The sequence below is a fragment of the Paenibacillus sp. RU5M genome, assembly GCF_900221055.1.
In the GTDB taxonomy this organism is placed as follows: Bacteria; Bacillota; Bacilli; order Paenibacillales; family Paenibacillaceae; genus Paenibacillus; species Paenibacillus marchantiae.
Genome location: NZ_OBQM01000014.1, coordinates 1 through 57,671 on the forward strand (window position 1 = coordinate 1; position 57,671 = coordinate 57,671).

The following is a 57,671-nucleotide window of genomic DNA, read 5'->3' on the forward strand; positions in this document are numbered from 1 at the left end:
CAGCAATGCATGGAGCTGACCAGTACTAATCGGTCGAGGGCTTATCCAATATGCAAGTTATAAATCGCACATTTCGTTTCGGATCTAGTTTTCAGGGAGCAATCCTTGTAAGCATTGTTCATGATTGTCTATTTGGAGAGATACCCAAGTGGCTATAAGGGGACCCTCTGCTAAGGGGTTAGACTGCGTAAGCGGTGCGAGGGTTCGAATCCCTCTCTCTCCGCCATCTTTACCTTAAGATGGACAAGCAATCAAGATCAATATTATTAATATGGCGGTGTAGCTCAGCTGGCTAGAGCGTACGGTTCATACCCGTGAGGTCGGGGGTTCGATCCCCTCCGCCGCTACCATATTACCCAGGAGGCTTAGCTCAGCTGGGAGAGCATCTGCCTTACAAGCAGAGGGTCGGGGGTTCGATCCCCTCAGCCTCCACCATATACGCCGGTGTAGCTCAACTGGTAGAGCAACTGACTTGTAATCAGTAGGTTGGGGGTTCAAGTCCTCTCGCCGGCACCATTAATGCCTGGAACCGTGGTGTAGTTGGCCTAACATGCCTGCCTGTCACGCAGGAGATCGCGGGTTCGAATCCCGTCGGTTCCGCCATTAATCTAAAAATTAAATAAGGCTCGGTAGCTCAGTCGGTAGAGCAGAGGACTGAAAATCCTCGTGTCGGCGGTTCGATTCCGTCCCGAGCCACCATGTAATCCTGGAGGATTAGCGAAGCGGCCAAACGCATCAGACTGTAAATCTGCTCCCGTACGGGTTCGGTGGTTCGAATCCATCATCCTCCACCAGTTTTTCGAGTCATTAGCTCAGTTGGTAGAGCACCTGACTTTTAATCAGGGTGTCGAAGGTTCGAGCCCTTCATGACTCATCTTTTGAAAAAGAGTGATTGATCATTAATTTGATTAATCACTCTTTTTTGTTATAGATAAATAAATTAATAATATGGAAACTCTGATAAAGACTGAAAAAGGCGATGCTGCGCAAGATATGATAAAATAATAGAAAAAAGCAGAGTGGTGGCGTTCATTATATGAAGCTCATACCTGATCTAAAAAAACAAATCGAAGCAATTATAGGTACTATATTGGACGAATCCGTGATAACTATAGAAGAATGGAATCAATATGGATTGAGCTCAGCTCACCGTAGAACTGTTCCAGTGGCTCATAATACTCTTACAAAAGAGGCCGAAGGTTTCTTACGTGATGATGAGATGATGGATGGTTTAGCAAAGGATGTAAGCAGTTGGCGTACAGAAGACCAAATATATTTTAAAATCGGGATGAACGAGGAAGAAGGTACTGTTTTATATTGGGGATGCTCTGTTGACGCCGTTACGCTGGAAGTACAGCGTTTAATTGAACTTCTCATTACTAGTCATAGGGAATCGTTAGATGAAGAACAGCCTGTGATATATGAAAACGATAGAGAACAACAGCTTGCTGAATTGGGACAGTGGCTTCGGAAACAGGTTGAGCAAAGAGTTCAGCAGGAACCTATTCCGGATCATTTTTCATTGGATGGAGAATTGAACACAGAGAAAATCCCATTTTTGCTGCAATGTGAGACACCTGATGCTCATCGTATTCGTTCGAAGGAATTGAACAAGTTACTCGAAAGTTACTTCGGTGAAGAGATTATACTGATTCCTGTGGGAGCGCAGGAGTGGGTGTTTCTGGGTGATGAACAGATTGTCACAGGCGAAGCTGAAGAGGATACGACGGAAGCCAGAAAAGATTTATTGAATGCCTTCTGTCAGGGGCTCTATGAATTGGTAGCCAGTGAATGGGCGGGTGTATTTCATTTGTCCGCATCCTTACCGTGTATCCCTGCAAAACAGCTATCTTCTGTCACGGCACTTCTTCAAGAGAGTGTTCACTTGGGCAGAGCTTTCCATGTCGTGCAACACATTCATCTTCCTTGGGATCTGCACCTTGAGCGTTTGGTAGATAGTATTCCTGTGCAACAGCGACTTCGTTTTATACGGGAAACGGGGAAAGGCACTGTGTTGTTTAGTGATAGTGAAACACTGGCTACACTGGAGACCTTCTTCAATCTCGATTGTAATGTCAGCGAGACGGCAAAGCGACTCTTTATTCATCGAAATACCTTGGTATATCGTTTGGATAAGATCAAACAGGAGATTGGATATGATGTTAGAAACTTCGAAAGTGCTGTTCTGGTGCGACTTTTATTGCTTATGTACAAAGTGACGAAAAAGCTTTGATATTTTTGTGCAGTTTGCGAATAGTCAAACATCATGCAAATGGGTTAATATAAAACTACAAAATGTATTCGATTACAAAATGATCTCTGAGGAGGCAACAATCATGGCTGGTGTACGTTTAGAGCATATTTTCAAAAAATACCCGGGTTCTGATAAAGCAACAGTAGTTGATATTAACCTGGACATTAAAGATAAAGAGTTTCTGGTACTGGTAGGTCCGTCCGGTTGTGGTAAATCAACAACACTGCGTATGATCGCAGGCCTTGAGGAAATTTCTGAAGGTAAACTCTATATCGGTGACCGCGTCGTTAATGATGTTGCTCCTAAAGACCGCGATATCGCGATGGTATTCCAATCCTATGCCTTGTATCCGCATATGAGCGTATACCAAAACATGGCGTTTGGTCTGAAATTGCGTAAAGTGAAAAAAGATGAGATCGACAAACGTGTACGTGAAGCAGCTAGAATCCTGGATATTGAACATTTACTTGAGCGTAAACCTAAGGCATTGTCCGGTGGTCAACGTCAGCGTGTCGCTCTGGGACGTGCGATCGTCCGTGATCCACAAGTGTTCTTGATGGATGAGCCTCTCTCCAACTTGGATGCAAAATTGCGTGGTCAAATGCGTGCTGAGATCACTAAACTGGCGAAACGTTTGGAAACAACTGTTATCTACGTAACGCATGACCAGATCGAAGCAATGACAATGGGTGATCGAATCGTTGTTATGAAGGATGGTATCATCCAACAAGCTGCTTCTCCGGAAGAGCTTTACAACCTCCCTGCTAACCTGTTCGTAGCTGGTTTCATCGGTTCCCCGACAATGAACTTTATCTCGGGTAAATTGGCTGAGCAAGGTGCTAGCATGCATTTCGTAGCTCCTGGTGTGGACGTTGAAATCCCACAAGGTAAAGCACAAGTGCTGAAATCAAGAGGATACATTGGTAAAGAAGTCATTCTGGGTGTTCGTCCAGAAGACATTCACGAAGAGCCAGTATTCCTGGAAGCATCCCCGAACTCTGTATTCTCTACACACGTAGACGTAACAGAGAACCTGGGTCACGAAATGCTCCTCTACTTGAGCGGTGTAGGTAACGACACTACAATCGCACGTGTAGACGGACGTTCCAACACTCGTGATGGTTCCACAGTTAAAATGGCAATTGACATGAACAAAGTTCATATCTTTGACAAAGAGACTGAAGCAAACGTTCTTCTTCAAGACTAATAGTACTGAGATTCATCGGTAACGATAGAATCTATCAGTTAACGCAATCATACATGGTAATCTGAGCCCCTTCCGTTATTGCTGGAAGGGGCTTTTTTACTCATACACGGGTGGAAGCCAAGATTGCATTCATCCCGGAATTCATTTAAGATTATTTGAAGGTTAGATGCTGTAACAAACAACATGAATGCGCTATTAATGCAATGGAATGACGCTAATGCTGATGTACATAGAGGGCAGCGAATGCTGAAAGGAAGAGACAAATGGCGAAAAAAGTGAAAGTATCTGAATTGGTACAACAATTCCAGTTGGAGGTTGTTTCTGGATCTCACGGACTGAAGAGAGTCATTACTGTAGACGATTTAAACCGTCCTGGTCTGGAAATGGCCGGTTATTTTGAATATCATCCACAAGAACGGGTACAGCTGCTTGGTAGAACAGAGCTGGCCTTTTTTGCAATGTTGCCAGAAGATGAGCGCCGTGATCGGATGCAGCGCCTTTGTACGGAAGAAACGCCATGTATCGTAGTAACCCGGGGACTTGAAGTGCCACAGGAACTGATTGACATCAGTGAAGAACAGAACCTTGCTGTGCTTCGCAGCAACATGGCTACAACGATTCTGTCCAGCCGGATTACTGGATTTCTGGAGAAGAAACTGGCGCCTACAGCAACAATTCACGGTGTACTCTGTGATGTGTATGGAGTAGGCATGTTAATCACCGGAAGCAGTGGCATTGGTAAGAGTGAAACTGCACTGGAACTGGTGAAACGTGGTCACCGATTGATTGCCGATGATGCGGTAGAAATTCGTCAGACATCAGACTTCCAGCTGCACGGAACTGCGCCAGAATTGATCCGTCACCTACTTGAGATCCGTGGTGTCGGCATCATCAACGTAATGACATTGTTCGGTGCGGGTGCGGTTCGTAATAACAAACGAATTACACTGGTTGTTCGTCTGGAAGCTTGGCAGCAGGATAAACAATATGATCGTCTTGGCCTGGATGAAGAGACGACACGCATCATTGACACAGATGTACCGCTTGTAACGATTCCTGTTCGTCCGGGGCGGAACTTGGCTGTTATCATTGAAGTAGCGGGAATGAACTATCGCTTGAAACAGATGGGGCTGAATGCTGCGTTGCAATTTACGAACAAGCTGACAGCAACGATCTCTGAAGATATGGAAGACATGGACTAAGAAGAGAAGGATCTATTATATGATTAAAGGCCAATTGTTGATGTGTTTTACTCCTTTATAGAGCGTTGGAGACATACAGCAGTTGGTCATGCTTGTGAATGAGTCAATTTATAGGAGTGTGAATGAATGGATACATTATTACTGTTGAACCCGATAGCGTTCTCCATCGGAGCGTTAAAGGTTCACTGGTACGGGCTTATTCTCGGTACAGCGGCGCTTGTAGGTTTGCTGCTCGTCATCCGGGAAGGCAAACGGTATAACATTCCGCAGGAAGTGTTCATGGACATGGTTCTGCTTGGTGTGCCTTCTGCCATTATCGGTGCCCGCATATACTACGTGGCATTTCGATGGGACGATTATAAGGATAATTTCTGGGATGTCTTTAAAATATGGAATGGTGGTATCGCCATATATGGCGCACTGATTGGTGCGATCATATGTGCAGTCATTTTCTTCCGTCGTAAAGGGTATAATTTCTGGCGTATGGCCGACATCTGTGCACCTGGATTGATCGTTGGACAAATGATCGGACGCTGGGGTAATTTTGTAAATCAGGAGGCCTATGGCGGTCCCGTAGAAGAATCATTTTTGAGAGACAAGCTTCATTTGCCAGACTTTATCGTTAATCAGATGAACGTGGAAGGTGTATTCCATCATCCTGCATTTTTGTATGAATCGATGTGGAGTCTTGTTGGTCTGGTCATCTTACTGGTGCTTCGTCGTCAGAAGTTCCTGCGTGCTGGTGAGCTGTTTATGTCCTATTTTATCTGGTACTCAATCGGTCGATTCTTTATCGAAGCGCTGCGTACCGACAGCCTGGGATTCCAGGCTCCGCAATGGGTTGCCTCCATGGTTAATGGATTATGGTCACCGATGACAGCTATGGGCTTCGAGCAAGGATATCTTGATCCAGCCTACGGTAACGTAAGAATTTCGCAGCTGCTGGCTATTGGGATCATTATTGTTGCGGTAGTCTTCATCGTCGTGAGAAGAATGACAGGCAAGGCAGATGTACGGTATAGCGATCCAATTGTATCTTCCAAGGTTCCTTCAGAATCATCGGATGATATGGTGCAAACGGGCCCGGTTGCAGGCAAAGAGGACACGGTAACTCCAGTCTCGACCAAAGAGGATCTGAAGCAAGCTGAAGAGAAAAAGGAGTAATGCAACATGATTGACACGGTTTTGTTTGATCTGGATGGAACGATTATCGACACGAATGAACTAATTATTAACTCTTTCCTTCATGTAATGGAGGATTTGCAGTTATCTACCCCTTGGACACGCGAACAGATCATTCCTCATATGGGAGGAACACTGGAGAATCAGATGCGTACGTTCTCTGGGAAAGAGGATGTTGCGGAGTATGTCAAAGGATATCGGGCGTACAACGACGTTCATCATGAGGCGATGGTTCAGCCTTTTCCTCACGTGATTGAAGTCGTTGAAGCTCTTCATGAGGCAGGAATTGTGATGGGTGTTGTCACAACGAAGATTCGTCCATCTACTCTTAAGGTGCTGGAGCGTTTCGACCTGTTGAAGTATATGAAATCGATTGTAACAGTTACCGATGTAACCAATCCCAAACCGCATGCTGAACCGGTCCTAAAGGCGATCGAAGAGTTGGGTGCAGATCCTTCCAGAACATTGATGGTGGGTGACAGCCCAGTCGATATTCAATCGGCACAGAACGCGGGTGCGCTGGCGGCAGGCGTAGCCTGGTCGCTTAAGGGAGAGGTCGTATTGAGCGGCTATAACCCGGATTACATTTTGCACGACATGAAGGATTTGCTTAAGCTGATTGAAACGGAACGTTCATGAGAAAAGTAACCCGCTATCCCGTAGAAGGCCATAACGCACTTTGGCATATCTATAAGACAGTGAGTCCATGGAAAGGCGTGCGTAACTTTATCTGGATTCAGTTGTCACGGTACTGCCCGATTTTGTCGGTCAAAAACTGGATCTATCGTCGCATGCTTGGCATGAAGGTGGGTAAACATACGGCATTTGGTTTGATGGTGATGGTTGATGTGTTCTTTCCGGAGAAAATTACGGTGGGTGAAAATTCCGTGATTGGTTACAACACCACGATCCTGGCTCACGAGTATCTTATTAAAGAGTACAGACTGGGTGAGGTGATTATCGGAGAAAATGTACTGATCGGTGCTAATTCAACCATCCTGCCGGGTGTAACCATTGGAGACGGTGCGGTAGTAGCTGCAGGAGCAGTTGTTCATAAGGATGTAGCTCCGGGGGCTTTTGTTGGAGGAAATCCACTTCGTGATCTGTCTCGCTCGAATGCTTCAGCGGAGGAGATTGTCTTAAAGGCTGATGAAAACAAATGATTTTGGGAGACGGCCTACGGACATATCTGAAAAGATCACCAACAAAGGATACGAAAATTGACCTGAATTGATTCAGTCAGGGGAAGAGCAATAAGTCGAACGGACTGGAATAAGGAAGCTGCTGATGGCAGCTTTTTTCGTATACAAATAATTAGACTCATGTTCAGCAATGGGATCAAAATGGAGGATGTAGTACAAGCAACCCAAAGGGGCCGTATTGTTGACGATGGATAGTCATTCATGTTATCATATCCCATATCCTTTAGTTTGTTAGCACTTTACCATGTTAAAGAAACGCGATGGAATTTAAGTATAATTAAGCATAAATGAACACGTACTAAACATTTTCTAAAGGCTGCCTGGCAGCAACGATAAAAATTCAGGTTACAAGATAGAATGGGGATTTACACTACATAAATCCTGTTGAAATAGAACGTCTACCAATCTTAAATTACTGACTCGGGGTGAATAATACCAATGTCCAAACCAAAAGGCTTTGAAAAACCGACAGGTTTTCGTGACTATACACCACATGTGGTGACCAAGCTGCGAACCATTGAGCGGAATGTACTGGAATGCATGGAACGCTGGGGTTACCGTCAAATCATAACGCCAACGATTGAATACTACGATACTGTAGGTGTAGCGAGTTCCACATCGGATCGCAAGCTGTTTAAATTATTGAACAGTCGCGGGACTACGCTGGTGCTAAGATCAGATCTGACAGCTCCGATTGCACGTGTGGTCTCTTCTCTGTTGAAGGATGAGGAGCTTCCTCTGCGTTTGTCCTATCATGCGAATGTGTTTCGTTCCATTGAAGAGGAAGCAGGACGTGAGGCGGAATTTTTCCAGACAGGTGTAGAGCTTGTCGGTGATGATTCGCCAGAAGCAGATGCAGAAGTTGTAGCACTTGCGATTGCCTCTTTGCAGGCAGCGGGTGTGTCTTCCTTTAAAATTGCGATGGGTCATATGGGATTTCTGAACGGGTTACTGGGAGAAGTCATTCCGGGTCAAACGGTACAACAGGAACAGTTGAAAGAAGGATTGCTGGGACGTGATTATGTCGGCTATCGCCAATCCATTGAAGCATTGAATCTAGAACCGAAACTGAAAGAGCAGCTTGAAGCCATTTTGCGTCTGCGTGGCGGTAAAGAGGTATGTACACACGCAGCAGAGCTGAGTTCAAGTACTGAAGCAGCACAGTCCATTGCACATCTCTGTGCAGTATTCGAAGTGTTGGAAGCGTACGGTGTCTCTGAGCATGTATTGATTGATCTGACGATGATTGGTGATTTCTCCTATTATACAGGCATGACGTTTGAAGGGTATGCGGCAGAGCTCGGATCCCCGGTATGCAGTGGCGGACGATATGATAATCTGTTACAGCAGTTTGGCCGTTCATTACCGGCTACAGGGTTTGCACTCAAAACAAACCGGATTATCGATGGTGTTCATGGAATTACGATGGAAGAGAAGAAGCCTGTGCTTATTCAATATACTTCGGAATGCCGGGCTGAGGCTCTAACAGAGGCGGCGAGACTACGCAGCATCGGTCAAAATGTAGTAACATACCTCCTTCCTAAAGATGGAGCAGAGACTCTAACAGGCAACAAGTCAATCCAGGCTGAGAAGGTTATCATGTACGGACATGAAAATGGAGGGGGACGCTGAGATGTCGGATATTTTGAAGGTAGCTATGCCGAAGGGCCGAATCTATAAGAAAGCCTCCAAACTGTTCCGTGAAGCAGGGCTTGATATTCCGGAAGACGTGGACGATACGCGCAAGCTGGTCATCGAAGTGCCGGAAGCGGGGATGGAGTTCATCATGGCGAAGCCCGTAGACGTGCCAACGTATGTGGAGTATGGAGTAGCGGATATTGGCATAGTGGGTAAAGACGTTCTGCTTGAGGAAAATCGGGACGTATACGAATTGTTGAACTTGGGAATCGCCCAGTGCCGCATGTCTGTTATTGGACTACCGGACTGGACGCCTGGCATTCAGCAGCGAGTGGCAACAAAGTACCCGAGAATCGCTTCCCAATATTTCCGCGAGCAAGGACAGCAGGTGGAAGTGATCAAACTGAACGGGTCCATCGAACTGGCGCCGCTGATCGGTTTGGCAGATCGAATCGTCGATCTGGTGGAGACTGGCCAGACGTTGCGTGAGAATGGACTCGTGGAGATGACGGGTATTCTGGATATCACAAGCCGCCTTATTGCCAATCGGGTCAGCTATCGGATGAAGAATGCACGGATTCAAGCATTATGCGATGCTCTCCAACGGGTCATTCCAGCCTCGAATGAGGTGTCTTCGGGGATAAATCAAGCATGTAAGATGGAGCAGAAGTAACTAATCAATGATTGATCATATAGCATAAACGGATATTAGAGGTACCACAGGTAATACAGGGATAGGGAGGTTGTACTCATGAAAATTGTACCTGCACGGGAGTTTGATTTGAAGCGGGAAGTGGAATACGGTACACCTGAGCAAAATGAAGCGGTACGGCGCATTGTCAGCGACATTCGCCGGGAAGGAGATGCGGCACTGCTGCGTTACACAGAGCAGCTGGATCGCACGAAGCTGACGGCTGCGGAGCTTCGCGTGCCGCAGGAAGAGCTGCAAGCAGCCTATGCAGCTGTGGAGCCTTCCTTCGTGACGGCGATCCGTCAGGCCGCCGCTAACATTCGTGCGTTTCATGAGAAGCAGAAGCGCAACTCATGGATGGATTGGCAGCCGGACGGCAGTCTGCTGGGCCAGGTAATCCGACCGCTGAAGCGGGTCGGCGTTTATGTACCTGGCGGCAAAGCAGCGTATCCTTCGTCGGTGCTGATGAATGTGATTCCGGCACAGGTGGCTGGCGTGCCGGAGATTGTTTTGGTGACGCCGCCGTCAACAAATGGCGGCGAAGGCATTAACCCGTACATTCTCGTGGCTGCTGCGGAAGCAGGCGTGAGAGAGATGTATCGGGGTGGCGGCGCTCAGGCGATCGCCGCCCTCGCCTACGGCACGGAGAGTATTGCCCCGGTCGACAAGATCTGTGGACCGGGCAATATTTACGTGGCGCTCGCGAAGCGCGAGGTTTATGGCGCAGTCGATATCGATAGTATCGCCGGGCCGAGTGAGATTGTGGTGCTCGCCGATGATACGGCGAATCCGGTGTATGTCGCCGCCGACCTGTTGTCGCAGGCGGAGCATGACGAGATGGCATCGGCCATTCTCGTCACAACCTCGGCCGTGCTGGCGGAAGCCGTGCAGGCCGAAGTGCGGCAGCAGCTAGAAGTGCTGCCGCGGCGTGATATCGCTGCTGCTTCCGTGGAGCAGTATGGCGCAATTATTGTGGTCGATTCCATCGATGAGGGAATCGATGTGGTGAACCGGCTCGCACCGGAGCATCTGGAGATCATGGTGCAGGAGCCCATGGCTTACGCTGGCCGGATTGAGAATGCCGGAGCGATCTTCCTCGGCCCGTATAGCTCGGAGCCGGTAGGGGATTATTTTGCGGGACCGAATCATATTATTCCGACAAATGGAACGGCACGATTCAGCTCACCTGTGGATGTGGATGATTTTATCAAAAAATCAAGTTTGATCTATTACAGCAAGGAAGCGTTGCTCCAAAATGGAGCGGCTATTATAGAGCTGGCCCGGCATGAAGGGCTCGAAGGACACGCCCGTGCGATCGCTGTACGGTTAGAACAGGAAGGAAAGGCGGAATCGGATAATGGATAAGCAGAATAATGGTTTGGACCTTCAGAATAAGGGTGCTGTACGTCAGGCAGAGGTAGACCGCAAAACAAATGAAACGAACATTCAGCTTTCTTTTGCCGTAGATGGAACCGGGCAATCCGAGATTGAAACGGACGTACCTTTCCTGAATCATATGCTCGATCTGTTCACTAAGCATGGACAATTCAATCTGAACGTACAGGCGCGCGGCGATGTTGATATTGATGACCACCACACGGTGGAGGATATCGGGATCTGTCTGGGACAGACCCTTCGTGAAGCATTGGGTGACAAGCGGGGCATCAAACGTTATGCGAGTGTTTTTGTGCCTATGGATGAGGCTCTCGCTCAGGTAGTCATCGATGTCAGCAACCGCCCTCACTTTGAGTACCGCGCACAATACCCATCTCAGCAAGTGGGCAGCTTCTCAACCGAGCTGGTACATGAGTTCCTGTGGAAACTGGCGCTGGAAGCGCGCATTACATTGCACGTTATCGTGCACTACGGACAAAATACGCACCACATGATCGAGGCGATCTTCAAAGCACTGGGACGTGCACTGGATGAGGCAACAACGATTGATCCACGTGTAACGGGTGTGCCTTCCACGAAGGGAGTGCTGTAGACGATGGCGATTGCAATTGTCGATTATGGTATGGGGAACCTGCACAGCGTCGGCAAAGCGGTCGAACGTCTTGGCTACGAAGCGCTGGTCACAGGTGACCGGGATGCGATTCTTGGTGCAGATGGTGTGATATTGCCAGGTGTAGGTGCATTTGGCGATGCCATGGTGCACTTGAGAGAGAGTGGCTTGGACGCTGTGGTGAAGGAAGCGGCAGCTGGACCAACACCGCTGCTCGGGATCTGTCTGGGCATGCAGCTGTTGTTCAGCTCAAGTGAGGAGCATGGCGAGCATGAAGGATTGAATATTTTGCCGGGTAAAGTGGTGCGATTTGCACCGGGAGAACTAAAGGTTCCACATATGGGCTGGAATCGATTGCAGTTCCTGCACCCGGAAAATCCGCTATTCGCGGGGCTTGAGGCAAGTCATGTCTATTTTGTCCATTCATATCATGCACGTACGGACGTAGAGAGCGATCTATTGGCAGTAACGGATTACGGACATCCGGTTACGGCGATTGTTGGCAGAGGCTCCAATTTCGGTATGCAGTTCCACCCGGAGAAGAGCGGAGAGCTGGGTATGAAGCTGCTTGGAAACTTCCTGGCGTTGACTGGATCAAAGGCGTAATCATAATCAGCGATCATATGATTTTTTTAATTCATCCTTATAAAATAACGTAGCAAACTTATATAGAATGTAGCCTAGAGCACAAATATGAATATATTCAGGAGGCCTTGTATGTCATCTTTTATCATATATCCGGCAATTGATATCCGGGACGGCAAATGTGTAAGACTGGTGCAGGGAGATTACAATCAGGAGACGGTATATAACGATGACCCGGTTCAAGTTGCTCTTTCTTGGGAGAAGCAAGGTGGTACATACGTTCATCTGGTGGATCTGGACGGTGCAAAAGCAGGTCATCCCGTGAATGATGAGCTGATCGGGCGTATTGCTTCGGCCGTGAACGTGCCTGTTCAGGTAGGTGGAGGTCTTCGTACAGTGGCTGATGTAGAACGTTTGTTGGGCCTCGGCGTAAGTCGTCTTATTATCGGGACAGCTGCGATTGAAGATCGCGCTTTTACAGAAGAAGTACTGGGGCGTTACGGAGATAAAGTAGCTATTGGCATTGATGCACGCAATGGCTATGTGGCGACACGCGGATGGCTGGAGACATCGGAAGTTCAGGCCGAGGTACTTGCGAAGGAACTGGCGGCATTTGGTGCCGAAACCTTCATCTTCACAGACATCTCCCGTGATGGCATGATGCAGGGTCCTAACGTGGAAGCGATCGTGTCTCTTGCAAAGGCGAGTGGCCGTACGGTGATTGCTTCCGGTGGAGTTAGTGTCATGGATGATCTGCTTCGTTTAAGCAAGCATGCGGAAGATGGTGTCGGAGGAGCAATCGTAGGTAAAGCGCTGTATACTGGTAGTATTGATCTTTCCGAAGCGGTACGTGCGGTAAATAAATAATAGCGATACTATATAGGCTCAAATAAACATTTGCACGATAACGGAGAGGACAGAAAAAACCTGAAGAAGTGAAACGTTCGCCTTTATCCCCGGATTTTCCCTTTAAAAAGGATCAAAAAATCTGGGGATAACAGCGATCGTAAGGTTGTTCTGTCATCGGAGGGGCTAGTGTGAATATTCTAAGTTGAACTTATTCAGGAATGCGATCATCAGGAGAGAGGAAGAGGAGTATGCTGGCAAAAAGAATCATTCCTTGTCTGGACGTGAAGGACGGCCGGGTTGTCAAAGGCGTTAACTTCGTCAATCTCCGCGATGCGGGTGATCCGGTGGAGCTGGCGGCGCTGTATGACCGCGAGGGTGCGGACGAACTGGTGTTTCTCGATATCTCCGCTTCGGTGGAAGGCCGCGAAACGATGGAAGAAGTAGTGCGGCAAACCGCAGGCGAGATCGCCATTCCTTTTACCGTAGGTGGAGGGATCTCCAAGGTGGAAGACATGAAGCGCATTCTGCGTGCAGGAGCGGACAAGATTGCGGTAAATACGGCAGCTGTGCTTAATCCTCAGCTGATTGCAGACGGAGCACGTCGCTTTGGTTCCCAGTGTATCGTCGTTGCAATAGACGCCAAGTATAATGAGGCTTGGGGCGAATGGGAAGTGTACACGCATGGTGGACGTAAACCTTCAGGAATTAAGGCGCTTGATTGGGTTAAACAGGCGGAGACCTTAGGCGCTGGCGAAATTCTGCTGACAAGCATGGACGCGGACGGAACGAAGGACGGATTCGATCTGAAGCTGACTGCAGCGGTATCCGAATCGGTACGTATTCCGGTCATTGCTTCAGGCGGTGCAGGCAAGGAATCCCATTTCTATGATGTCTTCACTACAGGCAAAGCGGACGCAGGTCTAGCAGCAACGATATTCCATTACAAAGAAATCGCCGTTCCGGCGTTAAAACAACATTTGAGAGAGCAAGGGGTGGAGATCCGTGACTAATGTAAGCAATGAGATTAAGGAGCAGTTATCCTTGGAGCAGGTTGTGGAACACATTCGCTGGAGCGATGGTTTGGTACCTGCCATTGTGCAGGATGCAGAGACACGTCAAGTTCTGATGATGGCTTATATGAATCGGGAATCCCTAAAATTGTCGCTGGAATCCGGTGAAACGTGGTTCTGGTCACGCTCGCGTCAAGAGCTGTGGCACAAGGGCGCAACTTCAGGTAACGTACAGACGATTACTTCATTGAAATACGATTGTGATGGTGACACCTTGCTGGTTGAAGTGAAGCCGAACGGACCTGCTTGCCACACCGGAGCAGTGACGTGTTTCCATAATGAAATCGTGGGCTTGCCAGAGCAATCAGCAAATCAGACTTCAGGTGATTCTATTGCAACGACTGCAAGTGCCAGCTCCGAAAGCCGTTTTGAAGTACTGGCTGAACTGGAATCGGTCATTGCAGAGCGTGAACGTGAGCGTCCGGAAGGTGCATATACGACGTACCTGTTCGATAAAGGCGTTGATAAAATTCTGAAAAAAATCGGTGAAGAAGCGTCCGAGACGATCATTGCCGCCAAAAATAAAGACAATGACGAGCTTCGTCTTGAGGTCAGTGACCTGATGTACCACTTGCTCGTTCTGTTGCAAGAGCGCAAGCTGCCGCTGGATGACATCATGTCAGAGCTGAGCCGTCGCCACGAGCGGCCTCGCCGCGATTAGGAGGCGAGCCTGTGCTAATAGACTATCATACACACCATGAGCGGTGTGGTCATGCGGTTGGCAAGCTGGAGGCTTATGTGCAGCGTGGGGTGGAGATTGGCTTGTCGCAGATTGGGCTGTCGGATCACATGCCTTTGCTGCATGTAGACCCTGCTCACTATTATCCTGAGATGGCAATGCCTATGGACGAGCTGCCGCGTTACGTGGAAGAGTGTTTCTCTCTGAAAGAGCGCTACCGTGGTCAGATTGATGTGCGTGTCGGCCTCGAAGGCGACTATATCGAAGGCTGGGAGACAGAAATTCGGGCCATTATTGAGCGGTATCCATGGGACTATGTGATTGGATCGGTTCATTTTCTCGGGGAATGGGACATTACGGATTTTCGCCAGACCCATCATTGGGAAGGGAAAGACGTACTAGAAGTCTATCGTCAGTACTATGATGCTGTGAGCAAAGCGGCAGCGACGGGAATGTACGATATTATGGGTCATACAGATGTGATCAAACGCTTTGGCTTCACTCCGGCACCAGAGCAGACTGAAGAGCGTATAGATCTGGAGAATGCGGCGCTGCAAGCTATCGCGAAAAGTGGCTGTGCCATGGAGCTTAATGCATCAGGATTATCGAAGCCATGCGCAGAGATGTTTCCTGGTCGCCGGATGTTAACAGAGGCCATTCAATTGGGGATTCCGCTGACCCTTGGCTCCGATGCACATGATCCGCTGAAGCTAGGCGATTATCTGCCTGAGGCCGAGGCGCTCTTGCGTGAGCTGGGCTGTACGGAGGTAGCCGTTTTTGAAGGTCGACAGCGCTCGTTCCTTTCTTTAAATGTATAAGGTAGTGGAGTATAATGAGGGTAGGAAATAACCTTTTTAGAGGTAGTTCAAAAAAGTCCGCTTTTGATTACGAAGGATGCCTAATGGCATCATCAGCGTCGAAGCTGGAATTCAGCCGAAATGTTCGTTGCTCACGTAGTTTTGCCTACGCTCCGCTACTCCATTTCTAGCTTTATCCCATCTTCTCGGTACTGAAAACGGGTCTTTTTGAACATTCACTTTTAGACTGATAAAGGATTATATTGGGACTTCAACCCTCGGGAGGGCATTATGCAGCATTCGTTACGTATTTTTTCCGGTTCATCGAACCCTAAGCTGGCAGAACAGGTATGCGACAAGCTGGGTGTACAACTAGGCAAGATCAAACTGTCCCGGTTCAAGAGCGGAGAAATATACGTTCACTACGAAGAGACGATCCGCAACTGTGATGTATTTCTGATACAATCATTATCTCATCCGATCAATGAGTTGTTCGTAGAACTGCTCGTCATGATTGATGCAGCCAAAAGGGCTTCTGCGCGTACGGTAAATATTATTGTTCCTTATTACGGATATGCCCGTCAGGAACGCAAGTCTGCTCCGCGTGAGCCGATCTCGGCCAAGATGGTTGCGGATGTGTTAACTACTGCTGGGGCAAACCGGGTAGTTACCATTGATCTGCATGCAGCGGCAATTCAAGGGTTTTTCAATATTCCTGTGGATCACATGACATCATTGGATCTCATCAGTGATTATTTGCTGAGTAAAGGGATTGAAAATCCGGTAGTTGTCTCCCCTGATGCGGGACGAGCCTCGATGGCAGAGAAACTGGCGAATCGTCTGGATTCACCTTTTGCCATTATGATCAAAAAGCGGCCAAGCCACAATGAATCGATCATTACGCACGTTATTGGGGATGTTGAAGGTCGAACTCCAATTATTATTGAGGATCTGATCGATACCGGAACGACAATTCTCAATGTTGTTGAAGGCTTGAAGGAGCGAGGCTCCAAAAACGTATATGTATGCGCAACACATGGTCTGTTCTCGGACGGAGCACTAAGTAAGCTCAATCACCCGTCTATAGCCGAGGTGGTAGTCACAGACTCCATCGCACTGCCGGATGACCATCCAGAATGCTTCAAAGTGTTGCCCGTAGCTCCAATGCTTGCGCGTGCTGTTCGCATTATTGTGGATGGTGGCTCCATGGCGACGTTGTTTAAAGATTCAGGGATTTAATCATGCAGCACAGATCTGTGCGAATTCAGGTGTATTGTGCCGTGTTTGAGTGGTTTGCTGCTCAGCACGGTTTTTGTTTTTTTATGATGGATTAGGGTAAAGATGCGGATGAGTTAAGGAGAAGGAGGGAATCGATTACTGATTTGCTGCCTGGGGGCTTGTGCTATAATAACTTAAAATTGATTTTATGGCTGCGTATATAGGGAATTCAATCCCAGAGATGTAACTGATGTGATGAACAGTAGAACCACGGCTATTATACAACGGTGTCGTGGAGTGAGGAGTGGGGTCTATTGTCCCGGACTTGGTATTATCGTTTACTGTTTTCTTATTTTCCTATTTTCTTTCTTACCATGACCGTACTCATTTTTATCGCTTTTGTTTTCATTAATGACATCTCCAGGGAAGAAACAAGGAAAGCAGACCGTATCTCCTCCAGCTATTTGGTGGACAGTCTGGACCGGACGATCCGGGATATTGAGTTGTCGGTTATGGAAGCGGTGCAGAGTGAGCAGGCTTATAAGTACTATTTTAATAGCCAGAACCAAGTGGGCAAAGAGACCGTGTATAGCATTGCTCAAAGCTTGCGTGAGCTGACGAGTTCCAACCCTTGGATCCAATCCATTTATTTGTATGACAAGAAAAATGAAAGCGTTTTAACCTCAAGCGGCTCCAAGGATGTAGATAGCTTTTCAGACAAGGCGTGGATCGACCGGATCGACTCTGGTTCTCTTACTTCAGGCTGGCAGCCTGTCAGGGAATTCGATGCAGGAGTTAATCAGCGTACGCCTATTCGGGTGTTGACGGTGGATAAGGATATGCCTTTGCCATTTGGCTCTGATGGGGTGCTTGTCATTAATATCAAGATGAGCAGCATCGAGCAGAGCATTGATAGTATGGTTAATGGACAGCTTTCTTTCATGAGCATTCTTGACCATGACGGTCGAGTGGTTTACGATGCACATTCAGATCGTGAAGGTGCTGTAGAAGGCCAAGAGCTGAACACCCTTTCGCTGGAAAGATTGGGTTGGACGATCTCCAGTGGAATCAAGGAAGGGAACTTATATGGTTGGGTCTCGGTGGTTTCCTATGTATGGGTGATTATTGCGGTTGTTACTGTCATTTGTGCAATCGTCTATATTATCTATATCACTCGTCGCAACTATAAACCCATTCAGATTATTATGAATCGGATTGAGGCGCATCAGATTCGAGTGCTGGAGCAATCGGGTTCACGGACCGATGAGATGAAATTGATTGATGGCGTGTTGGAAAACCTAATAAACCATATGATGGATTCGGACAAAAAGAGCAGGGAAAACGTGCTGCTGCAGCGCAGCAAACTTTTTAACGATCTGCTGAATGGGGAGAATCTGGATCATGCGGTAGAGCGATTAAAGGATCTTTCCCCGTTAACTGGCGTGGATACTTCGTCATGCTTCGCTGTTGTGGTTGGCCAAATCAACCGATATGAGAAGGGATTCCAGGAACGGTTTACGAGAGGCGAGCAGAATACACTCAAATTTGCGTTAATGAATGTGCTGCAGGAGCTCTCACGCAATGCGGGTATGCAATGCTGGACCGAATGGGTCAGCTCAGATCAGATTGCGATCCTTTTCCTGTCCACAGATGGTAACCCGGATATGACGGAGCAAATTCGCTTAGTGGCGGAGGAATGCCGATCCTGGGTTGAGCAGAATCTGCGTATATCATTGAGTTTCGGTATCGGACCGATCGCAGAGGGAACCAAGGCCATTCGTGAATCATACGTAGCGGCTGAGACTGTGATGCACCGCAGATTGCTGAGAGATGGTGATGTCGCTCTGGCTGGGTATGGAGAAACCCAGCAGCAGCTGCTTGATACCTATACTTATTTGCAGATGATTGCTGATTTTGTTAAACGCTTTAGGATGTCGAGCAGTCAGTGGCGTGATCAACTGGAGGAGATCTTCGCGGCTTTTGAACGTGATAAGCTGCCAGATGATGAGATTCACTCCTTGATTCAGGCGATGCTACAGATGCTCAGCCGGGAAGTAGCGGTCATGTCCGAACAGCTGCAGGAGAAATTATCGGAGGAAAACATAAACAAGTGGTTGATGCTGATGCATGAAGCGGAGACACTTGAAGGTGTCAAAGACATTCTGTTTGATGACCTGACGGACTTGTTCAGAACTTATGTGTCGGTAACTGAAACCAAGAGCTACAAAGCGATGGTCAATGAAATGAAAAACTATATTGAAGAACAGTTTGCGAATCCTGATCTTTCGCTGAAACATCTGAGCGATCGATTCCAGATTACCGGCAAACATGCGAGTTATTTGTTTAAGACAGAGTTCAATATGAAGTTTGTAGACTTCCTTACAGAATTGCGGATGAAGGAAACGGAGCGTCTTCTGCGGAGTACGGATCTTTCCCTACAGGACATTGCCTTGAAGGTGGGGTATGCCAATGGAATTACCTTGGGACGTGTATTCAAACGGGTTGAGGGTATTACACCGGGAGACTATCGCCGTATGAAACGTGAACATCACGATTCCGAGTCGTAATTCAAAGGCTCATGCTACGCATTATATCGTGCTAAGCACAGGGTGGAATTCATGCAGGTTTTTCTCAGGAGAAGCCATGTAGGAGTCCGCCTTTTTTTGCTGCTAGTGTAAACCTGTATCCCACCTTGGAAGCTTGCGCTTATGCAAGAAACCCTTGATTTACGCCTGTTTTCGGGTCCTTTACGAATATAGTCAGTCTGCGAAAATCGTCGCTCGGGATAAACCATTATCCTTATGTAAGCGTTTCCGAAACGAGTTTATTGCCAGAGCGCGGAAAGATGTGGAATACTCTGGGCAAGCTTTAAACATTCACGCAATGCTAAGGAGATGACAAAATGACAGGAAAAGCAACCAAAGGGAGTCTAAAGAAATGGATGGGATTGGCGCTTACTATGGTAATGGGAGTTTCCTTGCTAGCCGGCTGTTCATCTGCATCGAATCAGGAATCAGAAGGCAGTGCATCAGGCAATGGCGAGCGTGTCACTTTAAAAGTGGAGGTGTTTGACCGCGGGAATAGTCCTTCACCTTATACCATTACGAATAACTATTTGTCCAAACTGATCCAGGAACGGTTCGGCGATCCGAATAACATTGATATACAATTCGTACCGATTCAGCGCTCGGAGGAAGTAACCAAGCTGAATGTCCTAATGGCGAGTAATACGGATGTTCCGGATATTGTATTTGTTTATGACTCAAGTGTATTTTATCGTTACGCCGAACAAGGCGGTCTGACTGATGTGGGAGAGTTGATTGATCAATACGGACCTAACCTGAAAAAATTCCTTGGCGAGGACACCCTTAAGTTTGGTCAATTAGAGGGCCAGCAGTTCGCAGTTCCTGGCAAACGTGCCATCACAGGCAGATATAGCTCTTATATTCGTCAGGATTGGCTGGATAAACTGGGATTGCCAGTACCGAAGACGACGGATGAATTGTATACCACTTTGAAAGCATTTAAAGAGAAGGACCCTGGTGGACTTGGCAGCAAAAACATTCCAATGGGAATGGCACTGGCGCCAGCTCAGTTCGAAACGCTGATCTACTCATTCATCAAGCCGATCAGCGGAGATCTGACTTATGCCCAACGTTATGAATTGCCTCTCCATGAGGGCTTCAAGGATGCCATGAAGTTCATGAACAAGCTGTACAATGAAGGCTTGATCAGCAAGGACTTCAGTTTGGATGAAGATAAGGCCCAACTGGTGAAGGATGTACAGAACGGAAACATTGGCTACTGGTCTGAGGATGTCGACGCTATTTTCTATGCAGATGGCACTCTGGATAACTTGCTTAAAAATACGCAGGGCAGTAAAGTGCTTCCGGTTGATGCGTACACCAACGCAAACGTAGACAACAAACATATCAAATCCCGTTACGGTTCAAACGGCATGTACATCATGATTCCGAAGAGCAGCAAACGTTCGGTGGAAGCAATCAAATATTTGGATTGGATGGCATCAGACAATAACCTGATTGATATTTACAGCGGCGTGGAAGGAGAGAACTACGATCTGGTAGACGGAATTCCTGTTGTCAAAGAGGATGCTTCACAGGAAGCGAAGGATCGTCTGTTCAACGCAGGGGATACAGCTATTATCTCAAATGGTAAAAATATCGGTGATCAGGCTACCAACGAAAAAGCATGGATCATGGGCTTCCCGCAAAATAATCAGGAAATGCTTAAACAGTCGATTGATATTGCTAACACCGATACGGTAGGACCCATCATTTTTGACAAACCGATTCAGGCAGAGATGAAGTACAGCACGGCGCTCAAAGATAAGCTTAATGTCATTATCGTAAAAACAGCAATGGCTAAACCGGAAGAATTCGACGCAGTGTATGAACGGGAAATGAATGATTTCATGTCCCTGGGCGGCACAGAATTGAAGAAGGAACTGGATCAAGCGGTTCAGGAGCTTGCTGCGAAATAATAGTCGGAGATATGAATGTATGAACGTACGAATCCAAAGAGCACAAGCTTGATATCGCATCACTCATGAAGGGACTTGTGCCGTCGGCTGAGGTTAAGGCGGCACAGTGTTTCTTCGTTGTTAGGAGGAGACCGACTTGACCGCATACTTGAAGAGGTATTGGCAATTATACGCGTTGATTTCACTGCCCCTCATCTATTTCGTGGTGTTTCGCTACGGACCGATGTATGGCGTTCAGATCGCATTTAAGGATTTTAATCTGTTTCAAGGTATTAACGGCAGTGAGTGGATCGGTTTTGATGCCTTTCGCGAGGTATTCGGGATGCGAGATTTCTACACCACGTTGCGCAACACCTTTATGCTGAATTTTCTTGATCTGATCGTTTCGTTTCCTGCTCCCATTATATTAGCCATCATGCTCTATGAAATCCGGTTTAAATGGTTTCAAAAAATATCGCAGACGATTCTGTATATCCCTCATTTTATTTCGTGGGTCATTATTGGGGGAATTGTGTACCAGTTATTCGGCAACCAATCCGGTATGGTAAACGGTGTACTTGAAAGTATGGGCTTAAATCCGATTCCATTTTTGACGGAGAAAAACCCGTGGCTCGTGACGTACTTGTTCACAGGTGTCTGGCAAAGTGCAGGCTGGGGAACGATTCTATATCTGGCTGCGCTGACGGGTGTTAATAAGGAACTGTTCGAAGCAGCAGAGATTGATGGAGCGACGCGGCTGAAGAAAATCTGGCATATAACTCTGCCAAGCATCAAGCCTACTATTGTTACTCTGCTCATTCTTAATTTGGGACACATGGTCAGCATCGGATTTGATCGTCCTTATATTATCGGGAACACGGCAGTACGTGAATATTCTGATGTGCTCAGTACCTTTGTATACCGGGTCGGGCTGGAATCGGGACAATATACGCTGGCAACCGTCGTTGGACTGTTCCAGGCAGTCGTGGGACTTATATTTGTACTCGGTTCGAACTATATATCGAAAAAGACAACAGGTGAAGGAATTCTTTAAAAGAACAGAAGGTACGCTTAGCTGCTTTATATGTATACCATCAGTAAAGGAGTTGTGCGCATATGAGTGAACGCACCTCAAACCGGATTTTTGATACCGTTATCATCCTGTTTATTAGCTTGTTCGTCGTGTTCTGTCTCGCTCCGTTTCTGCACACGATTGCCATATCATTAAGCTCCAATCGTGCCATTACATCGGGTGAAGTCACCATTTTTCCTAAGGAGTTCAATTGGGATGCGTATGTTAAGGTGTTCTCCGATCATTCGATGCTGTATTCCTTGGGATATACGACCCTGTTAACGATTGTGACAACGGTGCTATGCATGGTGTTCACAATCGCAGCTGCATACCCATTGACCAAGAAAAAAATGAAGGGCCGCAAGCTTTTCATGTACGTGATCATCATTACGATGTTCTTTAGCGGGGGGATCATTCCTGAGTACTTGCTCATTCGTGACCTGCACTTGCTTAATTCGCCGTGGGCGTTAATTCTGCCAGGTCTGGTCAGTCCGTTTAACCTGATTATCCTGATCTCATTTTTCAATGGTATACCAGAAAGTCTGGAGGAGTCCGCTGAAATTGACGGCAGTTCACATCTGCATACACTGTTGAAAATCATATTACCGCTTTCAATGCCGGTCATGGCAACTTTGGCGTTGTTCTATGCTGTTGGCCGCTGGAATGGCTTTCAGGATTCCCTGATGTACATTAATGATCCTAAGCTGTATCCACTTCAGCTCAAACTGTTCCAAATGGTGCAAAACAACATGGTGAGTGAGCTCACACAGATGGAAGGTGCCAACCGCGCTCCATTAACCCCGGAAAGTCTCAAGGCGGCCACCGTTATTTTTGCAACCGTACCGATTCTGCTCGTCTATCCATGGCTGCAAAAATATTTTGTTAGCGGTGCCATGCTTGGAGCTGTTAAGGGCTGATCATAGGTTTTCTTAAGCCAATCGTGATTAACCAGATGACAAGAATTATTGCGCCGAATATTCCGTTCATCGGCATTTGTTTGGAGGGACTGGACATGTACAGACAACTGGTGGAAAGCAATGACAGAGCAGTGCAAAAAGGGATATCGCGGCAAGTGCTTGATCCGGACAGCCGCTATTATGGAGGAACGATTGACCCCTCTACAGGTATCGCCTGGGTCAACCATACGACCGGAACACCTACGGACATGTGTTACTGGGGAGCTGCACTCGCCAATCCGGATTCGATCTATTATCGGGATGAAGATCTGTTAAATCGTCTGCAGCTTGCATCGGAGTACGTACTCCGTAATCAGCATGCAGACGGCTCCATCTCCCCCGGTTGGACCAATTCCCATTCTCCGCCGGATACCGCATTTCTTGTCGTGGGATATGCCCAGTTATATCAACTTCTTCAGCAGCAAGACTGGGAGCCATTGCAACCTGTGCTGGACAATATGCGCCTGTTTCTGGAACGAACTGCTCCAGTCTTGCTGACTGGAGGCTGTCATACGCCGAATCATCGCTGGGTGCTATGCGCGGCGCTCGGTTTCCTGCATCAATTGTTTGACCTGGAGGAAGCTGTGCAGCGTGCAGAGCAGTGGCTGGCTGAAGGTATGGATATTACGCCTGATGGGGAGTGGACTGAACGAAGCAACGGAATCTACAGCGCGGTTAGCGACATCATGCTGATTCATGCGGCACGCCTGTTGAACCGTCCCGAATTGCTGGACCCGGTGAGACTCAATCTTCGTATGATGGTGTATCTTGTACATCCAACAGGTGAGGTTGTTACAGAATACTCAGGTCGCCAGGATCTGGGGAGCGTGCATGATTTATCACCGTATTACTTGCCGTATGCCATTATGGCTCGGTTGGACGGTGATCCGATCTTTGCCGGCATGGCCGATTGGGCTGGAGAAATGTTAACAGATCCCGGCGTCTGCTCGGTCAATGCGCTCGTTCGGCTGCTGCTGGAGCCTGAGCTTCAGCAGCAGGCTGGTAAGGCACGGGAACAGCTGCCTGAGCGGTACGAGATCATACTGAATGAACGATTTGTGCGGGAGGGCTATTTACAGCGAATGGATTCGGCAGGTCATCATGGACACATCTCGCACAGCCGGTTGCATACGGACTTCGGCGCACCTGTAGCACGTATTCGTTCCGGTAATACAAGTGCGACTGTAATGACGGAGGTGCCTTCATTCTTTGCCCTTCGTCATGGTGCCGTACGTCTGCTGGCCGTTCAGTTGGCCTCCTATTTTAATCCAGGGTATGTGCCGATGCAGCATATGTCTCGATTGCCAGCAGGTTACCGTCTGACGGGCGAACAGAGGAAAGGCTATTACGGCCCGATCCCGGATAGCCAACTGCCTGAGACGGCGGGAACAGCTATCAGTCCGTGGTATTTGTTGCCCCATCAGAGTCGAGATCTCACCCATGAACAGACGTTCCTTGTACAGACGGAAGTATTAAGAACGGAAAATGGCTGGACCCTGAAGCTGGCGGGAGAGCAGCCGGAGCAGCTTATGGTGCAGCTGTCTTTCGTGTTCGGCAGCGAGGGCGAGCTTTCCCAGGGGGAATTGCTTGAGACAGATGAAGGCCATTATCTGTGGAAGAGCGGCACATTGCGTTATTCCTGTGGAGATGACTGGATTGAGCTGACCGGAGGCGAGGTAGGGCATTTGGCAGCAACCGTACGTGAGGCAAAGCTGCCAAATAAGTGTAAGGTTGTACTGGTTAACTTTATGACCCCTTTCCACAAGACAGTTCATATCTCTCTTTCGCCATCCATGGCGTTGAAGCTGTAATTCTGATGAATCTCTCTATAAGGAAGAGTACATGAAGCAAAAAGATGACATTTCATTCGAAAGGGATGAGGGGGTGTCATCTTTTTTTGCGCATTTTTGGCATAAACGACATGAAACTACATATTGAGAAGTGGGCCTTAAGATGTGGTATACTGGAGAGTATGAATGAAAGCAAAGAGGAGGTGCCTTGGAAGATGAAGGGCAAGCTACTGCGGGCTGAGGGACACCTTGCCAATGTAATACCGATTCACTTGGATGCTTCTTTCTTTTTTGAGAGAGCTGTCCGCTCGCTGGACCGTAATCACGTCGACAAGGCATTAAAATATTTTCGTAAAGCTGTTGAATATGAACCGGAAAATCCGGTGAATCATTGTAATATGGCGGGTATATTATCAGAGAAGGGGGATTACGAGGCTTCCAATGCCGTTCTTGCGCATGTGCTCGACGTGGTAGATCCGTCCATGACGGAATGTTACTTCTACATGGCGAACAATTATGCGAATATGGATCGGTTTGAAGAAGCTGAGCAAGCGCTTGTTACGTATTTGGAGGAGGATACCCAAGGTCAGTTTATGACGGAAGCGGAAGAGATGATGGAGCTTCTGTACTACGAGCTGGATCGACCAGCCAAACTGAACCGGATCAAATCACGTAAAGGTGTCGTTGAGCACGATCAGGCGCGGGAATTGTTGGAACAAGGGAAGTTTGCACAGGCGGCTGAGCTGCTGGAAGGCATGTCACCCGATTATCCTGATTATTTGGCTGCTCGCAACAACTTGGCGCTTGCCTATTATTATATGGGGCTGTTTCCCAAAGCGAAAGAGACGATTGCCGAGGTACTGGAGCAGGAGCCTGGTAATTTGCACGCACTGTGTAATCTGGCGATCTTTCACCAGAACGAGAATCGAGCCGACCAAGTGCTGCTTCTGATCAAAAAATTGCGTGTCATCGTGCCTTTCCAGCACGAACAGGTCTACAAACTGGCTACCACGATGGGTATCCTGGGTCAACATGATACGGCTTATGTACATTTCCGTCGCCTGTTGAAGGATGAAGAAACCGCTGCGGACCCAGCTCTCGCACATTATGCGGCAGTCGCAGCTTATAATACCGAACGTTACGATTCCGCTGAACGTCTGTGGCGTCATGTAGGCAAGCTGGATCCAGGTTCGGAAGTATCCCGGTACTATCTGTCGGGTCTTGAGGCTGTGAGACAGGGAGAGAAAGATCCGGAGAAACTCAGTTATCACTATCATCTGCCATTTGACGAGCAATTCAGACAATGGGAGAACTATGGCAACGGCATACCTGAAGAGATGAAAAATGATCCCTTGATCCGTTCCTCTTTCTTCTGGGCGTTGCGACATGGGGATCGGGCAACTAAGCTCCAGGTCATTCATGCTCTTGGCATGATTGGTGATTACGAGGTGCAGCAGGCGCTGCAATCCTTTATCGAGGAACCTGGTGAAGATCAGGATCTGGTGGAAGCCGCTCGTTCCGTATTAAACGGTCTTGGTTCAGAAGGAACTAAGCAGGATAATTCTCCTGTTTTACGACCGCTAACTGCGTTGAGCAAACGCACTATTCCGAAGATCGAGTCGATGACGGAACAAACGGAGACGAAAGCTTCTTCGCATTGGCAGGCGGTCGTGGACCGTGCGTTACAGATGTCTGAAGCCAAAGCCGAATTGCAGCAAGAAATGGAGCGGTTGTGGACCGACTATGTATCTCGCGTACACCTGGAGGTGCCTGGCACGAAGCAAATTGAAGGCTTGGCTGCAGGATTGGAATATCTGGCTGCTAAAATTCATAGTCGTCCAGTGACCTACCAAAGCATAGCCGACCGGTATGGCATATCAGCTGCCACAGTCAGCAAATATGCACGGCAAATCAATAAAGTGTGCAATTCCAACCCACCGGTCCAGTAAATGTTCCTTGAAATTCTCGCTTTGGGATAGACTTCATTGCGTGAAGGATACATAAGCCTGGAAAACGGGTAAACTTAACGAATAGGTCTCGACATGCCTGTAGGATATCATCATAGCAAGTTAATCGCCACTCAACACACTCTCAACCTTATTAAGGAGGCTGTATCTATATGTCTAAATACAGAACGATTGTGATCGGAACCGGACCTGCGGGTCTGACAGCAGCGATATATCTGGCTCGTGCTAATCTTAACCCACTGGTTATCGAAGGTCTTCAGCCGGGTGGTCAATTGACGACGACAACGGAAGTTGAGAATTTCCCTGGTTTTCCGCAAGGCATTATGGGTCCGGAACTGATGGACAATATGCGCAAGCAAGCGGAGCGTTTTGGAGCTGAGTTCAAAAATGGTTGGGTGGAAGAAGTAGATTTCAGTAAACCGCCCTTCAAGGTTAAAGTTGGAGGCATCGGTGAACTGGAAGCCGAATCAATCATTATCTCTACCGGTGCATCGGCCCGTTATCTCGGTATTCCCGGAGAGCAGGAGAATGTGGGACGTGGGGTAAGTACATGTGCCACCTGTGACGGATTCTTTTTCCGTGGTAAAAAGATCGTCGTTGTTGGCGGTGGAGACTCCGCTATGGAGGAAGCCAGCTTCCTGACCCGTTTTGCAACAGACGTTACCTTGGTTCACCGCCGGGACGAATTACGTGCATCGAAAATTATGCAGGATCGGGCTCGCAGCAACGAGAAGGTGAAATGGGCTTTGAACCGTACACCGCTCGAAGTTGTGCCTGAGGCTCTTGGTGTTAAAGGGCTTAAGGTACGTAATAACGAGACTGGACAGGAAGAATTGCTTGAAGCCGATGGCGTATTCATTGCCATTGGACATACACCGAATACGGGTTTCCTGAGCAACCAGATTACTTTGGATGAACACGGCTATGTTGTCGTTAAACCGGGTACAACCGAGACCAACATTCCGGGTGTGTTCGCCTGTGGTGATGTTCAGGATACGAAGTATCGTCAGGCCATTACAGCAGCAGGTTCAGGGTGTATGGCCGCAATGGACTGCGAGAAATTCCTTGAAGGCAGTATTGTGCATGACTGGAGCGAAACACTGGATAAGTAAGCATGAAAAGGGTATGGTTTGGCATAAATTAAGTAGAAGAGACAACGGGAAGTCTCATAATGTGAGAAGCCGGAAGGCTTCTCTTTTTTTGAAACCAAAGTGGGCATGAGATCGTATACATAATGGGCATATTAGCTGTGAGGTGAAGACTTTGGGGGAAATGATAAAAGATTGGTTACAGAATGCAACAGTGCGGCGATTTTTGATCCTGCTGTTGTTTTGTTTGGTTCTATTCAGCATGGGGAGTATGCTGCACATGATTTTGCTGTTATTCCTGGTGACGTATGTCATGAACAGGTTGCAGCATTTTATCACAGAGAAGTTAAATCGTTTATTTCCGGTTAACTATAAAGTTGTAGTCATCCTGCTCTATCTTATCGTTATTGCAGCCATTGTACTGGGCATCTCCAAGTATTCACCACGAATTGTGGATCAGGTCGTTCAGTTAACGAATGAGATCATGAAATTTCTTGATACCGCTGACGGAGATAATTTTGCTTCCAAAATTGCCGGTTATCTTCAATCGTTCGATATCAAAAACTATACCAACGATGCATTGAAGTATATTTTTGCGTTAAGCAAATGGTTGGAGTTCATTCTGTTGGTTATCATCCTGAGTCTGTTCTTCTTGTTGCAGAAGCGGGAGATTTCCAAGTTTACCTCCAAGTTCAAAACAAGCAAAATCGGCTGGTTCTATAATGAAGTGGCCTATCTCGGAGATAAGTTTGTATCTTCTTTTGGTAAAGTAATCGAGGCACAATTGATGATTGCTGTGTTTAATACGGCTTTGACGATCCTAGGATTATGGATACTTGGTTTCCCGTACTTGTTCGCCTTGACCATTCTGGTGTTTATGCTGAGTCTGGTACCCGTTGCGGGGGTTATCATCTCACTAGTTCCGCTGTGTCTGATCGGTTATCAACTGGGAGGATTACAGCTCAGCGTGATCGTGATTATTATGATCATCATTATTCATGCTTTGGAGACGTACTTCCTGAATCCGAAGCTGATGGCGCACAAAACCAAATTGCCGATGTTCTACACGTTTATCGTACTGATTCTGTCTCAACATTTCCTGGGGATCTGGGGGCTTATCATCGGTATACCGATCTTTGTCTTCCTGCTCGATATTCTGGACGTCAACAAGATGGAAAAAACGGAAGAGCCCGTACGTGTGGAAACGAAGCTGTGACCAGTAGCTGAATAGCTGCTGAAGGTATAGGTTGAGGTAATGTTCATAAAAGTAGAGAAACGCCTCCTGTTATGGGAAGGCGTTTTTTGCGCCGTTAGGCTAAGGGTTGCAACAACTGAACCACGAGTGAACTTATCTTGAATCACGTCTGGTCTATAAGATATTTCCATCTTACCGAACTGTCTGAGACGTGATTAGTAAGGATTGTCATGAAATTCAGATGACAATTGTCATCTTTTACGCATGGAACGAGTGGATATGCAATATCATGAGTTGAGGCTTCCTCCTCTATGGAGGAAGGAATGAAGCCTGCGTTTTTAATAGAGACAAATGAGGTTGTATACGTATTCAAAAATAGCCTGTGATGTTGTTCACAATAGCGAGGAAGCTAATCACAGCAAAGGTCTTATCGTCTTGACCCAGGCGTATCCTTCAATTATAGTTGGTACGTAGGATTAAACTATTATAGATAGATAAAGGTGGCTTGTAGCATGTCTGAGAAAATCTACGTTGGGGTCGATCTCGGCGGAACAGCAATCAAGGTCGGTATATGTGATGAACACGGTCAGCTTATGCATACGTATGAAGGACCGACTGAAGTGGATAAGGGCGTTGACACGGTCATTGCCAACATCGAGAAGTATGTCCGTCATATCGTTGCCGAATCGCCTTACAGCTGGGAACAGCTTGAAGGTGTGGGAGCAGGAGTGGCTGGGTTCACCAATGTACGCGAGGGAATTATCGTTCTTGCCCCTAACATTGGATTTCGGAATGTAGCCATTCGTTCGATTTTGGAAGAACGTTTGGGCAAGCCAGTCAAAATAGATAACGATGCAAACGTGGCTGCACTGGGTGAAGCTTGGGCAGGTGCTGGCAAGGGCGTGGACAACTGTGTATGTTATACGCTTGGTACAGGCGTTGGTGGCGGACTGATCTTGAACGGCAAGATCTATCAAGGTTTCTCTGGTATGGCTGGTGAGCTTGGTCATGTCAGTGTTGTTCCTGATCTGGAAGCCATTCAGTGCGGATGCGGCAAAATGGGATGCGTGGAAACTGTATCTTCAGCAACCGGAATTATTCGTATGGCCAAAGACGCTGTAGAGCGTGGAGATCATACATCACTGGCACTCGTGGACAAGATTGCAGCTAAAGAAGTATTTGATGCAGCTAAGGAGGGCGATGAAGTTGCTCTTCGTATCGTCAATCGTGCAGCGTTCTATCTGGGTAAATCAATGGCGGCTGTAGCGGCTGTGATTAACCCTGAGATGTTCATTATCGGTGGCGGTGTATCCAAAGCGGGTAATATTTTGTTTGATGAAGTACGGACTGTATTTGCGAAACTGACACCTGAACCGCTGCAAGAAGGGGTTAAGATTCTTGAAGCAACGCTTGGCAATAATGCAGGTATTGTTGGCGCGGCAGGTCTTCTCTTGCGTTCCTAGTAACCTCGTAACAGTATAATCCGACAGCAATATGATAAGGAGGGGACATTTATGCTTGAAGGTGAAGTTTCACCGGGCACAGGCGCCACGCTCATTATCATTACGGGCATGTCCGGAGCAGGCAAGACGATTGCAGTACAAAGCCTGGAGGATCTTGGTTTCTTCTGTGTGGATAATCTTCCACCGGTATTGATTCCAAAATTTGCGGAGTTGATTGAGCAATCGAACGGCAAAATTGGCAAGGTCGCACTGGTTATCGACCTTCGCGGTCGTGAATTCTTTACGGCTTTGTCCGAGTCACTGAACTATATTAAAGATCATTTTACCATTCATTGTGAAATATTATTCCTGGACGCGACAGACTCTGTATTAGTCCAGCGCTATAAGGAGAGCAGGCGCAGACATCCACTGGCTCCTGAGGGCATGCCGCTGGACGGCATCCGGCTGGAACGTAAGATGCTGGAGGAACTCAAAAATTCCGCTACTCAGGTATTGAATACCAGTACGATGAAGCCTGCTCAACTAAAAGAGCGCATCATATCCCGCTTTTCTCATCTGGAAAGCCATATGCTGTCGGTAAATATTACGTCGTTTGGGTTCAAATACGGTATTCCTATCGATGCGGATCTGGTGTTTGATGTTCGTTTCTTGCCAAATCCGCATTATATTGAACATTTACGTCCGAATACCGGACAGAATAGTGATGTATATGAATATGTTATGAAATGGCCGGAGACGCAGGCGTTTCTGACCAAGCTGCTGGATATGCTGCATTTTCTGATTCCGCAATACCGGAAGGAAGGCAAAAGCCAGGTTATTATTGGAATCGGCTGTACCGGAGGCAAGCATCGTTCGGTAGCAATATCGGAATATTTGGGCAAAATGTTGGGAAGCAGCGAAACTGAGGCTGTTACCGTGAGCCATCGCGACGCCGACCGGGACCGTCATTGAAGAGGGTGAAGGGATGAAAGAAGCCGGACCACGAAGAGAACGTCCGAGAATTGTAGTCATGGGCGGCGGAACCGGATTATCCGTGATGCTGCGCGGTTTGAAGGAAAAGCCGCTAGACATCACGGCCATCGTGACGGTGGCGGATGACGGAGGAAGTTCGGGCATCCTGCGTAATGAGTTGCAAATGCCGCCTCCGGGCGACATTCGTAACGTACTCACGGCGCTAGCAGATGTAGAACCGTTGTTGTCGGATATGCTGAACTATCGCTTCAATACAGGCGCGGGGCTTGCAGGCCACAGCCTGGGTAACTTGATTTTGGCTGCAATGACGGATATATCGGGCGACTTTGTGACCGCTGTGCGGGAACTTAGCCGCGTGTTTGCCGTTCGGGGTGAGGTATTACCCGCAGCCGGGCAGGCCGTTATACTGCATGCAGAGATGGAGGACGGATCGATTGTTACGGGCGAGTCCAAGATCCCTGAAGCTGGATTACGGATCAAACGCGTTTTCCTTGAACCGGATCACGTGGAGCCGTTGCCAGAGGCTGTTGAGGCTATTCGTCAGGCAGACGCCATCCTGATTGGACCAGGTAGTCTCTACACGAGCATTCTGCCCAATCTGCTTGTACCTAAGCTGGCTGAAGCTGTCGTTGAAGCTGACGCAGTAAAAATGTTTATTTGTAATGTGATGACACAGCCAGGAGAGACGGATAATTACACGGTGAGTGACCACCTCAAGGCGGTACATGAACATGTAGGACAACAAATTTTCGACTATGTCATTGTAAATAATGGTGATATTCCGCTGCAAGTGCAGAATAAGTATGCGGAAAAAGGAGCTAAACCAGTTGTGCTGGATATGAATGTGCTGAAGAGTGCCGGCTATCAAGTGGTTGCGGATACGTTGGTCCTATTCCGGACTTATCTGCGTCATGATGCCGACAAGCTGAGCCATCACATCTATCAACTTGTACAAAATTGGATGTTACGGAAGAGGTGAAGTCCCATGTCGTTTGCAGCACAGACCAAAAAAGAACTAACGATGATCGAAAGCGAACCGTGCTGCGAAAAGGCGGAACTTTCAGCCCTCATCCGTATGCTTGGTGCGGTGCAGTTATCGAATAAAAAAGTCATCTTGGATATTTCGACGGAGAATGCCGCCATTGCAAGACGGGCATACTCTCTGCTTAAAAAGCATTTTCAAGTGCATACGGAATTGCTTGTCCGCAAAAAAATGCGGCTGAAAAAGAACAATGTATATATTGTTCGGATTCCAACCATGGTACAGGTGATTTTAAAAGATCTGTACATTGTTTCCGAAGGATTTCTGTTTACTCCAGGGATCAGTGGAGAGCTGTTCAAAAATAACTGCTGTAAACGTGCTTATCTTCGAGGAGCATTTATGGCAGGAGGCTCGGTCAACAATCCCGAAGGTTCGTCCTACCACCTGGAGATTGCGTCCATGTATGAGGAACACTGTCAGGCCCTGGTGGACCTGGCGAATGAATTTCATCTCAATGCCCGGTGTATAGAACGCAAAAAAGGATTCATCCTATACATTAAGGAAGGCGAGAAAATCATTGAACTGCTCAGTATCATTGGTGCACATCAGGCCCTTTTCAAGTTCGAGGATGTGCGTATCATGCGAGATATGCGTAATTCCGTCAACCGAATCGTCAATTGTGAGACGGCGAACCTGAACAAAACGATTGGAGCAGCCGTCAGACAGATCGATAACATCAGATTGTTGCAAAAGGAAGTTGGTCTGGAGTCGTTGCCCGAAAAGCTTCGTGAAGTGGCTGAAGTCAGACTTGCCCATCCGGATATCAACTTGAAGGAAGTAGGCGAACTGCTTAAGGGTACAGTAAGTAAGTCCGGGGTGAATCACCGGCTTCGCAAGATTGATGAGTTGGCAGAGAAGGTTCGTACCGAGCGTTATGGTTAAATGAAGGGTAGGGCTGCTAGCAAAACTGATTGCTTTGGTTTTCGCCTAAAGGTCAACTTAAAGTCAGCCTGTAAAGATCTTGGAGAGCTGCTCAGGTGTAATGAGGTGATGTAAAAAGGCTAAAATGGGTCATAATAATGACATCCAATCACCCTGAGTTTTTTCTTCTAGTGTCCTGCTCTGGTTATATGGTATAATGTTATAAATATAATTGTGTATTTAATGTCCAGATTTCATAATAGGGGGTAAGTTTCCATGACAAAGCACCCGGTAGTTGTCCGTTTGAAAACGGGTCTCCATGCCAGACCTGCGGCACTGTTCGTTCAAGAAGCGAATAAGTACTCATCTGAAGTGTTCGTCGAGAAGGACGACAAAAAAGTAAATGCAAAAAGTATCATGGGGATCATGAGCCTTGCAATCAGTACTGGTACGGAAATCCAGATTAGTGCAGAAGGCGCGGACGCCGAACAGGCTGTAAACGCTTTAGTTAGTCTGGTAAGCAAGGAAGAGCTTGAGAACCAATAAGATATGATTTGAACTCAATGAAGAAGTCCCGAAAGGGGCTTTTTTGCGTTTTATGACTGTCAAGTGCAACATTATGGAATTAAGCCCGTCTGTTAGGTATCAAATCGATTTGAGTTTGTGATGTTAAAACTTAAGGAGGCTAACGTAATGGGTAAATTATGGATGAAACCGCTGGGCGCGGTGATGGTCGCAGGTACATTGCTAGTAGGAGGTACTGCTTGGGTGGCACCTAGTAACTATGCATATGCTGCTGAGGTACAGGGGGTACAGCAAAACGTGATTAACGTTGTGGGTACAGGTGAGATTCAGGTGAAGCCTGACATCGCTTATCTTTCCATTGGAGTGAACAGTACGGCAGATACCGCAGCCTCTGCGCAAAAAGCGAATGCAGCGAAAATTCAAAAGGTTAGCAATCTGCTGAAAAGTACGTGGAAAATCAGTGCGGATGATATTCAAACCAGCCAGTTCTACGTACAGCCTGACTACACGTATAGTGAAAAAGACGGACAGAAGATCAAAGGGTACACAGCTCATCACACATTGACTGTAACTTACCGAGAGATGGACAAGATTGGTGAACTCCTGGATGCTGCTTCCCAAGCTGGTGCCAACAATATTGAAAATGTACGTTTTACGGTAGAAAAACCGGAGAGCTTTGAAGCTCAAGTGATTGAAAAAGCTGTTGCCAATGCTGATGTAAAAGCTGGAGCTATTGCAAAAGCGGTTAAACGTCAACTGGGTGCTGTTCTCTCCGTGAGCCAAGGTGACGCCAATGTACCTGTGTTCTATGCAAGTGAGGCTCTGATGTCTAAAGCGACAGCTGATTCTGCTGGTAGCACAGAAATTGAAACAGGACAGGTTAAAGTAAGCACAACGCTGAATATTACTTATGAAATGAAATAAGTGAAGTAAAGTAAATAAAGGCTGGATGTCCGTTAAAAAATATGCTTGAGCGGGCGAAAGGCAATAATGACAAAGACGTTGTCCATCGGACAGCGTCTTTTTTGTTATAAAGGCGCACTTTGATGAAGTTTGGAAAGAAGAAGTGAAATATGACGAAATGAATTGCTGGTTTTTGGTATCTTTTTTGTCCATTTGTTCGTAACAAAACCTTCATTATAGGCATCTGGATCGAACAACATTGTAACTGGAGCTGTAAACCTTTCCGCAATTGGGTTAATTATAATAAAGAGGTGAGCGTATGAGGCATACGATCAAATCAGGATACATACGCAATGACACTCAAATTTGAATTCGAGAGAGGAGTTTTATATATGACATCATGGAAAAAATGGACTAGTGCACTACTGGCGGCAGGAATTATTGTGGGGAGCGGGGCTGTATGGCAGGATAGTTCTGTACAGGCAGCTTCAGTATCCACTAAAGTGACAACACCTACTGAGGTAACTCTGAAGTCGGGAGGCAAAACTCTTACTCAAAAAGGCCTCCTTCAAGGTGGCTCCACTTGGGTATCGCTTACCGCAGTGAAAGATGTTGCAGGTGGAAGCTTGAAATATGATGCAAAGGCTAAGGAGTACTCCTTAACGGCAGCTAATAATACGATGACCATCAGCCTGATTGATGGGGCACCGAGTGTTAGAATTAATAACTACTATCCACAAGTGGAAGCGAAGCTGATCAATGGCCGATTGTATATTCCGTTTTCTGCAATGAGAGATTATTTGGGTGTTCAGGGCAACTGGGATGGCAAAGCCAAGACACTGACGCTGAGCAAAGTGAAGCAAAATAGCGTGACAGTCAAAGCGGCAACAGTGAAAGTCAGCATCAAGAACGCTGAAGTCGATATTCAATATCCTCAGGTTAGCGGACTGGCTAACGATAAAGCAGAAGCAGCTATCAACAAGGTGCTGAAAGATGAAGTCGATGCTTTTGTAGCAGATTTCAAAAAACAAACTAAGGAATTTGGTGACGCAGCAGCGAACCGTCCATATGCATTTGAGAGTTCTTATGTCGTGACATACAACGAAAATGGTGTGCTTGGACTCATTACGCAAAGTTATCAGGACTATGCAGGCGCACATGGCATGACGTTCCGTTCAGGTCATACCTTTGCTCTGGATTCCGGCAAGGAATTGAGTCTGGATGATGTAATTCAAAATAACAAAACCGTGCGTCAGACAGTAAGCAAAAAAGTTGGAGATCAGCTTAAAGCTAGCGGTGGTTACCTTGAAGGCTATAAAGGTCTGAATAAAGATCAGGATTTCTATGTAACACCAACAGGTGTAGTTGTATTCTTCCAGTTGTATGAGTATACAGCTTATGCGGAGGGTTTCCCGGAATTCCCGTTCACATACAAAGAGTTGCTTCCTAAAGGCACAGAGCCGTTCAGTGGCTTAACAGCAGACAAGTAAAGTATTAGATTTTCTATGAAAGTTAAGTGAATCGATTGAATTTGTATCATGCACTTTTAAATTATCTTCAAAAAAAGGACGCCCTCGTCATATTGACGAGAGCGTCCTTTTTTCATATAGCCAACTCAACTGGGCGTTGCCGTTTGAGTTGGCTATATGGTATATCCGTTTAATTCGCGATTCGCCTCGGCTTTAGATGCCTTGGGAACCTACGTTTTCAATAACTTTATCAATGATACCGTAATCGGCAGCTTCAGCAGCACTCATAAAGTAGTCACGATCTGTATCTTTCTCGATACGCTCCAGCGGTTGGCCTGAGCGCTCAGCGATGATGCGGTTCAAAGTATCACGCATTTTCAGGATGCGGCGGGCACGAATTTCGATGTCCGAAGCTTGACCTTGCGCACCACCAAGTGGTTGGTGAATCATGATTTCGCTGTTAGGCAATGCAAAACGTTTACCTTTGGCACCTGCGTTCAACAGGAATGCACCCATCGAAGCCGCCATACCTACACAGATGGTAGATACATCCGGTTTGATGAATTGCATAGTATCGTAAATCGCCATACCGGCTGTAATGGATCCGCCTGGGCTATTGATGTATAAGTGAATGTCTTTCTCCGGATCTTCCGCAGTAAGGAACAACATCTGTGCCATGATGGAATTCGCCACAACGTCATTTACATCACTGCCAAGGAAGATGATACGATCCTTCAGCAATCTGGAATAGATGTCATAGGCGCGCTCACCGCGGTTGCTCTGTTCAACGACCATTGGAATATAACTCACGTGAAAAACCTCCTCAGAAATGTAAATGTTAATTGGTGTTATATATAAACTGTTACCGTATTACCCACATCATAAACAATTCCAAACAAAAAGTCAAAGAAAGTCAAACTAAGTTTGAAAAAAAAGAAACCTATTCGGTTTCATTGGTTAAGAGTGTTATGAGCTACTAATTAAGAATGGCGCGCCCGCCAAGAATCGAACTTGGATCTCAGGCTTCGGAGGCCTACGTCATATCCATTGGACCACGGGCGCACATTGATTATTGCTGCAAACATAGTTGCATAAAAGCAGTTTTGAAATAGAAGCTTCAAATATGTGACAGCAATAATGATTATAGCTCATGAGTAATTTAATTGCAAGCTGATGTTCGCTGTTTTGGTTTGGATTACCCTGAAATTGATCATGATGAAAATAAGTGGATAAAGAGCGCAAATAGGTAAATGCTAAAAGAGGTTTTGGACATGCCATATGAAAAACCATAGCAAGCAATATGTAGATGAGAATTTTACTTTGCTTCTATATATGGTGTCGAACAGGTTGTTCTCGATCATAGTAGATTGACATTGTGAAAATAGGCGCGTACAAACGCCTGAAACGTGTCGAATTAACGCTTCGAAACACTTGCATGTCACGTCAGTTTTAGGTAGAATAGACGTGGGACTTAAAAAGTTAACCCGGGACGTTTTGGGGCCATGAAAGAAAGCTTGGAACGAGAAGCTTGCGGGAGTGGAAAGCATGCGAACGATTTTAGAAGTGCAAAAGCAGCTTCTGCCTGATCTCATGGATGTCTTGAAGAAGAGGTATACGATTCTGCACCAGATCATGTTATCGGATGTGATCGGACGAAGAACGTTAGCTAATTCCATGCAGATGACCGAGCGGGTTCTGAGGGCTGAGACCGATTTGTTAAAGGCTCAGGGACTTATTGAAATTGACAGTGCAGGCATGAAGATCAGTGAGGCAGGGCATGAATTGCTGCAGCAGTTGGAACCCGTCGCCAAAGAGCTGTTCGGATTATCCGAACTGGAAGAGCGCATCAAGCAAGCCTACGGTCTGCAAAAGGTAGTTGTGGTTCCTGGTGATTCGGACATTTCTCCATTTGCCAAACGGGAACTGGGTAGAGCCGGAGCGAAGGCTCTGGGTAATATTATGACTGATAACGATGTTGTCGCCGTAACTGGCGGTTCAACAACGGCTGGAGTCGCAGAGCAACTGACTCCGCCAACATCGCTGAAAGGTGTCTGGTTTGTACCGGCACGCGGTGGGCTGGGAGAAAGCCTCGAAATTCAGGCCAATACAATTGCATCCACGATGGCAAAACGGGTAGGGGCCCAATACAAACTCCTGCATGTACCGGATTTGCTTAGTGATCATGCCTACGAATCACTAATCCAGGACCCAAGTGTTCAGGAGATTCTGCAGCTGATTCGAAAATCGCGGATCGTCATTCATGGAATCGGTGATGCCGTAGAGATGGCACGGCGCCGTAAACTTGCGACAGAGATCATAGATGAACTTCAGGCGCAAGGGGCCGTATCTGAATCCTTCGGTTATTACTTTAATGATCAGGGTGAGGTGGTACACACCATGCTTACGCTGGGCATGCGACTCCAGGATATTGAACGAACCGATGTCGTGATCGGAATTGCAGGTGGCAAAAGCAAAGCTGCTGCTATTCACTCCGTGCTGCGATTTGGCCAGGAAGATATTCTGATTATTGACGAGGCTGCTGCCGAAGTCATCGTTGCCGAAATGGAATAAGAGTTTACTTTTCACCACAACCATTGTTGTCTTGACGGACTTCACGGTCTGTCTTGAATATATAAGTTTCATAAAAAAAATTAATCAAAACTTGGGAGGAACTTACTCATGATTAAAGTAGGTATTAACGGTTTTGGACGTATTGGACGCTTGGCATTCCGCCGTATTCAAAATGTAGAGGGCATTGAAGTAGTAGCAATCAACGACTTGACTGATGCTAAAATGCTGGCTCATTTGCTCAAATATGATACAACTCAAGGTCGCTTCGATGGCGATGTTGAAGTACACGATGGCTTCTTCAAAGTGAACGGTAAAGAAGTTAAAGTATTGGCTAACCGTAACCCAGAAGAACTTCCTTGGGGCGACCTGGGCGTAGATATCGTTCTGGAATGTACTGGTTTCTTCACAACTAAAGAAGCAGCTGAGAAACACCTGAAAGGTGGAGCTAAGAAAGTTGTTATCTCCGCACCAGCTACTGGCGACATGAAAACCATCGTTTACAACGTAAACCATGAAATCCTCGACGGTACTGAAACTGTAATCTCCGGCGCATCTTGCACAACAAACTGCCTGGCACCTATGGCAAAAACACTGCAAGACAAATTCGGAATCGTTCAAGGTTTGATGACTACAATTCACGCTTACACTGGCGACCAAAACACTTTGGATGCTCCACACCCTAAAGGTGACTTCCGTCGTGCTCGCGCAGCAGCTGAAAACATCATCCCTAACACAACTGGTGCTGCTAAAGCAATCGGTCTGGTTATTCCAGAACTGCAAGGTATCCTCGACGGTGCAGCTCAACGTGTGCCAGTAGCTACTGGTTCCCTGACTGAGCTCGTAACTGTTTTGAACAAAAAAGTAACTGCTGAAGAAGTTAACGCAGCTATGAAAGAAGCTTCCGATCCACAAACTTTCGGATACACTGAAGACGAAATCGTATCTTCCGATATCCAAGGTATCACTTTCGGTTCCCTGTTTGATGCAACTCAAACTAAAGTTCTGACTGTTGGCGACCAACAATTGGTTAAAACTGTAGCTTGGTATGACAATGAAATGTCCTACACTGCTCAACTGGTTCGCACTTTGGAGCACTTTGCAAAAATGATTAAGTAATATCTGCAATAACATAGAGCGGAAACAGATGCTATTGTTTCCGCTCTTTATATATCAACATTTTGCAAATTTCTCAAAAACACCAGGATTGACAAGGGATTTCAGCTCTTGATTGGTCCACCAAATACATGGGTGCGGAGGAAATACAGATGAACAAAAAAAGTGTACGCGATATCGAATTGACAGGAAAACGGGCTTTTGTCCGTGTAGATTTTAATGTGCCGCTCGAAGATGGTAAAATTACAGATGACAAACGTATTCGTGCCACGCTTCCTACGATCAACTACTTGATCGAAAAAGGCGCTAAAGTTATTTTGGCAAGCCACATGGGCCGTCCAAAAGGCGAAGTGGTTGAATCCATGCGTTTGACTCCAGCTGCTGAGCGTTTGTCCGAATTGCTCGGTAAAAAAGTCGTTAAAGCGGATGATTCCGTTGGCGAAACAGTAAAAGCTCAAATCGCTGAACTGAACAATGGCGACGTATTGTTGCTTGAGAACGTTCGTTTCCACGCAGGCGAAGAGAAAAACGATCCTGAATTGGCAAAACAATTTGCTGAACTGGCTGACGTATTCGTTAACGATGCATTCGGCGCAGCTCACAGAGCACACGCTTCGACAGAAGGTATCGCTCATTTGTTGCCAGCAGTATCCGGTCTATTGATGGAGAAAGAACTTGAAGTGTTGGGCAAAGCAATCTCCAACCCTGAGCGTCCTTTCACAGCAATCATCGGTGGTTCCAAAGTTAAAGACAAAATCGATGTGATCGACAACCTGTTGAACATTGCAGACAACGTAATCATCGGTGGCGGCCTGACTTACACGTTCTTCAAAGCACAAGGACATGAAATCGGACAATCTCTGTTGGATGATTCCAAACTGGACGTTGCTCTTGGTTTCATTGAAAAAGCGAAAAAATTGGGCAAAAACTTCTACCTGCCGGTAGATATCGTTGTATCTGACGACTTCAGTGCAAGTGCAAACACACAAATCGTTGGTATCGACGGCATCCCTGCAGACTGGGAAGGCGTGGACATCGGACCGAAAACTCGTGCAATCTATGCTGAAGTGATCAAAAACTCCAAGCTGGTTGTATGGAACGGACCAATGGGCGTATTCGAAATTGAGCCTTTCTCTAACGGTACACGTGAGGTTGCTGAAGCTTGTGCAGAGACAGAAGCATACACCATCATTGGTGGTGGTGACTCCGCAGCAGCAGCTGAGAAGTTCAAATTGGCTGACAAAATGGACCACATCTCTACAGGTGGCGGTGCATCGCTCGAGTTCATGGAAGGCAAAGTGCTTCCTGGCGTAGTTGCATTGAACGACAAGTAAGCTTTAAGCTATAGCATGAAGGAGTTGAAAACCATGAGAACACCGATTATCGCAGGTAACTGGAAAATGTTCAAAACGGTTTCCGAATCCAATGACTTCATTCAGGAAGTTAAAGGAAAAGCGGAAGTTGAAGGCGTAGAGACTGTTATTTGCGCACCGTTTACGAATCTGCCATCCCTGGTAGAAGCCGTTAAAGGCACAAACATCAAAATTGGTGCACAAAATCTTCATTTTGAAGACAACGGTGCATTCACAGGTGAAATCAGCGGCGTGATGCTGAAAGACCTGGGTGTGGATTACGTCATTATTGGTCACTCGGAGCGCCGTCAATATTTTGCGGAAACCGATGAGACTGTCAATAAAAAGTTGCATGCAGCATTCCGTCACGGATTGACTCCAATCTTTTGTCTTGGTGAGACGCTTGAAGAGCGCGAAGCTGATCAAACGAAAGACGTGTGCAAAGTGCAAACGGAAGCTGCTTTTGCAGGTCTGTCCGCAGATCAGGCAGCACAAGTGGTTATCGCTTATGAGCCAATCTGGGCGATTGGTACAGGCAAATCCTCCACTTCCCAAGATGCGAATGAAGTTATTGCTTACATTCGTACGCTGGTGAAGGATCTGTACGACCAAAAGGTAGCAGATGCAGTTCGTATTCAATACGGCGGCAGTGTTAAACCTGAGAACGTAACAGAATACCTCGGACAAAGCGACATCGACGGCGCGCTTGTTGGCGGTGCCAGCTTGCAGCCGGCTTCGTTCATCGCGCTTGTTGAGGGGGCGAAGTAATGACAGCTCCAAAACCTGTAGCACTGATCATTATGGACGGCTTTGGTCTTCGTAACACGGTGGAAGGCAACGCGGTAGCGCAAGCCAAGAAACCGAACTATGACCGTTTTATGAGCCAATTCCCACACACAACTCTCACTGCTTGCGGTGAAGCGGTAGGTTTGCCTGAAGGGCAAATGGGGAACTCCGAGGTAGGTCACCTGAATATTGGTGCCGGCCGGATCGTATACCAGGATTTGACTCGTATCTCCAAATCGATTCGTGACGGTGAATTTTACGACAATGAGACACTCGTTAAAGCTGTTCGCGAAGCGAAACAAAGCGGTAAAAAGCTTCACTTGTATGGTTTGTTGTCCGATGGCGGCGTACATAGTCACATCGACCACTTGTTCGCTATGCTGGATCTCGCCAAAAAAGAAGGAATGAATGACGTATACATTCATGCTTTCATGGATGGCCGTGATGTTATGCCAGATAGCGGTAAAGAGTTCATGCAGAAGCTGATTGCCAAAATCGAGGAAGTCGGTGTAGGACAAATCGCAACGGTTCAAGGTCGCTACTATGCGATGGACCGTGACAAACGTTGGGAACGTGTTGAGAAATCATATCGTGCCATCGTTTATGGTGATGGACCAAAATACACTGATCCACTCAAAGCAGTTGAAGAATCGTATGAAAAATCCGTATTTGACGAATTCGTTGAACCAACGGTTATCGTTAAAGCGGATGGCCAGCCGGTAGGTTTGGTGGAAAGCGGCGATTCCGTCATTTTCCTCAACTTCCGTCCTGACCGTGCGATCCAACTGTCGCAAGTATTCACGAACCAGGATTTCCGTGGTTTCGACCGCGGTCCGAAGTTCCCTGTGGGCTTGCACTTCGTGTGCCTGACCTTGTTCAGCGAGACCGTTGAAGGTTACGTGGCTTACTCGCCTAAAAACCTCGACAACACGCTGGGTGAAGTTCTGGTACAGAACAACAAGAAACAATTGCGTATTGCAGAAACCGAGAAATACCCGCACGTAACCTTCTTCTTCAGCGGCGGCCGTGATGTTGAGCTTCCGGGCGAAACACGCGTGCTGATCAACTCACCAAAAGTTGCAACGTACGACTTGCAGCCGGAGATGAGCGCGTATGAAGTAGCTGACGCATGTGTTCGTGAGATTGAAGCAGACAAACATGACGCCATTATTCTGAACTTCGCTAACCCTGATATGGTTGGACACTCCGGCATGCTGGAGCCTACCATTAAGGCAGTAGAAGTAACAGACGAATGCATGGGCCGTGTTGTGGATGCAGTTCTCGCTAAAGGCGGCGTTGTGCTGATTACTGCGGATCATGGTAACGCGGATATGGTGTTCGATGAGCAAGGACGTCCGTTCACTGCTCACACAACGAACCCGGTTCCACTCATCGTTACAGATGCTAACGTTACCCTGCGTGAAGGCGGAATCCTCGCGGATATCGCTCCAACGATTCTTGACCTGATGCAATTGCCTAAACCGGCTGAAATGACAGGTACATCTGTCATCGCTACCCGTAAATAATATAATTTTAATAGGTTATTGAATAAGGCCTAAGTTGAACCTTAACGAAGCGGGCAGAACCGATCTGTAGAAGCGAAGCGTTCGCCTTTATCACATGATTTCAACTTATAAAAACAAGTTCAAAGAAATCAGGGGATAACAGCGATCGGAAGACGGTACTGCATGCGGAGTGGCCTGGTGAAACTCAACTATTCTGAACGTATTAAAATAAAATTCCAAATTAAAAGGAGATTATCACTCATGACTATTATTTCTGACGTGTACGCTCGCGAAGTCCTCGACTCCCGCGGTAACCCTACAGTTGAAGTTGAAGTATACCTGGAGTCCGGCGCAATCGGACGCGCAATCGTTCCATCTGGTGCATCTACTGGTGCCCACGAAGCTGTTGAGCTTCGCGATGGCGACAAATCCCGTTACCTGGGTAAAGGCGTTCTGCAAGCTGTTAAAAACGTAAACGAAACAATCGCTCCAGAAGTAATCGGTATGGATGCATTGGATCAACTGGGTATCGACAAATTGATGATTACTTTGGATGGTACGCCAAACAAAGGTAAACTGGGTGCTAACGCAATCCTGGCTGTATCCATGGCTGTAGCTCGCGCAGCTGCTGACGCTTTGGATCTGCCATTGTACGTTTACCTGGGCGGATTCAACGCTAAAGTACTGCCAGTACCAATGATGAACATCATCAACGGTGGTGAGCATGCTGACAACAACATCGATGTTCAAGAGTTCATGGTTCTTCCAGTTGGAGCACCAAGCTTCAAAGAAGCTCTTCGCGTAGGTGCGGAAATCTTCCACAACCTGAAATCCGTACTAAGCTCCAAAGGCCTGAACACAGCTGTTGGTGACGAAGGCGGCTTCGCACCGAACCTTGGTTCTAACGAAGAAGCAATCACTACAATCATCGAAGCGATTGAAAAAGCAGGTTACAAACCAGGCGTTGACGTATTCCTGGGTATGGACGTAGCTTCCACTGAGTTCTACAAAGATGGTAAGTACACACTTGCTGGCGAAGGTAAATCTTACACTTCCGCTGAGTATGTTGACCTTCTGGCTTCATGGGTTGAGAAATACCCAATCATCACAATCGAAGACGGTATGTCCGAAGATGACTGGGATGGTTGGAAATTGCTCACTGAGAAATTGGGAGACAAAGTACAACTCGTTGGTGATGACCTGTTCGTAACGAACACAGAGCGTCTGGGTAGAGGTATCGAACAAGGTATCGGTAACTCCATCCTGATCAAAGTTAACCAAATCGGTACATTGACTGAAACATTCGATGCAATCGAAATGGCTAAACGTGCAGGATACACTGCTGTAATCTCCCACCGTTCCGGTGAGTCCGAAGACAGCACAATCGCTGACATCGCTGTTGCAACAAACGCGGGTCAAATTAAAACGGGTGCTCCTTCCCGTACAGACCGTATCGCGAAGTACAACCAATTGCTCCGCATCGAGGATCAACTGGGCGAACTGGCTCAATACAATGGTCTCAAAGGTTTCTACAACCTCAAAAAATAAGTTGTCTTACGACAACTCATGGGCAAGCCGGGTAACCGGCTTGTCTTTTTTATTAAGTTGATTTTAATTACTTAAGAAGATTAAAAGGGTTGAAAATGTTGGCTATATCTCAGTAATTGAGGAAATGCCACTACTTGTATCACGTTAATAGCTGTGTTACAATTAAAATAACTGTTTTTATGGTGAGATGTTATGCCCACATGGGTAGGAGGTGGAAAGAATGGATATTGCTTTGAAATTGCTGCTCGTGGTGTTTTCGATCGGTCTAATCACTGTAGTATTGCTGCAGCACGGGAAAAGCGCTGGTTTGGCGGGTGCCATCTCCGGTGGTGCGGAACATCTTTTCGGTAAAACGAAAGCGCGCGGACTGGATCTTTTCCTGCAACGTGCAACAGTTGTACTGGGTGCAGGATTCTTCATTTTGTCTATCATCGTTACGGTTGTCTCCAAGTAAGAGTTGGAGTGCCTTATGTAACGCGATAGTTTCGAGCAGGAACGCTTGAATGATTAACCTTCGTTTCGAGAAGAAACGGAGGTTTTTTAATAAATTCATTCATGACCAGTCTTTTCCAATGAACTACATGATTCTGATCTTCGATTTCTTCTCACTTCCGTTCGGTTACCTTCCTACATATTCGCCCTGTTCTGGGCCGATTCTTTTCTGTCTTTTCGAGAGCAAAACACATGTAGCATAAATGCTGTTATGATGCATGAAAGCGCGGTTATGCAAGGGGCCATGCATGCTTGGTTTATTTTGCAGGGTACGGATGCGCCGGATTGAATTCGTGTATACTAGGGTATGAGATAGTGAGGCCTGAGTTAAATGGCTTTTCTATTTGTAAGGTTTCTGATACATAGAGAGATGAAACAAGATTACACTTTTATGTTTCCCGAGGTGAATATTAATGATAACAGAACAACAATTGCTCGACTTCATGCGGGAAACCGCTTATAAACCGATGACTTATCAGGAACTGGAACAGCACTTCGAGATTGAAGATGCGGCTGATTTCAAAGCCTTTTTAATTATGCTTAATACGCTGGAGGAATCCGGCAAAGTCTTGCTGACCCGCAATAACCGCTACGGTATGCCAGAACGTATGGATTTGGTGCGCGGACGTTTGCAGGCTCATGCAAAGGGGTTTGCTTTCCTCATCCCTGAGGATCGGGAACATCCGGATGTGTACATCCACGCCAATGACATGAAAAGCGCGATGAACGGAGATACGGTGTTTGTTAAAGTGACTTCTCAAGGTCCTTCCGGTGGGCGTTTGGAGGGTGAGATTGTCCGTATTGTTACCCGTGCTGTCACGCAGGTGGTCGGTGTATTCCAAAGCCACGAGGTATATGGTTTCGTCATTCCGGACGACAAGCGGATTAACCGGGATATTTTCATCCCACGCACGAACTTTAATGGAGCTGTTGATGGGCAAAAAGTTGTTGCGAAAATCGTCAGCTATCCAGAGGGCCGGGCAGCAGCAGAAGGTGAAGTGATCGAGATTCTCGGTCATAAGGATGAACCGGGCATTGATATTTTGTCAGTGATCCGTAAACATCAGCTGCCTGAAGCTTTCCCGGATGAAGTGGTGGAAGAATCCGAAAAAGCACCTGATGCCATTACGGAAGAAGAAATTATCCAGCAAGGTCGCCGTGATCTGCGGGGCCTGAATATCGTTACGATTGATGGCGAAGATGCGAAGGATCTCGATGACGCTGTCAATGTGGAGAAACTACCTAACGGTAACTATCGTCTGGGCGTTCATATTGCCGATGTAGGCTATTATGTGCAGGAGAACTCCAAGTTGGATCAGGAAGCGTACAATCGGGGATGCAGCGTGTATCTGGTGGACCGTGTTATTCCGATGCTTCCGCAACGGTTGTCCAACGGGATATGTAGTTTGAACCCGCAGGTAGACCGCTTGACCCTGTCTTGTGAGATGGAGTTCAACGACCAGATGAAGGTTGTAAAACACGACATTTTCACAAGTGTGATCAAGACCAAAGAGCGGATGACGTATTCCAACGTTCGTAAAATTCTTGAAGGTGAAGAGCCTGAATTGTTGGAGCGTTACAAGGACCTGGTGGATGATTTCCACTTGATGAAAGAGATTGCCTTGAAACTTCGTGCGATGCGTATGCGCCGCGGTGCGGTTGACTTTGATTTTGAAGAATCCAAAATCATTGTGGATGAAGAATGCAAACCAGTCGATATCGTGAAACGGGAGCGTTCGATTGCGGAGCAAATCATTGAGGAATTCATGCTGGCAGCCAATGAAACGGTAGCAGAGCATTTCCACTGGTTGAAGGTTCCTTTCATCTATCGTGTGCATGAAGATCCAGATCAGGAAAAACTGCAAAATTTTCTCGCCTTTGCGGCGAATTTCGGACACCACGTCAAAGGACGTGGCAACGCGATTCATCCACGGGCGCTTCAATCCCTGCTTGAGGATATTAATGGAACGAAGGAACAAACGGTTATCAGTACAATGATGCTGCGTTCCATGAAACAGGCGAAGTATGATTCTGAGATGTCTGGTCACTTTGGTCTGGCGGCAGAGTTCTACAGTCACTTCACATCACCGATCCGTCGTTATCCCGACCTCGTCATTCACCGTGTTATTCGGGAAGTGATTGAGAACAATGGGGCTTTGCCTGAGAACCGTCAGGAGTATTTGGCTGGACGTATGGCAGATATTGCTCAACAGTCTTCGGAACGTGAGCGTGTGGCGGTTGAAGCTGAGCGCGATACAGAGAAAATGAAGAAAGCTGAGTACATGCTCGATAAAGTCGGCGAAGAGTTCGAAGGCATGATCAGCAGTGTAACCAGCTTCGGTATGTTCATTGAACTGGAAAATACGGTAGAGGGTCTGATTCGCCTGAGTGCGCTCACAGACGACTATTACCATTTTGACGATCAACATATGGCTCTGATTGGCGAACGTACCTCCAAAGTCTTCCGCATCGGTGATGAGGTGAAGATTCGTGTGGCGCGTGTGAGCATGGAAGAGTACACGATTGACTTTGAAATGGTTGACATGAAACCTCGCGGCGAACGTCCAGGTGGCTTCAGTGGTGGACGTGGCGGTAAAGGTGGACGTCCTGCTGGTGGTGGTGGACGTGGCGGCGTGAAGAGTGGTTCCGGTGGATTCAGTGGCTCGCGTGGTGGTAAAGGCGCCCCAACGGGTGCTGGAGGTAGCCGTGGTGGCAGATCAGCCGATGAGAGCAGCAAAGGCGGACGTGGCGGTCGTAGCGGAGCTTCGAACACAGCAGGAAGCGCGGGTGGCAAAGGTGGCGGCAAACCGAGAGGTGAGCGTCGTGCTGGAGATGCCGGCGGATCAGCAGGCCGGAGCAAGGGAGCGGTAAGCTTTGGCTTTGGCTCGGGCAAAGGCGGATATAGCTCTACAGCGGGTGGCCAGGAAGGCACTTCAGCTAGTGGACAAGGGAATGGTCTGAACAGCGGCAGCAGTCGCGGTGAAGGGAGCTTCAAATCCGGTAAAGGCGGAGGCAAAGGTGGCAAAGGCGGTAGTGGACGCAAAAACACCTCACCTAGCGGTGTGTTTATCGGAGAAGGAGCAACACCGGGCGGTGTTCAGGAAGGCGGAGCACCACGCCGTAAGCGCAAGAAGAGTAAAGGCGCACCAGCCAACGGAACGGCGGCTTTTGTACGGAAGAAGAAAAAGTAATCGCGTTTCGCTGAGCATGAAATGAGTGTAATGGGAAGGGGCGGCGCAGACCGCCTCTTTCTTGATTTTAACAGCGGTCCTTGCTACAATTAAGGTCTGGCATGTGGTACCTAGGAAATGTGTGGTGCGCTGCTGTAGAGCATGGTACCGGCTTATTTTACGGAGAAGGAGTGAGGACATGGGCAAGAATGATGGACAGAGTAAAGTGCTTGCACAGAATAAAAAGGCTTCCCATGACTACTTCATTGAAGATACGTATGAAGCGGGCATGGTGCTTACCGGAACGGAGATTAAATCTCTTCGTAACGGCCGTGCGAATATTGGCGATGCATTTGCCACGATTCGGAACGGTGAGATTCATATTCACAATATGCATATTAGTCCTTTTGAACAAGGGAACCGTCATAATCCAATTGATCCAACCCGTACGCGCAAGTTGTTGATGCATAAAGTGCAAATTCACAAACTGCTAGGGCTGTCGAAGCAGGACGGATACAGTATAGTGCCGCTGAAGATCTATATTCGTAACGGGTATGCAAAGCTCTTACTTGGACTGGGTAAAGGTAAGAAGCAGTATGATAAGCGGGAGTCTGCCGCAAAACGCGATGCACAACGTGATATTCAACGGGTACTGCGCGAGAAGCAGAAGGTGGCTCGTTAATTGCGCATGGTAAGTTAGTTAGTGATCAGTGCTTTATGTTAGAAATAAGGATCTCAAGATTTGCCCGTAGTTGGGTAGAGCTTGGGATTTTTTTGATCTGATTAGAGGTTCCTTGTAAGGGGCTGTCAGATTTTTGTGCTAGGTCTGATATGATATACAACAGTTTGCTACGTAACCTGTCTAATGAAATTGTTAGTAGTGGTGTACCGGGTAGCTTGTGAGGATTGCTGGAAAGAATAATTGCAGTATTTTTGCTGATGGCTGCGTAGTTTGTTGGGATCGTGGGTAAGATAGTTAAGAAAAGTTGTTCATGCTCATGAATTGTCTGCACTTCGGTACTCAACTTTACTTCCCTTGAGGGACGCGGTATAATATGTAGACGCTTGAGCCTCATATGTGTGTTGGATAACATGCGTAGTTGCTTAGCCTGTTGGAACGTCTTCCAGCAATCTGTACTATATCGGTGAATAGTCCTGTGTTATGATGTTCTTGTAGCAGACAGGAATGCCGAGTTTGAAAGAAGCATCTTTTTACTTTGGAGGAAAAAGATGTGCAGCACCTTTGCTCCGTATTCACGGATTAATCCTGGAGCCCTTCTTATATGAGGGGGCGTTTATGGATTCGACGGGGATAGTTCGAGCATGGGTAGCGGGTAGTGGGGACGCGTCCACTTCATCAACGCTAAAGCCTATTAAACGGCAAACAACAAACAAACTACGCTTTCGCAGCCTAAGAAACTGTGTGCGTGCTTCTAACCTGCATCGCCCATGTGACAGGATTAGGGGCTAACAAGTAGTGGGATACGCTGTCACATCTCCGCCTGGGGTGTGCTGAAGAAGACAATCAGGCTGACCCAACGTATAGCCGGTTACGGGGCGATACTCGGGTGACATCAAAACTGTAACTACACCCGTAGAAGCTTATGTGTCGTTATCTTCGGACAGGGGTTCGACTCCCCTCGCCTCCATTAGAGCAAGCAAAAGCCACCAACCAGTGATCTGGATGGTGGCTTTTTAGTTTTTAATATAATAACCTTAACAATAATAAAAACGGAGGTGGTCAAGACGTTTGGAGATCGAAAACAGCTCCAGGAAATTTTAAAAAAAGTAAATCAACATGCACGAAGCAAACCAAAGGTGCTATCACTAGATTCTAGTATTTTTTAAGTGCGTCAATCATTAGTTTCCAAAAACCGTCTACATCAAGTTCTAAACCAAACTTAGCATTAACTTTTCTACCAGTAACCCCGTGCAGATCAACTAGGGTTGTTCCCGCGGTATACTCACCTTTCGTTTCCACGACAATATTCACATCTTTAGTCTTGAACAATTCTGGTGCCACACAATAGGCCACAGTTAAGACATCGTGTACCGGTGCCCCATCAAAATCGAACATTTCTTTATAGGTCGATGCAAAAAATACTAGTAGTTCGCCCACTATTTTAGCGACATGGTTATCGATTTTATTTACTTCGTCGATGACTTCTTTGGTCGCCAAGGCTTGATGTGTAATATCCAGTCCCATTACTACGGTTGGAATACCGCTATCAAAAACTTTTTTTGCGGCTTCTGGATCAGCCCAAATATTAAACTCAGCAGTTGGTGTCCAGTTGCCGATAGTTCCGCCGCCCATGAGTACAATTTCATCAATATTGCTTTTTATTTCCGGTGCTTTTGTTAATGCTAACGCAATATTGGTTAACGGTCCTGTTGGAAGAAGGGTAACTGGCTCTGTCGACTCTTTTACAAGTCTAATAATGGTATCAACGCCATGTTCTTCGCTCCAGCTGCGGGAAGGTTCAGGAAACTTAGGACCATCCAAGCCTGACTCCCCATGAATGCCAGGAGCATTTTCACGTAATCGGACCAAAGGCTCACTGGCACCTTTTGAAACCACAACATCATTTAACGAAATCAAATCACAAATTTGTAAAGCATTTTGAGTCGTTTTTTCAATTTCTGCATTTCCGGAAACTGTTGTAATCGCTAGAATCTCCAATTCCGGTTGTGCAGCAGCTAAAATAATCGCAATGGCGTCATCATGTCCTGGATCACAATCCATAATCACTTTTCTTGTTGTCATTATATTTCACCTCTACGTTTTATTTACATGACAAGTCCCATCATTGTGCCTGAAATAACAGATGCTAATGTTGAACCTAACAGCAATTTAAGAGCAAACTTCGCAACATGGTCTCCTTGCTTGTCGCTGATCGATTTGATTGATCCGGAGATGATGCCTAGCGTTCCGAAATTTGCGAAACTAACTAAATAAACAGATATAATAGCGACCGTTTTCGAGGAGAATTGGTTCGACATATCACCAAAGCTCAACATAGCAACAAATTCATTCGTAATCAGTTTGGTAGCCATAATTCCGCCTGCTTGTACAGCTTCTGTCCACGGAACTCCCATTAAGAAGGCGATTGGCGCAAAAATATAACCAATTACCGTAACGAATGAAACGTGTAATGCGCTTTGGAAAATCACATTGACCAGCTCCATCAGGGAGATAAATCCGAGCAGCATGGCACCAACAATAATGGCGATTTTAAAACCATCGATTACGCTTTCCCCAACCATTCGGAAGAATGGTAGCCGTTCTTTTTCCTCAATTTCAACCAAGTCCTCATCCTCATCCAGATCATATGGATTAATTATATTGGCAACGATAAGAGCGCTGAAAATATTCAATACAACAGCCGTTACAACAAACTTGGGCTCCAGCATATTGGCGTATGCTCCAACCATCGCCATGCTTATTGCACTCATTGCAGATGTACAAATCGTATATAATCTTTCTTTGGACAGATGAGGGATTTGTTTGAGAATGGTTAAAAATACTTCCGGTTGTCCAAGTGCAGATGTAGATATGGCAAAATAACTTTCAAGTCTGCCCATTCCCGTTATTTTGCTTAGAAACAGACCTAAATATTTAATGAGGAAAGGCAATACTTTGATATAATTCAGAATTCCAATCAATACAGACATGAACACAAGAGGCATTAACACGCCAAGGAAAAACGGGACTTGACCTTCATTCGCCAAGCCGCCAAATACAAACTGTATTCCCGCATTGGCAATCCCCATCAGCTTTTCAAACAACAAGCCCACTTTTGTAATCGCAATGATCCCTATACTCGTGTTCATCATAGAGTAAACCAAAAGGATCTGTATGACCAACATGATCAGAACACGGTTGTATTTTATTTTTTTGCGATTGTTGCTTACTGCAAAACCAATAATAAAAACAAGAAGAAGGCCAGTTAGTAAGAAAACAAAATTCATGTATATCTCCTCCATGTTAATGCCAATGTCTCATGCAAGATTGACTTGTCTGTCCACAAGATAATTAACAGCCAATGTACACCTCCTAATAGTTATAAACAAATGTTTATATATAAAACATATGTTTAGTATACGCTTTCATTTTATTGTGTCAATACACAAAATTAAATCATGATGCTAGAGATCCATAACAATCCATAACAAATGGCTAAATTTCGCATGGCACGACTGCATGAATTCATTTGAAGGTAATTTTAGTTGTATAATGAATACGACAGACAAACACGCGGTTGTATTGAGGAATATAAGAAGAAATGAGGTTACTTCATGGATAAAGAAAAACAAATTTTAGACTATATAAAAATGAATCCTTATATATCTCAACAAGAGTTATCCGCTAAGGTTGGTTTATCCCGTCCGACGGTTGCCAATTATATTGCCAGCTTGACCAGACGCGGTGAAATCAAGGGACGGGCTTATATTTTGCGGGAAGACTCGTCGGTTGTTTGTATTGGAGGGGCCAACATAGACAAGAAAGCGCGATCCAATCAGATGATCAGTTATTCTTCATCCAATCCGGTAAAAATCAATGAATCCTGCGGCGGCGCAGCACGCAACGTTGCTGAAAATTTAAGTCGGCTCAATTGTAATACTTCCATTATGACTTGTGTTGGAGACGATAAAGAAGGCGACTGGATCCTAAATGAAATAAAGAGCCAAGGTGTTGATGTTAGTCAAGTTTGGGTGTTGCCAACTGAACGGACGGGGATTTTCATCACTCTTCTGGATCCAACCGGTGAGAGCGTGGTCTCGATGGATGATATGCAAATATATGAAAAAATGACGACGTCCATGTTTGAGGAGAAGTGGTCCTACATCGTTTCCTCGCAAGCCGTTTTTATGGATACGAATATTCCTAAGGAATGTATCAGCTATATCATTAAACGTTGTGCCGATGAACATATTCCTTTGTACATAGATCCTACATCTGCAGCCAAGGCGCAAAAACTTCCATTTCGTCTCGACGGAGTAGAACTGTTGCTCCCCAACCGAGTTGAAGCAGAGGTGCTTGCCGACATGAGAATTGACTCAATTGAGGATTGCCAGATCGCGTGTGAAAAAATTAGAGAACGTGGCGTTAAACAAGTAATGATTACGCTTGGCGATCAGGGGGCGTATTATTCTTCCTCGGAGGAATCTGGACATTTACCTGCTATCCAGACCGATATTGTGGATACCACAGGGGTTGGTGACGCGTTTTCTTCTTGTGCTATATATGGAATCATGAACAATGAATCGCTTCATAGCGCGTGCCAGCTGGGACTTGCCGGTGCTGTTCTTACCCTTCAAACGGAAGAATCGATTTGCACATCTTTAAAACCTGAAAAAATACATGAAGTCGTACAGGTATATTCACGATAACATTTACTTGTTCGCTACATTAAATGCGCGATGTCTATGGCGAGTCAAATAGGACGTTGGTTTAACAATAACTATGTAGGCGATCCCCATGCCTCCACCAAACTTTGAAAAAAGCGACCGTATTAGGTCGCTTTTTTGCTTTTCCGTAATCTGTCGGGGATCATGAAATCGTGTGGTTGAGGCAACATTAAATAAACTGGCATCTATAAGGTCAAAAAAGGGCGAATCCAAAGTGACCTCATGCACAGGTATGATGTGAACGAGTACGTCATTGCAATCTACGCAAAGATTCCATCCTCAATGACAGTAAATCTTTTAATACATATTAATTATTGAACAACGGCTCCGTGCGAAGCAAATAGTTACCCCTTACCTCTGCAGCCCAATAAGCAAAGACCTCTCTCCATTGAACACTGTTAAAGAAATCGTCTACGGATTGATTGTCGGAATCCCAGTCTACAAATATGTTGAGAGGTGTGATTCCTCCAGCCCAAATTCCATTACTGACGTCCGTTCCCTTCTCCCTCACTAATAAGATTGGAATGCCGAATTGAAAGGCCATGGCAGGCTCAATTTGAGAAAAGGTCGATCCTTCCCAGAACGGAGTGGTCGTTGGTGGCTCCCCTACATTGGATTCAAGAATTTGAACAAAAAATCTTCGGAAGTTGATTGCGAGCAGACCATAGCTTGAAAAAACCAAGCGTCGTATATTCGTTAGAATGTTTTCCGGGTATTGTTCACTAACGGGCAATGTGCGGGGAAAGAGCAATGCATCTTCAATTTCCCTAATCAGACGGTTCAAAAATTGCTCTTGCGGGCCATTTACCGTGTTGGTTGTACTCAAAAATATAGGAATACGAAAAGCACGGTCTACACATGCATCGATAGCGGATGTTGTGTCCTTTTCATTATGAATGGCCTTATTTGGATTTAAGGAAGAGGTTCTTAAATTACCGCGGACGGGAGGAAGCTCCGTTACCATGCTTACGGGGGAAAGCTTTTTCATGGCAATAGGCTGAGTCTTAGCTTTATTTTTTGTATTACTCAATGTTCACATCTCCAATGCAAGAGTCTGGTTTATATTTAGCCCAGTCTATGCACATTAGCCCATTTATGTGACGTGATACTCATGAGCGGGGGCAAGTACCCTTTATCCATCAACCGATTACTGTATTATTTTGAAATTTTACTTCGTACTAGAATGTAATTTATAATAATAAGTTAATATAAACCGCGTCAGGAGGATACAATGGACTTTATCAAAAATCAACTAGACGGAACTGGCATGAGTGAACAAACCATTGGATATCTTTCGAATTTGATCATGGTGGTATTTATAGCTGTGGTCTCCATACTGGCCAATTTTATAGCCAAAAAAATCGTACTGAAGATTATTATCCAAATCATCAACAACAATCGGTACACGTGGGATAAAATCATTGTGGAGAAAAAAGTGTTCCACAACCTCTCGCATCTGGTACCGGCGATTATCATTTATTATTCTGCGTATGTCTTCCCGTCCTATCAAGCTTTGATTGAAAAAGCAGCTTTAACTTATATGATCGTCATAACCATCACGGTATTAAATGCGCTGCTTAATGCCTTTGATACCATATATCGTTCCTATGAAGTCTCCAAGATCAGACCCATTAAGGGATACATTCAGGTAGCCAAGATCATTCTTTTCATCATTGGAGGCATTATCGTCATCTCGAGCCTCATTGGTCAGAATCCGTTGATTATTCTCAGTGGACTCGGCGCTTTATCTGCTGTTCTGATGCTCGTCTTCAAGGATTCCATATTGGGACTGGTGGCAGGCGTGCAATTATCATCAAATGACATGGTGCGTGTTGGTGACTGGATTGAAATGCCCAAATATAATGCAGACGGCGACGTCATCGATATTACATTAAACACGGTAAAGGTTATGAATTTCGATAAAACGATCACGATGATTCCGAGCTACGCGCTCATCTCCGATTCATTCAAAAATTGGAGAGGCATGCAGGTGTCCGGTGGCAGAAGGATTAAGCGAAGCGTCTATATCGATACAAGCAGCATAAGCTTTTGCACCAAGGAAATGATTGGGGAATTTCAGAAGATCCACTATCTTACGGATTATATCGAGACAAAATTAAATGAAATTAACGAATACAACATGGAACACCACATTAATACGGAAAGCATTGTGAATGGTAGACAGCTTACGAATGTGGGTGTATTCAGAGAATATATCCATCAATATCTGAGGAATCATCCGAAAATTCATAAGGACATGACGTTGATTGTGAGACAGTTAGCACCGGGAGATAACGGACTACCACTTGAAATCTATGCATTCAGCAATGATATTACCTGGGGTGTGTATGAATCGGTTCAAGCGGATATTTTTGACCACATCTTCGCCGTTGCGCCGACCTTTGGCCTTCGTGCTTTCCAAAATCCAACAGGACATGATATCGTGCAACTAAAAGAAAGCCCCCAATATTCGAGAGGATATTGAGATATGTTATTTACCTGATCCAAAATGAATATGAACAGAGAGAGCACCGTAAAGGTGCTTTTTTTGTTCAAAAAGTGACATATACACTATTTACAAAATTGGAAATAATTAATAGTATATTCATATGGGCATGATTTCCAGATTTTATTTTACACGTATCGTATCTTGAAGCTAGAAATAAAATGTCCCGCTTTGAAGATTGGAAAATTTAATGGAGGTGAATTTCGTGGCACGTGTATTAGTTGTAATGATGCCTGCAGAAGGGCATATCAATCCGACGCTCGGAATAATTAAGGAACTGATAGAGAACGGAGATGAAGTCGTCTACTGTTGTACGGAAAAATATCGGACGAAGATTGAAGCGTTAGGCGCACAATTTAAAGCGTACTCCTTCAACGAGGCAAGCCTGCTCAACAACCCAGATATGAAGCCATTTGAAATCAAGCACCCTTACCAATTTTTATATATGGTTTTGAAAAAAATTATTCAGCGGTTTATTCCGGATGTTCTGAATCTGATCGAAAATGAAACCTACGATTATTTAATTTTTGACTCCATAATAGGCTGGGGAGGACAAATTTTAGGTGAAAAGCTGGGTATACCAGCGGTATGCTCAACCACAACTTTTGTTTTTGTGGAGCCTCTCGGATCAGGTAATCAAAATCAACTGAAGGATGACGATGAGGAGGTCAAGGAGCTGTATAACAGCATCATTGAGATGTCCCAGCAATTAGCTTCCCAGTTCAATGTGGCTGTTCCTTCTCTAGCGGATCTTTCAGGGCACCCAGGACAACTGAAGATTGTTTATACAAGCCGTTATTTTCAACCCATGGGGGACAAGCTGGACGACAGCTTTGTGTTCACTGGCCCATCTA

The 57,671-nt window shown here is 46.3% G+C and carries 47 protein-coding genes, 9 tRNA genes and 1 other RNA gene (1 of these 57 running past the window's edge); 52 read left to right on the forward strand and 5 right to left on the reverse strand.

Annotation, left to right across the window (positions count from 1 at the left end; all coding sequences use genetic code 11):
* Positions 1–134: 134 nt before the first annotated feature.
* The 39 genes from CRO25_RS28280 to CRO25_RS28470 all read left to right on the forward strand — a co-directional run bounded on the left by CRO25_RS28280 (position 135) and on the right by CRO25_RS28470 (position 36,386).
* A tRNA-Ser gene (locus CRO25_RS28280) sits at positions 135–226 on the forward strand.
* Positions 227–273: 47 nt separating this feature from the next.
* Positions 274–350: transfer RNA gene (locus CRO25_RS28285), tRNA-Met, on the forward strand.
* Positions 351–359: 9 nt separating this feature from the next.
* Positions 360–435 (forward strand) — tRNA-Val (locus tag CRO25_RS28290).
* Positions 436–440: 5 nt separating this feature from the next.
* A tRNA-Thr gene (locus CRO25_RS28295) sits at positions 441–516 on the forward strand.
* Positions 517–525: 9 nt separating this feature from the next.
* Positions 526–603: transfer RNA gene (locus CRO25_RS28300), tRNA-Asp, on the forward strand.
* 20 nt (positions 604–623) lie between these two features.
* Positions 624–699 (forward strand) — tRNA-Phe (locus CRO25_RS28305).
* A 9-nt stretch (positions 700–708) separates the two neighbouring features.
* Positions 709–794: transfer RNA gene (locus CRO25_RS28310), tRNA-Tyr, on the forward strand.
* 7 nt (positions 795–801) lie between these two features.
* Positions 802–874: transfer RNA gene (locus CRO25_RS28315), tRNA-Lys, on the forward strand.
* A gap of 348 nt (positions 875–1,222) precedes the next feature.
* On the forward strand, positions 1,223–2,233 hold the full coding sequence (locus CRO25_RS28320) for a CdaR family transcriptional regulator (protein ID WP_256863771.1): 1,011 nt from the start codon (positions 1,223–1,225) through the stop codon (positions 2,231–2,233).
* A gap of 103 nt (positions 2,234–2,336) precedes the next feature.
* Positions 2,337–3,461: an ABC transporter ATP-binding protein gene (locus tag CRO25_RS28325; protein WP_063566522.1), complete on the forward strand. Its 1,125-nt coding sequence runs from the start codon at positions 2,337–2,339 to the stop codon at positions 3,459–3,461.
* A 263-nt stretch (positions 3,462–3,724) separates the two neighbouring features.
* Complete coding sequence (gene hprK / locus CRO25_RS28330; RefSeq protein WP_063566521.1) at positions 3,725–4,663, forward strand: HPr(Ser) kinase/phosphatase; 939 nt, start codon at positions 3,725–3,727, stop codon at positions 4,661–4,663.
* Between the two features lie 126 nt (positions 4,664–4,789).
* The gene (lgt, locus tag CRO25_RS28335; RefSeq protein ID WP_079697259.1) at positions 4,790–5,827 is read left to right on the forward strand and encodes a prolipoprotein diacylglyceryl transferase; all 1,038 of its coding nucleotides are present in this window, start codon (positions 4,790–4,792) and stop codon (positions 5,825–5,827) included.
* Between the two features lie 6 nt (positions 5,828–5,833).
* Positions 5,834–6,484: a pyrophosphatase PpaX gene (ppaX, locus tag CRO25_RS28340; protein WP_079697260.1), complete on the forward strand. Its 651-nt coding sequence runs from the start codon at positions 5,834–5,836 to the stop codon at positions 6,482–6,484.
* Positions 6,481–7,008 (forward strand): DapH/DapD/GlmU-related protein, encoded by a 528-nt coding sequence (locus CRO25_RS28345; RefSeq protein WP_072735749.1) that lies wholly within the window; start codon positions 6,481–6,483, stop codon positions 7,006–7,008. The genes ppaX and CRO25_RS28345 overlap by 4 nt, the downstream gene beginning before the upstream one ends.
* Before the next feature lie 477 nt (positions 7,009–7,485).
* Entirely contained in the window at positions 7,486–8,679 is a 1,194-nt protein-coding gene (locus CRO25_RS28350; protein ID WP_079697261.1) for an ATP phosphoribosyltransferase regulatory subunit, read from the forward strand.
* A gap of 1 nt (position 8,680) precedes the next feature.
* Positions 8,681–9,358, forward strand: coding sequence for an ATP phosphoribosyltransferase (gene hisG / locus CRO25_RS28355; RefSeq protein WP_079697262.1), 678 nt, complete (start codon positions 8,681–8,683; stop codon positions 9,356–9,358).
* Positions 9,359–9,436: 78 nt separating this feature from the next.
* On the forward strand, positions 9,437–10,741 hold the full coding sequence (gene hisD / locus CRO25_RS28360; protein ID WP_079697263.1) for a histidinol dehydrogenase: 1,305 nt from the start codon (positions 9,437–9,439) through the stop codon (positions 10,739–10,741).
* Positions 10,734–11,363 (forward strand): imidazoleglycerol-phosphate dehydratase HisB, encoded by a 630-nt coding sequence (gene hisB, locus CRO25_RS28365; protein ID WP_079697264.1) that lies wholly within the window; start codon positions 10,734–10,736, stop codon positions 11,361–11,363. The genes hisD and hisB overlap by 8 nt, the downstream gene beginning before the upstream one ends.
* A 3-nt stretch (positions 11,364–11,366) precedes the next feature.
* Positions 11,367–11,987: an imidazole glycerol phosphate synthase subunit HisH gene (gene hisH, locus CRO25_RS28370; RefSeq protein WP_072735752.1), complete on the forward strand. Its 621-nt coding sequence runs from the start codon at positions 11,367–11,369 to the stop codon at positions 11,985–11,987.
* Between the two features lie 111 nt (positions 11,988–12,098).
* The gene (gene hisA / locus CRO25_RS28375; protein ID WP_024634114.1) at positions 12,099–12,833 is read left to right on the forward strand and encodes a 1-(5-phosphoribosyl)-5-[(5-phosphoribosylamino)methylideneamino]imidazole-4-carboxamide isomerase; all 735 of its coding nucleotides are present in this window, start codon (positions 12,099–12,101) and stop codon (positions 12,831–12,833) included.
* 230 nt (positions 12,834–13,063) lie between these two features.
* On the forward strand, positions 13,064–13,825 hold the full coding sequence (gene hisF, locus CRO25_RS28380) for an imidazole glycerol phosphate synthase subunit HisF (protein WP_072735753.1): 762 nt from the start codon (positions 13,064–13,066) through the stop codon (positions 13,823–13,825).
* The gene (gene hisIE / locus CRO25_RS28385; protein WP_064641184.1) at positions 13,818–14,546 is read left to right on the forward strand and encodes a bifunctional phosphoribosyl-AMP cyclohydrolase/phosphoribosyl-ATP diphosphatase HisIE; all 729 of its coding nucleotides are present in this window, start codon (positions 13,818–13,820) and stop codon (positions 14,544–14,546) included. Before hisF ends, hisIE begins: the two co-directional genes overlap by 8 nt.
* Before the next feature lie 11 nt (positions 14,547–14,557).
* Entirely contained in the window at positions 14,558–15,382 is an 825-nt protein-coding gene (gene hisJ, locus CRO25_RS28390; RefSeq protein ID WP_079697265.1) for a histidinol-phosphatase HisJ, read from the forward strand.
* Positions 15,383–15,652: 270 nt separating this feature from the next.
* Positions 15,653–16,600 (forward strand): ribose-phosphate pyrophosphokinase, encoded by a 948-nt coding sequence (locus CRO25_RS28395; RefSeq protein WP_063566509.1) that lies wholly within the window; start codon positions 15,653–15,655, stop codon positions 16,598–16,600.
* A gap of 353 nt (positions 16,601–16,953) precedes the next feature.
* Entirely contained in the window at positions 16,954–19,146 is a 2,193-nt protein-coding gene (locus tag CRO25_RS28400; RefSeq protein ID WP_257018783.1) for a helix-turn-helix domain-containing protein, read from the forward strand.
* A 335-nt stretch (positions 19,147–19,481) separates the two neighbouring features.
* Positions 19,482–21,083 carry an extracellular solute-binding protein gene (locus tag CRO25_RS28405; RefSeq protein ID WP_064641190.1) on the forward strand — a complete coding sequence of 534 codons (1,602 nt, stop codon included), beginning with the start codon at positions 19,482–19,484 and terminating at the stop codon, positions 21,081–21,083.
* A gap of 136 nt (positions 21,084–21,219) precedes the next feature.
* The gene (locus tag CRO25_RS28410; protein WP_063566506.1) at positions 21,220–22,116 is read left to right on the forward strand and encodes a sugar ABC transporter permease; all 897 of its coding nucleotides are present in this window, start codon (positions 21,220–21,222) and stop codon (positions 22,114–22,116) included.
* A gap of 62 nt (positions 22,117–22,178) precedes the next feature.
* Positions 22,179–23,051 (forward strand): carbohydrate ABC transporter permease, encoded by an 873-nt coding sequence (locus CRO25_RS28415; RefSeq protein WP_063566505.1) that lies wholly within the window; start codon positions 22,179–22,181, stop codon positions 23,049–23,051.
* A gap of 95 nt (positions 23,052–23,146) precedes the next feature.
* On the forward strand, positions 23,147–24,901 hold the full coding sequence (locus tag CRO25_RS28420) for a hypothetical protein (RefSeq protein WP_079697267.1): 1,755 nt from the start codon (positions 23,147–23,149) through the stop codon (positions 24,899–24,901).
* Between the two features lie 194 nt (positions 24,902–25,095).
* Entirely contained in the window at positions 25,096–26,829 is a 1,734-nt protein-coding gene (locus tag CRO25_RS28425) for a lipopolysaccharide assembly protein LapB (protein ID WP_079697310.1), read from the forward strand.
* A gap of 170 nt (positions 26,830–26,999) precedes the next feature.
* The gene (gene trxB / locus CRO25_RS28430) at positions 27,000–27,959 is read left to right on the forward strand and encodes a thioredoxin-disulfide reductase (RefSeq protein WP_063566502.1); all 960 of its coding nucleotides are present in this window, start codon (positions 27,000–27,002) and stop codon (positions 27,957–27,959) included.
* Positions 27,960–28,119: 160 nt separating this feature from the next.
* Positions 28,120–29,151 carry an AI-2E family transporter gene (locus CRO25_RS28435; RefSeq protein ID WP_072735810.1) on the forward strand — a complete coding sequence of 344 codons (1,032 nt, stop codon included), beginning with the start codon at positions 28,120–28,122 and terminating at the stop codon, positions 29,149–29,151.
* 491 nt (positions 29,152–29,642) lie between these two features.
* Positions 29,643–30,593, forward strand: coding sequence for an ROK family glucokinase (locus tag CRO25_RS28440; protein ID WP_064641195.1), 951 nt, complete (start codon positions 29,643–29,645; stop codon positions 30,591–30,593).
* A 51-nt stretch (positions 30,594–30,644) separates the two neighbouring features.
* A complete protein-coding gene (gene rapZ / locus CRO25_RS28445) occupies positions 30,645–31,544 on the forward strand; it encodes an RNase adapter RapZ (protein WP_053782949.1) in 900 nt (299 codons plus the stop codon).
* Positions 31,545–31,557: 13 nt separating this feature from the next.
* Positions 31,558–32,544, forward strand: a complete 987-nt coding sequence (yvcK, locus tag CRO25_RS28450) for a YvcK family protein (protein ID WP_063566496.1) — start codon at positions 31,558–31,560, stop codon at positions 32,542–32,544.
* A 6-nt stretch (positions 32,545–32,550) separates the two neighbouring features.
* Positions 32,551–33,489: a DNA-binding protein WhiA gene (gene whiA / locus CRO25_RS28455; RefSeq protein ID WP_063566495.1), complete on the forward strand. Its 939-nt coding sequence runs from the start codon at positions 32,551–32,553 to the stop codon at positions 33,487–33,489.
* A gap of 255 nt (positions 33,490–33,744) precedes the next feature.
* A complete protein-coding gene (locus CRO25_RS28460) occupies positions 33,745–34,014 on the forward strand; it encodes an HPr family phosphocarrier protein (protein WP_017691248.1) in 270 nt (89 codons plus the stop codon).
* A gap of 147 nt (positions 34,015–34,161) precedes the next feature.
* Positions 34,162–34,917, forward strand: a complete 756-nt coding sequence (locus tag CRO25_RS28465; protein ID WP_064641198.1) for an SIMPL domain-containing protein — start codon at positions 34,162–34,164, stop codon at positions 34,915–34,917.
* A 371-nt stretch (positions 34,918–35,288) separates the two neighbouring features.
* Positions 35,289–36,386 carry a PdaC/SigV domain-containing protein gene (locus CRO25_RS28470; protein WP_072735759.1) on the forward strand — a complete coding sequence of 366 codons (1,098 nt, stop codon included), beginning with the start codon at positions 35,289–35,291 and terminating at the stop codon, positions 36,384–36,386.
* Between the two features lie 192 nt (positions 36,387–36,578).
* Here CRO25_RS28470 and clpP read toward each other — a convergent pair whose 3' ends face one another.
* On the reverse strand, positions 36,579–37,175 hold the full coding sequence (gene clpP, locus CRO25_RS28475) for an ATP-dependent Clp endopeptidase proteolytic subunit ClpP (RefSeq protein ID WP_063566492.1): 597 nt from the start codon (positions 37,173–37,175) through the stop codon (positions 36,579–36,581).
* A 177-nt stretch (positions 37,176–37,352) separates the two neighbouring features.
* A tRNA-Arg gene (locus tag CRO25_RS28480) sits at positions 37,353–37,427 on the reverse strand.
* Between the two features lie 483 nt (positions 37,428–37,910).
* On the opposite strand from CRO25_RS28480, the gene CRO25_RS28485 reads away from it, so the two are divergent.
* The 10 genes from CRO25_RS28485 to ssrA all read left to right on the forward strand — a co-directional run bounded on the left by CRO25_RS28485 (position 37,911) and on the right by ssrA (position 50,554).
* Complete coding sequence (locus CRO25_RS28485) at positions 37,911–38,936, forward strand: sugar-binding transcriptional regulator (protein WP_063566491.1); 1,026 nt, start codon at positions 37,911–37,913, stop codon at positions 38,934–38,936.
* 108 nt (positions 38,937–39,044) lie between these two features.
* The gene (gene gap, locus CRO25_RS28490) at positions 39,045–40,052 is read left to right on the forward strand and encodes a type I glyceraldehyde-3-phosphate dehydrogenase (RefSeq protein ID WP_024629503.1); all 1,008 of its coding nucleotides are present in this window, start codon (positions 39,045–39,047) and stop codon (positions 40,050–40,052) included.
* A gap of 149 nt (positions 40,053–40,201) precedes the next feature.
* Positions 40,202–41,383: a phosphoglycerate kinase gene (gene pgk, locus CRO25_RS28495; protein WP_024629502.1), complete on the forward strand. Its 1,182-nt coding sequence runs from the start codon at positions 40,202–40,204 to the stop codon at positions 41,381–41,383.
* Between the two features lie 33 nt (positions 41,384–41,416).
* Positions 41,417–42,169: a triose-phosphate isomerase gene (gene tpiA / locus CRO25_RS28500; RefSeq protein WP_063566490.1), complete on the forward strand. Its 753-nt coding sequence runs from the start codon at positions 41,417–41,419 to the stop codon at positions 42,167–42,169.
* Complete coding sequence (gpmI, locus tag CRO25_RS28505; RefSeq protein ID WP_063566489.1) at positions 42,169–43,713, forward strand: 2,3-bisphosphoglycerate-independent phosphoglycerate mutase; 1,545 nt, start codon at positions 42,169–42,171, stop codon at positions 43,711–43,713. Before tpiA ends, gpmI begins: the two co-directional genes overlap by 1 nt.
* A gap of 240 nt (positions 43,714–43,953) precedes the next feature.
* A complete protein-coding gene (gene eno, locus CRO25_RS28510; RefSeq protein WP_063566488.1) occupies positions 43,954–45,240 on the forward strand; it encodes a phosphopyruvate hydratase in 1,287 nt (428 codons plus the stop codon).
* Between the two features lie 220 nt (positions 45,241–45,460).
* On the forward strand, positions 45,461–45,694 hold the full coding sequence (gene secG / locus CRO25_RS28515; RefSeq protein ID WP_024629498.1) for a preprotein translocase subunit SecG: 234 nt from the start codon (positions 45,461–45,463) through the stop codon (positions 45,692–45,694).
* Positions 45,695–46,145: 451 nt separating this feature from the next.
* Positions 46,146–48,923 carry a ribonuclease R gene (rnr, locus tag CRO25_RS28520; protein ID WP_079697269.1) on the forward strand — a complete coding sequence of 926 codons (2,778 nt, stop codon included), beginning with the start codon at positions 46,146–46,148 and terminating at the stop codon, positions 48,921–48,923.
* A 178-nt stretch (positions 48,924–49,101) separates the two neighbouring features.
* Positions 49,102–49,584 (forward strand): SsrA-binding protein SmpB, encoded by a 483-nt coding sequence (gene smpB / locus CRO25_RS28525; RefSeq protein WP_024629496.1) that lies wholly within the window; start codon positions 49,102–49,104, stop codon positions 49,582–49,584.
* A 605-nt stretch (positions 49,585–50,189) separates the two neighbouring features.
* Positions 50,190–50,554: a transfer-messenger RNA gene (ssrA, locus tag CRO25_RS28530) on the forward strand.
* Positions 50,555–50,736: 182 nt separating this feature from the next.
* On the opposite strand, the gene CRO25_RS28535 is transcribed toward ssrA, so the two are convergent.
* Together CRO25_RS28535 and CRO25_RS28540 are read right to left on the reverse strand one after the other, a co-directional pair.
* Positions 50,737–51,666: a nucleoside hydrolase gene (locus tag CRO25_RS28535; protein ID WP_072735766.1), complete on the reverse strand. Its 930-nt coding sequence runs from the start codon at positions 51,664–51,666 to the stop codon at positions 50,737–50,739.
* A 23-nt stretch (positions 51,667–51,689) separates the two neighbouring features.
* Positions 51,690–52,871, reverse strand: coding sequence for a NupC/NupG family nucleoside CNT transporter (locus CRO25_RS28540; RefSeq protein ID WP_064641207.1), 1,182 nt, complete (start codon positions 52,869–52,871; stop codon positions 51,690–51,692).
* A 327-nt stretch (positions 52,872–53,198) separates the two neighbouring features.
* Here CRO25_RS28540 and CRO25_RS28545 point away from each other — a divergent pair, with 327 nt between their 5' ends.
* On the forward strand, positions 53,199–54,293 hold the full coding sequence (locus tag CRO25_RS28545; RefSeq protein WP_072735768.1) for a carbohydrate kinase: 1,095 nt from the start codon (positions 53,199–53,201) through the stop codon (positions 54,291–54,293).
* A 325-nt stretch (positions 54,294–54,618) separates the two neighbouring features.
* Here CRO25_RS28545 and CRO25_RS28550 read toward each other — a convergent pair whose 3' ends face one another.
* Positions 54,619–55,299, reverse strand: coding sequence for a hypothetical protein (locus CRO25_RS28550; RefSeq protein ID WP_372829537.1), 681 nt, complete (start codon positions 55,297–55,299; stop codon positions 54,619–54,621).
* A gap of 243 nt (positions 55,300–55,542) precedes the next feature.
* Here CRO25_RS28550 and CRO25_RS28555 point away from each other — a divergent pair, with 243 nt between their 5' ends.
* On the forward strand, positions 55,543–56,796 hold the full coding sequence (locus CRO25_RS28555; protein ID WP_064641211.1) for a mechanosensitive ion channel family protein: 1,254 nt from the start codon (positions 55,543–55,545) through the stop codon (positions 56,794–56,796).
* Between the two features lie 226 nt (positions 56,797–57,022).
* Positions 57,023–57,671 carry the 5' portion of a macrolide family glycosyltransferase gene (locus CRO25_RS28560; RefSeq protein ID WP_079697271.1) on the forward strand. 602 nt of this gene lie beyond the right edge of the window, so 649 of the gene's 1,251 nt are visible here — the first part of the coding sequence; it begins with the start codon at positions 57,023–57,025; its stop codon lies beyond the right edge, outside the window.

Bases quoted from the DNA above. Each gene is read 5' to 3' on its own strand.
- CRO25_RS28320 (WP_256863771.1), top strand. From the start codon at position 1,223: ATGGATGGTTTAGCAAAGGATGTAAGCAGTTGGCGTACAGAAGACCAA.
- CRO25_RS28325 (WP_063566522.1), top strand. From the start codon at position 2,337: ATGGCTGGTGTACGTTTAGAGCATATTTTCAAAAAATACCCGGGTTCT.
- hprK (WP_063566521.1), top strand. From the start codon at position 3,725: ATGGCGAAAAAAGTGAAAGTATCTGAATTGGTACAACAATTCCAGTTG.
- lgt (WP_079697259.1), top strand. From the start codon at position 4,790: ATGGATACATTATTACTGTTGAACCCGATAGCGTTCTCCATCGGAGCG.
- ppaX (WP_079697260.1), top strand. From the start codon at position 5,834: ATGATTGACACGGTTTTGTTTGATCTGGATGGAACGATTATCGACACG.
- CRO25_RS28345 (WP_072735749.1), top strand. From the start codon at position 6,481: ATGAGAAAAGTAACCCGCTATCCCGTAGAAGGCCATAACGCACTTTGG.
- CRO25_RS28350 (WP_079697261.1), top strand. From the start codon at position 7,486: ATGTCCAAACCAAAAGGCTTTGAAAAACCGACAGGTTTTCGTGACTAT.
- hisG (WP_079697262.1), top strand. From the start codon at position 8,681: ATGTCGGATATTTTGAAGGTAGCTATGCCGAAGGGCCGAATCTATAAG.
- hisD (WP_079697263.1), top strand. From the start codon at position 9,437: ATGAAAATTGTACCTGCACGGGAGTTTGATTTGAAGCGGGAAGTGGAA.
- hisB (WP_079697264.1), top strand. From the start codon at position 10,734: ATGGATAAGCAGAATAATGGTTTGGACCTTCAGAATAAGGGTGCTGTA.
- hisH (WP_072735752.1), top strand. From the start codon at position 11,367: ATGGCGATTGCAATTGTCGATTATGGTATGGGGAACCTGCACAGCGTC.
- hisA (WP_024634114.1), top strand. From the start codon at position 12,099: ATGTCATCTTTTATCATATATCCGGCAATTGATATCCGGGACGGCAAA.
- hisF (WP_072735753.1), top strand. From the start codon at position 13,064: ATGCTGGCAAAAAGAATCATTCCTTGTCTGGACGTGAAGGACGGCCGG.
- CRO25_RS28395 (WP_063566509.1), top strand. From the start codon at position 15,653: ATGCAGCATTCGTTACGTATTTTTTCCGGTTCATCGAACCCTAAGCTG.
- CRO25_RS28400 (WP_257018783.1), top strand. From the start codon at position 16,954: ATGACCGTACTCATTTTTATCGCTTTTGTTTTCATTAATGACATCTCC.
- CRO25_RS28405 (WP_064641190.1), top strand. From the start codon at position 19,482: ATGACAGGAAAAGCAACCAAAGGGAGTCTAAAGAAATGGATGGGATTG.
- CRO25_RS28415 (WP_063566505.1), top strand. From the start codon at position 22,179: ATGAGTGAACGCACCTCAAACCGGATTTTTGATACCGTTATCATCCTG.
- CRO25_RS28420 (WP_079697267.1), top strand. From the start codon at position 23,147: ATGTACAGACAACTGGTGGAAAGCAATGACAGAGCAGTGCAAAAAGGG.
- CRO25_RS28425 (WP_079697310.1), top strand. From the start codon at position 25,096: ATGAAGGGCAAGCTACTGCGGGCTGAGGGACACCTTGCCAATGTAATA.
- trxB (WP_063566502.1), top strand. From the start codon at position 27,000: ATGTCTAAATACAGAACGATTGTGATCGGAACCGGACCTGCGGGTCTG.
- CRO25_RS28435 (WP_072735810.1), top strand. From the start codon at position 28,120: ATGATAAAAGATTGGTTACAGAATGCAACAGTGCGGCGATTTTTGATC.
- CRO25_RS28440 (WP_064641195.1), top strand. From the start codon at position 29,643: ATGTCTGAGAAAATCTACGTTGGGGTCGATCTCGGCGGAACAGCAATC.
- rapZ (WP_053782949.1), top strand. From the start codon at position 30,645: ATGCTTGAAGGTGAAGTTTCACCGGGCACAGGCGCCACGCTCATTATC.
- yvcK (WP_063566496.1), top strand. From the start codon at position 31,558: ATGAAAGAAGCCGGACCACGAAGAGAACGTCCGAGAATTGTAGTCATG.
- whiA (WP_063566495.1), top strand. From the start codon at position 32,551: ATGTCGTTTGCAGCACAGACCAAAAAAGAACTAACGATGATCGAAAGC.
- CRO25_RS28460 (WP_017691248.1), top strand. From the start codon at position 33,745: ATGACAAAGCACCCGGTAGTTGTCCGTTTGAAAACGGGTCTCCATGCC.
- CRO25_RS28465 (WP_064641198.1), top strand. From the start codon at position 34,162: ATGGGTAAATTATGGATGAAACCGCTGGGCGCGGTGATGGTCGCAGGT.
- CRO25_RS28470 (WP_072735759.1), top strand. From the start codon at position 35,289: ATGACATCATGGAAAAAATGGACTAGTGCACTACTGGCGGCAGGAATT.
- CRO25_RS28485 (WP_063566491.1), top strand. From the start codon at position 37,911: ATGCGAACGATTTTAGAAGTGCAAAAGCAGCTTCTGCCTGATCTCATG.
- gap (WP_024629503.1), top strand. From the start codon at position 39,045: ATGATTAAAGTAGGTATTAACGGTTTTGGACGTATTGGACGCTTGGCA.
- pgk (WP_024629502.1), top strand. From the start codon at position 40,202: ATGAACAAAAAAAGTGTACGCGATATCGAATTGACAGGAAAACGGGCT.
- tpiA (WP_063566490.1), top strand. From the start codon at position 41,417: ATGAGAACACCGATTATCGCAGGTAACTGGAAAATGTTCAAAACGGTT.
- gpmI (WP_063566489.1), top strand. From the start codon at position 42,169: ATGACAGCTCCAAAACCTGTAGCACTGATCATTATGGACGGCTTTGGT.
- eno (WP_063566488.1), top strand. From the start codon at position 43,954: ATGACTATTATTTCTGACGTGTACGCTCGCGAAGTCCTCGACTCCCGC.
- secG (WP_024629498.1), top strand. From the start codon at position 45,461: ATGGATATTGCTTTGAAATTGCTGCTCGTGGTGTTTTCGATCGGTCTA.
- rnr (WP_079697269.1), top strand. From the start codon at position 46,146: ATGATAACAGAACAACAATTGCTCGACTTCATGCGGGAAACCGCTTAT.
- smpB (WP_024629496.1), top strand. From the start codon at position 49,102: ATGGGCAAGAATGATGGACAGAGTAAAGTGCTTGCACAGAATAAAAAG.
- CRO25_RS28535 (WP_072735766.1), bottom strand. From the start codon at position 51,666: ATGACAACAAGAAAAGTGATTATGGATTGTGATCCAGGACATGATGAC.
- CRO25_RS28540 (WP_064641207.1), bottom strand. From the start codon at position 52,871: ATGAATTTTGTTTTCTTACTAACTGGCCTTCTTCTTGTTTTTATTATT.
- CRO25_RS28545 (WP_072735768.1), top strand. From the start codon at position 53,199: ATGGATAAAGAAAAACAAATTTTAGACTATATAAAAATGAATCCTTAT.
- CRO25_RS28550 (WP_372829537.1), bottom strand. From the start codon at position 55,299: ATGAAAAAGCTTTCCCCCGTAAGCATGGTAACGGAGCTTCCTCCCGTC.
- CRO25_RS28555 (WP_064641211.1), top strand. From the start codon at position 55,543: ATGGACTTTATCAAAAATCAACTAGACGGAACTGGCATGAGTGAACAA.